At 56.2% G+C, this 57671-nt stretch carries 59 protein-coding genes and 1 tRNA gene (2 of these 60 cut by a window edge); 33 read left to right on the forward strand and 27 right to left on the reverse strand.

Annotated elements, in window-relative coordinates:
* Positions 1-646 carry the end of an AsmA-like C-terminal region-containing protein gene (locus FCN51_RS15030; RefSeq protein WP_201762614.1) on the forward strand. It extends 2540 nt beyond the left edge of the window, so only the last 646 of its 3186 coding nucleotides appear in the window; its start codon lies off the left edge, out of view; its stop codon occupies positions 644-646.
* A 29-nt stretch (positions 647-675) separates the two neighbouring features.
* Here FCN51_RS15030 and FCN51_RS15035 read toward each other — a convergent pair whose 3' ends face one another.
* The 4 genes from FCN51_RS15035 to aat all read right to left on the reverse strand — a co-directional run bounded on the left by FCN51_RS15035 (position 676) and on the right by aat (position 3447).
* The gene (locus tag FCN51_RS15035; protein ID WP_003622650.1) at positions 676-1227 is read right to left on the reverse strand and encodes a hypothetical protein; all 552 of its coding nucleotides are present in this window, start codon (positions 1225-1227) and stop codon (positions 676-678) included.
* 47 nt (positions 1228-1274) lie between these two features.
* Positions 1275-1898 (reverse strand): hypothetical protein, encoded by a 624-nt coding sequence (locus tag FCN51_RS15040; RefSeq protein ID WP_160256261.1) that lies wholly within the window; start codon positions 1896-1898, stop codon positions 1275-1277.
* Between the two features lies 1 nt (position 1899).
* The gene (locus tag FCN51_RS15045) at positions 1900-2712 is read right to left on the reverse strand and encodes a DUF4412 domain-containing protein (RefSeq protein WP_201762588.1); all 813 of its coding nucleotides are present in this window, start codon (positions 2710-2712) and stop codon (positions 1900-1902) included.
* Between the two features lie 93 nt (positions 2713-2805).
* Positions 2806-3447: a leucyl/phenylalanyl-tRNA--protein transferase gene (aat, locus tag FCN51_RS15050; protein WP_160256262.1), complete on the reverse strand. Its 642-nt coding sequence runs from the start codon at positions 3445-3447 to the stop codon at positions 2806-2808.
* A 177-nt stretch (positions 3448-3624) separates the two neighbouring features.
* Here aat and FCN51_RS15055 point away from each other — a divergent pair, with 177 nt between their 5' ends.
* Both FCN51_RS15055 and FCN51_RS15060 read left to right on the forward strand, forming a co-directional pair.
* A complete protein-coding gene (locus FCN51_RS15055; protein ID WP_160256263.1) occupies positions 3625-4599 on the forward strand; it encodes a 2-hydroxyacid dehydrogenase in 975 nt (324 codons plus the stop codon).
* Positions 4600-4614: 15 nt separating this feature from the next.
* Complete coding sequence (locus FCN51_RS15060) at positions 4615-4791, forward strand: hypothetical protein (protein WP_003622641.1); 177 nt, start codon at positions 4615-4617, stop codon at positions 4789-4791.
* A gap of 69 nt (positions 4792-4860) precedes the next feature.
* On the opposite strand, the gene FCN51_RS15065 is transcribed toward FCN51_RS15060, so the two are convergent.
* Entirely contained in the window at positions 4861-5718 is an 858-nt protein-coding gene (locus tag FCN51_RS15065; protein ID WP_003622639.1) for an EcsC family protein, read from the reverse strand.
* Positions 5719-5944: 226 nt separating this feature from the next.
* On the opposite strand from FCN51_RS15065, the gene FCN51_RS15070 reads away from it, so the two are divergent.
* On the forward strand, positions 5945-6622 hold the full coding sequence (locus tag FCN51_RS15070; protein WP_160256264.1) for a hypothetical protein: 678 nt from the start codon (positions 5945-5947) through the stop codon (positions 6620-6622).
* Between the two features lie 116 nt (positions 6623-6738).
* Entirely contained in the window at positions 6739-7074 is a 336-nt protein-coding gene (locus FCN51_RS15075; protein WP_003622634.1) for a TIGR01244 family sulfur transferase, read from the forward strand.
* Positions 7075-7182: 108 nt separating this feature from the next.
* Here the strand turns inward: FCN51_RS15075 and FCN51_RS15080 are convergent, their stop codons facing one another.
* A complete protein-coding gene (locus FCN51_RS15080) occupies positions 7183-7602 on the reverse strand; it encodes an EVE domain-containing protein (protein WP_160256265.1) in 420 nt (139 codons plus the stop codon).
* A 2-nt stretch (positions 7603-7604) separates the two neighbouring features.
* Positions 7605-7898 (reverse strand): YciI family protein, encoded by a 294-nt coding sequence (locus tag FCN51_RS15085; RefSeq protein WP_003622630.1) that lies wholly within the window; start codon positions 7896-7898, stop codon positions 7605-7607.
* A gap of 170 nt (positions 7899-8068) precedes the next feature.
* On the opposite strand from FCN51_RS15085, the gene FCN51_RS15090 reads away from it, so the two are divergent.
* Genes FCN51_RS15090 through ccmI form a run of 7 tightly spaced genes read left to right on the forward strand, consistent with a single transcriptional unit; the run spans position 8069 to position 13344 of the window.
* On the forward strand, positions 8069-8842 hold the full coding sequence (locus FCN51_RS15090; protein WP_003622628.1) for a heme ABC transporter permease: 774 nt from the start codon (positions 8069-8071) through the stop codon (positions 8840-8842).
* Positions 8839-9000, forward strand: a complete 162-nt coding sequence (locus FCN51_RS15095) for a hypothetical protein (protein ID WP_003622625.1) — start codon at positions 8839-8841, stop codon at positions 8998-9000. The genes FCN51_RS15090 and FCN51_RS15095 overlap by 4 nt, the downstream gene beginning before the upstream one ends.
* A complete protein-coding gene (gene ccmE / locus FCN51_RS15100; protein ID WP_012812758.1) occupies positions 8997-9527 on the forward strand; it encodes a cytochrome c maturation protein CcmE in 531 nt (176 codons plus the stop codon). The genes FCN51_RS15095 and ccmE overlap by 4 nt, the downstream gene beginning before the upstream one ends.
* Positions 9528-9564: 37 nt before the next feature.
* Positions 9565-11550, forward strand: coding sequence for a heme lyase CcmF/NrfE family subunit (locus FCN51_RS15105; RefSeq protein ID WP_124305863.1), 1986 nt, complete (start codon positions 9565-9567; stop codon positions 11548-11550).
* The gene (locus tag FCN51_RS15110) at positions 11547-12128 is read left to right on the forward strand and encodes a DsbE family thiol:disulfide interchange protein (protein WP_003625198.1); all 582 of its coding nucleotides are present in this window, start codon (positions 11547-11549) and stop codon (positions 12126-12128) included. Before FCN51_RS15105 ends, FCN51_RS15110 begins: the two co-directional genes overlap by 4 nt.
* Entirely contained in the window at positions 12125-12616 is a 492-nt protein-coding gene (locus tag FCN51_RS15115) for a cytochrome c-type biogenesis protein (RefSeq protein ID WP_124295251.1), read from the forward strand. The genes FCN51_RS15110 and FCN51_RS15115 overlap by 4 nt, the downstream gene beginning before the upstream one ends.
* Positions 12613-13344 carry a c-type cytochrome biogenesis protein CcmI gene (gene ccmI / locus FCN51_RS15120; RefSeq protein ID WP_003625194.1) on the forward strand — a complete coding sequence of 244 codons (732 nt, stop codon included), beginning with the start codon at positions 12613-12615 and terminating at the stop codon, positions 13342-13344. The genes FCN51_RS15115 and ccmI overlap by 4 nt, the downstream gene beginning before the upstream one ends.
* 27 nt (positions 13345-13371) lie before the next feature.
* Here ccmI and FCN51_RS15125 read toward each other — a convergent pair whose 3' ends face one another.
* On the reverse strand, positions 13372-13899 hold the full coding sequence (locus FCN51_RS15125; RefSeq protein ID WP_003625191.1) for a hypothetical protein: 528 nt from the start codon (positions 13897-13899) through the stop codon (positions 13372-13374).
* Between the two features lie 73 nt (positions 13900-13972).
* Positions 13973-14347 (reverse strand): YidB family protein, encoded by a 375-nt coding sequence (locus FCN51_RS15130; RefSeq protein WP_003625190.1) that lies wholly within the window; start codon positions 14345-14347, stop codon positions 13973-13975.
* Positions 14348-14588: 241 nt separating this feature from the next.
* Here FCN51_RS15130 and FCN51_RS15135 point away from each other — a divergent pair, with 241 nt between their 5' ends.
* Positions 14589-16775, forward strand: a complete 2187-nt coding sequence (locus tag FCN51_RS15135; protein WP_012812755.1) for an FUSC family protein — start codon at positions 14589-14591, stop codon at positions 16773-16775.
* 111 nt (positions 16776-16886) lie between these two features.
* Positions 16887-19091, forward strand: coding sequence for an FUSC family protein (locus FCN51_RS15140; RefSeq protein ID WP_160256266.1), 2205 nt, complete (start codon positions 16887-16889; stop codon positions 19089-19091).
* 3 nt (positions 19092-19094) lie between these two features.
* Here FCN51_RS15140 and FCN51_RS15145 read toward each other — a convergent pair whose 3' ends face one another.
* From FCN51_RS15145 to FCN51_RS15190, 10 genes are all read right to left on the reverse strand, one after another.
* Complete coding sequence (locus FCN51_RS15145) at positions 19095-20129, reverse strand: ion channel (RefSeq protein WP_012812753.1); 1035 nt, start codon at positions 20127-20129, stop codon at positions 19095-19097.
* Between the two features lie 122 nt (positions 20130-20251).
* Complete coding sequence (locus tag FCN51_RS15150) at positions 20252-21628, reverse strand: discoidin domain-containing protein (RefSeq protein ID WP_160256267.1); 1377 nt, start codon at positions 21626-21628, stop codon at positions 20252-20254.
* 27 nt (positions 21629-21655) lie between these two features.
* Positions 21656-22594 carry a hypothetical protein gene (locus FCN51_RS15155; protein WP_124305859.1) on the reverse strand — a complete coding sequence of 313 codons (939 nt, stop codon included), beginning with the start codon at positions 22592-22594 and terminating at the stop codon, positions 21656-21658.
* Positions 22591-23541, reverse strand: coding sequence for an MlaD family protein (locus tag FCN51_RS15160; protein ID WP_012812751.1), 951 nt, complete (start codon positions 23539-23541; stop codon positions 22591-22593). Before FCN51_RS15160 ends, FCN51_RS15155 begins: the two co-directional genes overlap by 4 nt.
* Positions 23541-24242 (reverse strand): hypothetical protein, encoded by a 702-nt coding sequence (locus FCN51_RS15165; RefSeq protein WP_003625177.1) that lies wholly within the window; start codon positions 24240-24242, stop codon positions 23541-23543. The genes FCN51_RS15160 and FCN51_RS15165 overlap by 1 nt, the downstream gene beginning before the upstream one ends.
* Position 24243: 1 nt before the next feature.
* Entirely contained in the window at positions 24244-25143 is a 900-nt protein-coding gene (locus FCN51_RS15170) for an MlaE family ABC transporter permease (protein ID WP_160256268.1), read from the reverse strand.
* Positions 25140-27458, reverse strand: coding sequence for an adenylate/guanylate cyclase domain-containing protein (locus FCN51_RS15175; RefSeq protein ID WP_003625173.1), 2319 nt, complete (start codon positions 27456-27458; stop codon positions 25140-25142). Before FCN51_RS15175 ends, FCN51_RS15170 begins: the two co-directional genes overlap by 4 nt.
* Before the next feature lie 170 nt (positions 27459-27628).
* Complete coding sequence (locus FCN51_RS15180) at positions 27629-29119, reverse strand: Ppx/GppA family phosphatase (RefSeq protein WP_160256269.1); 1491 nt, start codon at positions 29117-29119, stop codon at positions 27629-27631.
* A 97-nt stretch (positions 29120-29216) separates the two neighbouring features.
* Positions 29217-31502 carry an RNA degradosome polyphosphate kinase gene (locus FCN51_RS15185; protein ID WP_003625169.1) on the reverse strand — a complete coding sequence of 762 codons (2286 nt, stop codon included), beginning with the start codon at positions 31500-31502 and terminating at the stop codon, positions 29217-29219.
* 161 nt (positions 31503-31663) lie between these two features.
* Positions 31664-32431, reverse strand: a complete 768-nt coding sequence (locus tag FCN51_RS15190) for a P-loop NTPase family protein (RefSeq protein WP_003625165.1) — start codon at positions 32429-32431, stop codon at positions 31664-31666.
* 111 nt (positions 32432-32542) lie between these two features.
* On the opposite strand from FCN51_RS15190, the gene purM reads away from it, so the two are divergent.
* From purM to FCN51_RS15220, 6 genes are all read left to right on the forward strand, one after another.
* Entirely contained in the window at positions 32543-33625 is a 1083-nt protein-coding gene (gene purM / locus FCN51_RS15195) for a phosphoribosylformylglycinamidine cyclo-ligase (protein WP_003625164.1), read from the forward strand.
* Positions 33622-34224: a phosphoribosylglycinamide formyltransferase gene (gene purN, locus FCN51_RS15200; protein ID WP_160256270.1), complete on the forward strand. Its 603-nt coding sequence runs from the start codon at positions 33622-33624 to the stop codon at positions 34222-34224. Before purM ends, purN begins: the two co-directional genes overlap by 4 nt.
* A gap of 66 nt (positions 34225-34290) precedes the next feature.
* Positions 34291-35613, forward strand: coding sequence for an RsmB/NOP family class I SAM-dependent RNA methyltransferase (locus tag FCN51_RS15205; RefSeq protein WP_160256271.1), 1323 nt, complete (start codon positions 34291-34293; stop codon positions 35611-35613).
* A 73-nt stretch (positions 35614-35686) separates the two neighbouring features.
* Positions 35687-36364: a ribulose-phosphate 3-epimerase gene (gene rpe / locus FCN51_RS15210; RefSeq protein ID WP_124295243.1), complete on the forward strand. Its 678-nt coding sequence runs from the start codon at positions 35687-35689 to the stop codon at positions 36362-36364.
* A gap of 100 nt (positions 36365-36464) precedes the next feature.
* Complete coding sequence (locus FCN51_RS15215) at positions 36465-38252, forward strand: heparinase II/III family protein (RefSeq protein WP_160256272.1); 1788 nt, start codon at positions 36465-36467, stop codon at positions 38250-38252.
* A gap of 9 nt (positions 38253-38261) precedes the next feature.
* Complete coding sequence (locus FCN51_RS15220) at positions 38262-39371, forward strand: glycosyltransferase family 4 protein (RefSeq protein ID WP_160256273.1); 1110 nt, start codon at positions 38262-38264, stop codon at positions 39369-39371.
* A 25-nt stretch (positions 39372-39396) separates the two neighbouring features.
* On the opposite strand, the gene FCN51_RS15225 is transcribed toward FCN51_RS15220, so the two are convergent.
* The 6 genes from FCN51_RS15225 to FCN51_RS15250 all read right to left on the reverse strand — a co-directional run bounded on the left by FCN51_RS15225 (position 39397) and on the right by FCN51_RS15250 (position 43414).
* Positions 39397-39915: a hypothetical protein gene (locus FCN51_RS15225; protein ID WP_012812746.1), complete on the reverse strand. Its 519-nt coding sequence runs from the start codon at positions 39913-39915 to the stop codon at positions 39397-39399.
* Positions 39916-40074: 159 nt separating this feature from the next.
* The gene (gene dnaQ, locus FCN51_RS15230; RefSeq protein WP_003625152.1) at positions 40075-40749 is read right to left on the reverse strand and encodes a DNA polymerase III subunit epsilon; all 675 of its coding nucleotides are present in this window, start codon (positions 40747-40749) and stop codon (positions 40075-40077) included.
* Positions 40746-41333, reverse strand: coding sequence for a dephospho-CoA kinase (coaE, locus tag FCN51_RS15235; RefSeq protein WP_160256274.1), 588 nt, complete (start codon positions 41331-41333; stop codon positions 40746-40748). Before coaE ends, dnaQ begins: the two co-directional genes overlap by 4 nt.
* Positions 41334-41349: 16 nt before the next feature.
* Positions 41350-42216 carry a shikimate dehydrogenase gene (locus FCN51_RS15240; protein ID WP_160256275.1) on the reverse strand — a complete coding sequence of 289 codons (867 nt, stop codon included), beginning with the start codon at positions 42214-42216 and terminating at the stop codon, positions 41350-41352.
* Entirely contained in the window at positions 42213-42992 is a 780-nt protein-coding gene (locus FCN51_RS15245; RefSeq protein WP_124295237.1) for an N-formylglutamate amidohydrolase, read from the reverse strand. Before FCN51_RS15245 ends, FCN51_RS15240 begins: the two co-directional genes overlap by 4 nt.
* Positions 42993-43093: 101 nt before the next feature.
* The gene (locus tag FCN51_RS15250) at positions 43094-43414 is read right to left on the reverse strand and encodes a hypothetical protein (RefSeq protein ID WP_160256276.1); all 321 of its coding nucleotides are present in this window, start codon (positions 43412-43414) and stop codon (positions 43094-43096) included.
* A gap of 239 nt (positions 43415-43653) precedes the next feature.
* On the opposite strand from FCN51_RS15250, the gene argH reads away from it, so the two are divergent.
* From argH to FCN51_RS15285, 7 genes are all read left to right on the forward strand, one after another.
* A complete protein-coding gene (gene argH / locus FCN51_RS15255) occupies positions 43654-45102 on the forward strand; it encodes an argininosuccinate lyase (protein WP_160256277.1) in 1449 nt (482 codons plus the stop codon).
* 4 nt (positions 45103-45106) lie between these two features.
* On the forward strand, positions 45107-45250 hold the full coding sequence (locus FCN51_RS15260; RefSeq protein WP_003625141.1) for a hypothetical protein: 144 nt from the start codon (positions 45107-45109) through the stop codon (positions 45248-45250).
* A 111-nt stretch (positions 45251-45361) separates the two neighbouring features.
* Complete coding sequence (lysA, locus tag FCN51_RS15265) at positions 45362-46705, forward strand: diaminopimelate decarboxylase (RefSeq protein WP_160256278.1); 1344 nt, start codon at positions 45362-45364, stop codon at positions 46703-46705.
* A complete protein-coding gene (locus FCN51_RS15270) occupies positions 46702-49503 on the forward strand; it encodes a DUF4175 domain-containing protein (protein WP_160256279.1) in 2802 nt (933 codons plus the stop codon). Before lysA ends, FCN51_RS15270 begins: the two co-directional genes overlap by 4 nt.
* A gap of 91 nt (positions 49504-49594) precedes the next feature.
* Positions 49595-50581, forward strand: coding sequence for a UDP-glucose 4-epimerase GalE (gene galE, locus FCN51_RS15275; RefSeq protein ID WP_160256280.1), 987 nt, complete (start codon positions 49595-49597; stop codon positions 50579-50581).
* Between the two features lie 16 nt (positions 50582-50597).
* Positions 50598-51332, forward strand: a complete 735-nt coding sequence (locus FCN51_RS15280; protein ID WP_003627278.1) for a trypsin-like serine peptidase — start codon at positions 50598-50600, stop codon at positions 51330-51332.
* A gap of 112 nt (positions 51333-51444) precedes the next feature.
* Positions 51445-52428, forward strand: a complete 984-nt coding sequence (locus tag FCN51_RS15285) for a zinc-dependent alcohol dehydrogenase family protein (RefSeq protein WP_160256281.1) — start codon at positions 51445-51447, stop codon at positions 52426-52428.
* A gap of 15 nt (positions 52429-52443) precedes the next feature.
* Here the strand turns inward: FCN51_RS15285 and FCN51_RS15290 are convergent, their stop codons facing one another.
* Entirely contained in the window at positions 52444-52776 is a 333-nt protein-coding gene (locus FCN51_RS15290; protein ID WP_124305844.1) for an ArsR/SmtB family transcription factor, read from the reverse strand.
* A 96-nt stretch (positions 52777-52872) separates the two neighbouring features.
* Between FCN51_RS15290 and FCN51_RS15295 the strand changes: the two genes are divergently transcribed.
* Entirely contained in the window at positions 52873-53964 is a 1092-nt protein-coding gene (locus FCN51_RS15295; protein WP_160256282.1) for an NADH:flavin oxidoreductase/NADH oxidase, read from the forward strand.
* Positions 53965-54023: 59 nt separating this feature from the next.
* Here the strand turns inward: FCN51_RS15295 and panB are convergent, their stop codons facing one another.
* Entirely contained in the window at positions 54024-54842 is an 819-nt protein-coding gene (gene panB, locus FCN51_RS15300) for a 3-methyl-2-oxobutanoate hydroxymethyltransferase (protein WP_012812736.1), read from the reverse strand.
* 185 nt (positions 54843-55027) lie between these two features.
* On the opposite strand from panB, the gene FCN51_RS15305 reads away from it, so the two are divergent.
* The 5 genes from FCN51_RS15305 to FCN51_RS15320 form a co-directional block, all read left to right on the forward strand.
* Positions 55028-55113 (forward strand) — tRNA-Tyr (locus FCN51_RS15305).
* A 607-nt stretch (positions 55114-55720) separates the two neighbouring features.
* Complete coding sequence (locus FCN51_RS15310) at positions 55721-56452, forward strand: RNase A-like domain-containing protein (protein WP_236661312.1); 732 nt, start codon at positions 55721-55723, stop codon at positions 56450-56452.
* Between the two features lie 13 nt (positions 56453-56465).
* Entirely contained in the window at positions 56466-56807 is a 342-nt protein-coding gene (locus tag FCN51_RS15315; protein ID WP_160257138.1) for a contact-dependent growth inhibition system immunity protein, read from the forward strand.
* Positions 56808-56989: 182 nt separating this feature from the next.
* Positions 56990-57283, forward strand: a complete 294-nt coding sequence (locus tag FCN51_RS27125; RefSeq protein WP_374727189.1) for a lysozyme — start codon at positions 56990-56992, stop codon at positions 57281-57283.
* A protein-coding gene (locus FCN51_RS15320) for a hypothetical protein (RefSeq protein ID WP_160256283.1) crosses the window boundary here: on the forward strand, positions 57283-57671 show its 5' portion. It continues 46 nt past the right edge of the window; only the first 389 of its 435 coding nucleotides appear in the window; it begins with the start codon at positions 57283-57285; its stop codon lies beyond the right edge, outside the window. Before FCN51_RS27125 ends, FCN51_RS15320 begins: the two co-directional genes overlap by 1 nt.

Below are 57671 nucleotides of genomic sequence, written 5' to 3' on the forward strand. Positions count from 1 at the left end.
GGAAAAAATGTACTTTGCCATGCACGGACCAACCCCCGTCAGCATGACACTTACGCCCAAAGGTGCGGGGCGAGACCTGCGCGTTTCCATTCCAGACATGGGCGCATTTTTGTCTGACTTCAACATTCTGCCAGATATTGAAGGTGGCCATGCCGTTCTCAGCGGATCTTTTGATGATACGGAGGCCTCCGCCCCGTTTAATGGCCGCATAACCGTTACGCCATTTGTGCTCAAAAAAGCCCCAACGGCCTTGCGTATGGCGCGAAATATCTCGTTTTACGGTTGGCTGGCTGCACACAAGACATCAGAATTTATGGTGACACACCTTGTGCTACCCGTAACATTCAAAGATGGCGTGCTGAATATTCATGATGGCAGAACCGGCAACAATGCGCTGGGCGCAACGCTTGAAGGCGATGTAAATCTGGATAAAAACAGCATAGATTTACACGGCACTGTGGTGCCTATTTTTGCCATTAACAAACTGCCCGGAAAGCTGCCGGGTATTGGCTGGATGTTCAGCCCGGAAAAAGATGGCGGGCTTGTTGCCGTAACGTTTGGCGTGGCTGGTCAGATGAACAACCCTTCCCTGCACGTGAACCCCTATTCCATCTTCCTGCCCGGGGCGCTGCGCCGGATTTTTTAACCCGGTGGCAGCCCCTTTAGAAGGCTGCGTTATTTATCATCAATAGCAGGGTCTTCTCCATCCGCATTGGGGGGAAGATCCGCCGCCCCTTCCATCAAGGATACGGCATCTGTTAGCGGGTTGTGCACTGTGGCGGTAATGCCCCCTGCCCGCACGATATCGCGAAAAGATGTGCCTTCATCATCAAACGCGGTGTCCAGACCATTGCCGCTAACTTCTCCCACAGCATGAAACACCACGCCAGACTGCGGCTGCACGGGGGAAACCAGCCAGTGCCGCGTGTGTGAGATAACGGAGGAGGCATCTGCATCCATACACGGTTGCATATGGGTGAGGGTTACGGTTTCGGTGGTAACCAGCGCCTCATTTTCTTCCCCGCCCTTGCGGCCACCGGCTTTGGTTTGTGCTGTAAACACAGTGCCAGATGCCACCACCTGCATGGCTTGTGGGGGTTGCGCAATATCTGCGCGCAAACATACGGAAACTGTGCCGGAACTTCCATCATCCGCCTGCGCAAACACAGGCAGGCTCACCCCAGCTAAAAACAGATAAAAAAGTGCAATGCTGGGGCGGATTTTCATGGCGACGTTCTCTTTTTTCCGTTTTCTGCCGCCCGAAACATCAAACCTTATGGGTGCGCAGGGGCTTCCCGCTTCAGCCCGGACGGAATGGCAAACACGCTATCTGGCTGGGTGGCTCGGCTTACACTCAGCGCGCGCACCGTTACCTGCCCCTGCTGTGCAACCTGCAAAAGCAGGCCGTCTGGCGTATAGCATGCATCTGTTGGGTGCCCATCGGCATCCGTTGTGCGCCATAATGTGCACTGTTCACCCGCCACAACGGAATTCCCCAATCGTGCATAGGTGCCAGCCGCTGCGGGCTGCCCTGGGGGGGTAATCTGCTGTGGGCCGGGTACGGGCATTACACTGGCGCGCTTGCGTGCGGTATCCACCACCGTAAGAGTGTGATCTGTCCATGATGTAATCATGAACACATCAGAATTCTGCGGGTCCAGCCGCTGGCGCAGGGAGCTGACCTGCCAGCGCATACGCTGCTGGGTATGCGCATCGCCTTGGGCTGAGTTCAATTCATACAACACATCTGCATCAACCGATGGCGTCACTACTGGTGCATCGGCTGGGCTTATCTGTGTTGGTTCTGGTGTTTGGGGCTGTATCTGGGCGTGGGCCACAGTGCCGGAAGCCGCCATCAGCACAAACCCCACACCTGCAAGCAAGCGTTTTGTAACCATCTTACGGGGTTCCTTCCGTGCCATTAGTGGGGGTAGATATCATCGGCCCTACGCCAGAAGGCGCCGCAGGCTGTGCTGGTGCGGCACCTGCCGAACCTCCGCTATTCTTGTTCCCACTATGCGGGTTAACTTCCTGAAAACCTGCAGGTGGCTGAAACACACTATCTGGCACAGGCTCGTAAGATACCTTCATGGCGCGGATACGGCCGTTCAGCCCATCCACATCAATACCGGTTTGGGAAAGAATAAAGCCATCATCTGTTACGCAGGCCGTGGCCTGCCCTTGGGCAGATTGCGCAGCCCAAACGGTGCATGGCTGCCCGGCCACAACATCGCTGCCTTTGCGCGTAAACTGCATGGACAGATCAAGCAGAAACGGGTTGCGAATACCTTCCTGCTGCACAAGGCGGGTGTATATGTGCCGATCATTCAAAAGCACCAGCACTTCCTGCGAGGCACGATTGATAATCACGGCCCCGCGGCTTTCATCACCTTCCATGCTGGTCATGTAGTTGATGCGCATAAGCCCGCCATCGCCAGAGAACATCACCTGCACATGGCGCGTTGGCACGGGGGTGTCCGGCTTGGCGCCGTTTTGCAAATCCTGCGCTGTGGGCTGGGGCTGAAAGCTGTAATCAATAATGGCATCACGCGCTGGCGTTAAACGCGGATGGTCCAGCGCAACCTGTGCCTGTGCCTGCCCGGAAAACACCGTGCCCACAACAGGCACAGCCGCCCCCAGAACACCCATAAGGCAAAAAAAACGCATACGACCATACAGGCGTGTGCTCATGATATCATCCATTCCAGTCATTCAAATTACAGGCCCACGCTTGGCTATTTACCTTGGGCGCAACCAACATGCTGCAACCCTAGGGCATGCCACGGGCCGGAATATGGCAGTTACTTACATGTTTCGGATTTCTGCTTCCAGCACGTCAGCCGGAATATTCTGCTGCCAGCGCGGCTGCATGCTTACGGCCTTTTCCAGCATGGCTTTATATTCGGCTGCCGGTATTTCCTCACCTCCAAAGCGGGCAAGGTGTTCGGTGCCAAATTGTGTGTCCAGCACAATAAACCCGCACAAGCGCAAGCGTGCCACCAAATGCACCAAAGCCACCTTGGAGGCATCTGTTGTGCGGCTGAACATGCTTTCTCCAAAAAACGCGCCGCCAAGGGCTACGCCGTACAGGCCCCCCACAAGTTCACCGTTCTGCCAACATTCCACACTGTGGCTGAAGCCCATGTCATGCAGGGCGCAGAACAGACGGTAGATCTCGCTATTTATCCAAGTGGTTTCTCGCCCCGGTGCGGGGGCGGCGCAAGCGCGCATAACGGCAGGAAAATCCCGATCCACACACACCTCAAACTGGCCGGACAGCACGGTACGGCGCAAGCGGCGCGGGAGATGAAAACCATCCAGCGGCAGAATGCCGCGCGGGTCCGGGTCATACCATCGTAGGGTGGTATCTGTTGCATCAGATGCCATAGGGAACAGCCCCGCCGCGTATGCACCCAGCATGATCTGGGGGGTAAGTTCCTGTGTCATCTGCTGCGTGTTCCCTTCCTGCAACCCATCATCCTGCACACCAAGGCAACCTCTGGCTTTGCATGCCGTTATGGAGTGTCATAGCCCATATGTTGTCTGCCCCCGCTTGATGCCACCCCGCATTGGGCACAAACTTGCGCCAGACAACCACCGACTCACCAGCCTACGGAGTTGCCTGTGAGCACAGACGCACCTCGCCTTATCCGCTCCATCCGCCTGTTAGATGCTGCGGAAGATCGTATTAAAGCAGAATTTACAGCCCCGCCCCCGCCAGAAAGAAGCCTGAAAACACCGGCACTTCTGGAACTTGCCAAGGAATTTCAGCCTTTTGCTGTTGTGCTTACCAACAACGCCCCCCTTAAAGGCAAGGATGTGGAAGCGCTGCCAGACTGCGTAAAACTGGTATCTACCGTAAGCGTTGGGCTGGACCATCTGGATCTTCCCGCCCTGCATGAACGCGGCATTGCAGTTTCCAACACCCCAAATGTGCTGACAGACTGTAATGCCGATTTAAGCATGATGCTGATTCTGGCCGCCTGCCGTAGGGCTGCCGAATATTATACGCTCATGAAAAACGGCTGGCATCATGGCCTTGGTATGGGCGGCATGTTGGGCCACCGTGTTACCGGCAAGCGTCTGGGCATTGTAGGCATGGGCCGCATTGGGCAGGCTGTGGCAAAGCGCGCACGCGGCTTTGACATGACCATTCTCTACCACAACCGCAGCCGCCTTTCTGCAGCAGAAGAAGCTGGCGCCACCTATTTTGAAAAGCTGGAAGACATGCTGCCCCATTGCGATGTGCTCACCCTGCACATGCCGGGCTCACCTTCCGCGCCGCCTCTCATGAACAGCCAGACATTCTCCCTGCTGCCCAAGGGCAGTGTGTTTGTAAATGCGGCGCGCGGCTCCTTGGTGGATGAAGATGCGCTGATAGAGGCCTTGGAATCTGGCCATCTGTTTGGGGCCGGGCTTGATGTTTACCGGCAGGAACCAAACCCCAACCCACGGCTGACAGCCCTGCCCAATATCTTCATGACACCGCACGCAGGCAGCGCCACCATAGAAACGCGCACCGCTATGTGCATGCTGGCGCTAGACAATGTAGAGGCTTTGGCAAAAGGCTTGCCCATGCCTTCTCCCGTTACGCCGTAAGGAGCCGCTTTTGCCATGAACATGCGCCTGTCTTGCCTGATTGGTATTGCGGTGTGCTTTGCCGTAACCTTTTGGGCACCGCATTACCATCTGGCGGCCAAGGTTATTGGCATCACCCTGCTTGGGTTTGCCATTCTCACCACGTTTTTAGAGGGCGAACCGCCCCGCAAGGTGCAGAAAAAACCTGCCTGACCAGCAAAAAAGCCAGCCCGTAAAGGTGCTGGCCTTTTTGCAATCTTTCTAGCCTGAGCTGAAAATGGCTTAGGCTTCTGCTCCACGTTCGGCCAGATCTTCACGCATGGACATGGCAGTATCACGCACAACCGGCCCATGTTCCCGCTCCAGCCGGCGAATGGTGAAATGCGCACGGGCAAGTGCACGGTAATGGTTGAAGAACGCCGTGTTCAAAGAGGCCCCACACAGTGCACCTGCCACAGGCATAAGCTGAAGGGAAATTTTCTGCCCCAGCGCCAACCCGTAATGAGAGGCTACTTCAGCAATCAGCATCACAACCGGGCGGCCACGCAGCACAGCGCGGGCCGAGAAATAACCCAACTCGCTTTCTTCCCCGCTTCTGTTGTTGGGGAAGGCTTTAAGCGCAAACACTTCCAGACAGGCACGGCGGGCATCCGGGTCTGACAAATCTTCCCCTTCCTCCCGCGCAACGCGTGCAATTTCACGCATGATTGTCAGCGTTGTAAAACCAATATCCGGGGCTAAACCAGCCAAACCACTAAAACCACCCACTGCGCCAGAAACAGCCACCGCAGCCTGCAAGGCTGGGCCACGCCAACGGGCTTCTGCCATCTGGCTATCGGCAGGGCCTTTCATACCCACAATGGCCACATCAAACGCGCGCGCAATGGCGGTTTCTGCCAGCCCGCGCATTTTTTCTTCCATATTGGGGGCCATGCCCAAACCGCGCAGGCCCAAACGGGCGGCATGCCCAACGGCACCGCCCATAAGGTCTGCCAGACGCACCAGAACGCCCCGGCCAGATTCCACATCGGCCAGCGCCTGTTCCAGTTCTGCCAGTTCGTGCCCATCCAAAAGCATGGGGGCCAGGGCATTCCCTGCTGTTTTTTGTGTGCTCATCCGTGCCTCTCCTGCCTGCTGCATGCCACGCCCGTTTGCGAACGAAGCAGCGACGCACTCTGGCGCCTTATTTTTCTCTATTCCGTTGTAATCATAACAGGCACAGGGCACGAAAAACAGCACCCAGCACCTTATCCGCCCTGCATACGCGGCCCGCGCCGTTGTAAGGCTTGCATAAAGCCCTTAGACACTCCAAAGCAGAAATACCGTTCTCCACCCAGGCGCACACCTTATTGCGGAGTATCCTGATATGACCGATCCTTCACCCATCCAGCGTTCTGTACGGCGCTTTCTGCGGCTGGCACCGCTGGCGGCTGTTGTGGCAACTGCAGCCTGCGCCACCCCGCAGGAACAGACATATGAAACCCGGCTGGCTGAAGCACGCACTGCACCTGATTTGTGCCAGTCTGACCGTTTCCACGTTCTTGTGGCAAAAGCATGGGAAAAGGCACATGAAGTCGGTGGGGCAGATGTTGAAGATGCCTCTCCCAACCCTAACACGCCTGCGCCAGCCATACAGGTGCAAGCTTCTTCCGCCATGCCGGATGTAAGCTTTCCGCCATATTCACAACGCGCTTGCCGCATGACAGTTCAATCCGGCACGGCTGCGCCTGAAACAGGCTTTTTCACGGTGGCTTACTTCATGCACAACGGTAAGGTGGATACCTCCGTGCCGCTGTGGGATTCTGATAAAGAAGTTTCCGATTACTATAACGAGCTGAAAGAAAAGATCCGCTCTGGCGTGGATATGAACAACCCCACGCTTAAATCCTGCATGCAGCATTACCCAGCCCTGCACCCAGATAGCACAGACCCAGCCGTGCAGCAGGCCGCTATCAGCCTGCGCGCCGTGCTGGTGCGCCACTGCCTGGCAGACCATGCTGCGCTGAAAAACCTGTATTCCGATATGTACTTCATTCACCGCTAAAACAGATACCCCGGTGCCTATGCTTTTGGGTCTGGCTGCTTTGATCTTGCATTCAGGCCCAAAAGCCGCATTCTGCGGCAGTTCTTTTTAGCTTAGCTTTCAGGATATATAGTCCCATGCAGTATCATTCTGTTTCTCCCGATTTTGCAGTTTCCCCCCAGATTACGGTGGAAGATATTCCGCTCATTCGGGATGCAGGGTTCAAAACCATTATCTGCAACCGCCCGGATGGCGAAGAAGCTGGTCAACCTTCTGCTGAAACCATTGGTGAAGCCGCACGCAAGGCTGGCCTTTCCTTTATTGCCATTCCGGTTTCTGCACCGCTCACGCCTTCTTCCGATGCCGTGATTGAAACGCAGGAAGCCATCAACACCCTGCCGGGGCCGATTTTTGCTTATTGCCGTTCTGGCAACCGCTCTGCTCAGGCATGGACACTGGCAACACAGAGCTAATTCCTGCTCTGCACTGCTTGCAAAAAAGGCCGCCCTTTATGGAGCGGCCTTTTTTGTTTAGGTGCGTTATGCCCATTACTACAAAATATCGTGAACATGGGCTACGTTTCAGGCTGGTTCCTGCCATCCGCCCATGTCACACAAAATCTGCCAGTGCTCTGCCGATACGGGGCAGACAGACAAGCGGGACTGCCGCACCAAAGCCAGATCTTCCAGCGTAGGTTCCGCCTTAATCTGCGCCAGTGTTACCGGTATGGGCATAGGGGCTATGGCTTTTACATCCACACATACCCATTTATCGGTTTCTGCCGTTGGGTCCGGGTAGCCTTCACGCACCACTTCCACCACGCCAACAATGGCGCGCTGCACGTTGGAATGGTAGAAAAAAGCGCGATCTCCCGCCTTCATGGCCGCCAGATTCTTTTTAGCCTGATGGTTGCGCACGCCTGTCCATGGCTCCACGCCATTGGCCACCTGCTCATCCCAGCTAAAGGCATCAGGCTCACTTTTCACCAGCCAGTAGGCCATGATTATTCAGCCATCTGGCCATCACGGAACACGGTCCGCAACGGGCGAATAATCACGCTTTCAAACAGGTTTACCTTTGCATACGGGTCTGCCGCCGCAAAACCTTCTGCCGTAGCGCGGTCTGGTGCTTCCAGCAGAACAAGGCTGCCACAGGGGTTGCCGTTGGCATCCAACTGCGGGCCTGCAAACAGGATACCGTCTTTATGGGCTTCCAAAAATGCCAGATGCTGCGCACGTGTGGCCTTGCGCAGTTCCAGCGCGCCGGGGCGATCCGTACAGGTAATGGCAAACAGCATAATTTCCTCCGTTGTGTTGTGTGGGCAAGACGCCCATGAACAACTGCATCGTGTCAAGAGGCACGGAATGTTGTAAAAGGGGACACAGGTAGTCCTTTTCCCACTTCCGCATGGCAGTGAAAGAGGAAGACCACAGGATTGAACCAGATACAGATGGAACGGACTGACTTTTGAGCGCCTCTCCGACCTTTGTCGCGCGTACCGGCAATTTTTTCCATCGGTATGCCAATCCCGGCCAGTTTCTTAAGCTGGGGGCACGCCTTCAGCCGTGGCTTACATGGCCTGCCATACTCCTTACCCTTACGGGGCTGGGCTGGGGGCTGTTTTTCTCCCCCGCAGACTGGCAGCAGGGCGATTCCGTGCGCATTATGTATGTGCATGTGCCTGCGGCCATGCTGGCTTCTGCCGGATATGCTGGTTTGGCCATATGTGGCCTGCTCTCACTTGTATGGCGGCACCCCTTGGCTGACTTGGCAGCGGTGGAAATTGGCCCTGTGGGCGCTTCCATCACCGCACTTTGCCTTGCTACGGGGTCCCTTTGGGGCAAACCCATGTGGGGCACATGGTGGGTGTGGGATGCACGGCTGACCTCCGTTCTGGTGCTGTTTTTCCTGTATCTGGGGCATATTGCGCTTATTCGCGCATTTGATGATCCGCAGCGTGGCTATAAAGCCGCCGCCATTCTGGCCCTTGCAGGTGCGGTAGATCTGCCCATTATCAAGTTTAGTGTGCAATGGTGGAACACTCTGCACCAGCCAGACAGCATTACCCTTACGGGTGCGCCCACCATGTCTTCTTCCATGCTGTGGCCTCTGGCCTTGTCTGCCTTGGGCATGGGGCTTGGCTTTGCTGCCATTGTTGTGGCCCGCACCCGCGCCGCCGTAATGGAAAGCCGTATTCGCGCCCTGCTGTCCTCCCCCCGCCGCAGAGGCAACGCTGCATGACCCATCTGCCTTATATTGCCGCCAGCTACGGCCTGTTTGCCATTATGGCGCTTGTGTTTTCCGTTGGCGCTGCCCTGCGCCTGAAGCGCGACCGCATCCGGCTGGCCACCCTTGAACAAAAAGCCCCCCGCAAGGCAGGAGCCGCTCCACAATCATGACCCGCAAAACCCGTCGCCTCTGGCTTGTCATTGCCTGCGTGGCGTGCCTTGGCACCGCCGCAGCTTTGATCCTGCGGGCTTTTTCTTCCGATATCGTGTTTTTTGTCACGCCTTCGCAGGTTATGGCCTCCCCTCCGCCCAAGGATAGAACCGTCAAGCTGGGCGGCATGGTGGTGGCCGGTTCTGTCCACCGTGAACGCAGGGGTGAAACACCTGTTGCCACGTTTAACGTCACCGATGGCCAAGCCGCAGTAACCGTGCATTACGAAGGCATTTTGCCAGACCTGTTCCGTGAAGGCCAAAGCGTTGTGGCCATTGGCACGGTTCAACCCTCGCATGATTTTGCCGCCACCGAAGTGCTGGCCAAGCATGATGAAACCTACATGCCCAAGGAAGTGGCCGAGGCCCTGAAAAAGGCCGGGAAGTGGGACCCACGATTTGGCCCGCCCCCCAGTGCGGATAGCTGGAACAAAATGACGGTGCAGGATGCCCGCAAAAACACCGCCACCCAGCCTGCCACCAACTAATATACAGACCTGAAAAAGCGGGAGCCTACCCCCTGACATGCTGAGCCCCGAACTCGGACACTACGCCCTTGCGCTGGCCTGCGTGCTTGCTGCCATACAAGGTATTCTCCCCCTTATGGGTGCACGCCGCCGCGATGTGCGGCTGATGGCACTGGCCCCCGGCCTTGCCATTGGTCAGCTTATTGCGCTGCTAACCTCTTTCCTTTGCCTGGTTTACGCTGCCGTTACAGATGATTTTTCTGTCCAGAACATTGCGGCCAACAGCGCGGTTTCCAAACCGCTGCTGTATAAGATTACCGGCGTATGGGGAAACCACGAAGGCTCCATTCTTTTATGGGCGCTTATTCTGGGCCTGTGCGGCGCGGCTGTTGCGGCTTTTGGGCGTAACCTGCCTTCCGCTTTGCGCGCCCGCGTTATTGGCGTGCTGGGGCTGGTGGCTACCGGGTTTGAGCTGTTCTGCCTGACCACGTCTGACCCATTCGCCCGCATCTGGCCTGCCCCCATGGACGGGCAGGGCATGAACCCCCTGCTGCAAGACCCCGGCTTGGCTTTTCATCCGCCTATTCTCTACACAGGTTATGTGGGCTTTGCCGTGCCGTTTGCGTTTGCCATTGCCGCCCTGCTGGAAGGCCGGGTAGATGCCGCATGGGGCCGCTGGGTGCGCCCTTGGGCCGTGGCCGCCTGGTGCTTCCTTACCTGCGGGATCGCCATGGGGTCCTGGTGGTCTTATTACGTGCTGGGCTGGGGCGGTTACTGGTTTTGGGACCCGGTGGAAAATGCCTCGCTCATTCCGTGGCTGACAGGCACCGCCCTTATTCACTCCGCCATTGTGGTGGAAAAGCGTGAAGCCCTTAAAATCTGGACCGTGCTGCTGGCTATTGGCACGTTTTCATTCTCGCTTTCCGGCACCTTCCTTGTGCGTTCAGGCATCCTGAATTCCGTGCATGCCTTTGCGAATGACCCCGCACGTGGCGTGTTTATTCTGGGCCTGCTGGCTGTGGTGATTGGCGGTTCTTTGGCGCTATTTGCCTATCGTGCCCCATCCCTCACTTCCGGCGGACTGTTTGCCCCGGTCTCGCGCGAGGGGGCATTGGTGCTGAACAATATCCTGCTGTGTTCGCTCTGCGCCGTGGTGCTCACGGGCACAATGTATCCGCCGTTTATGTCCCTGCTGTTTGACCGCACCATTTCTGTGGGCAAACCGTTTTTTGATGCCACCACCATTCCGCTGGCGCTGCCGCTGTTCATCTTCATGGGCTTTGGCCCCATGCTGCCATGGAAGCGCGCGCAGCTTTGGCCCATTTTGCAAAAGCTGTGGGTAGCGGCTGTTATCACCGCCATTGCCTGCGCCATTGCGGCCTTCCGCCTTTCTGGCGTTCTGCCCATTCTGTGCGCAGCAGCGGCTATCTGGATTATTGCATCCACCATTACGGATGTTGTGGAACGTGTGCGCCTGTTCCGTGCGCCATTTGCCACAAGTGTGCAGCGTGCGCGCATGTTGCCACGCGCCATTATTGGCACGGCCATTGCGCATATTGGCGTGGGCATTACGGTGCTTGGGCTTTCCGCTATGTCTCAGGCCCAGCATAAAATTGTGGAAGTGCCTATTGGCACCACAGAACATCTGGCTGGCTATGACTGGACGCTGACAAACGTAAAGCAGGAACCGGGGCCAAACTACACCGCCATGATGGGCACGTTGGAAGTGCGGCGTAACGGGCACCTTGTAACGGTTATGCACCCTTCCAAACGCAGCTTTAATACGCAAAACCAGACCACAACGGATGTTGCCATCCATACCAACCTGCTGGCAGATCTATACGGTGTTCTGGGTGACAAACACGGGCCGGATAATAACCCCACCTACGTGCTGCGCCTGCATTACAACCCGCTGGCCCCGTGGATGTGGCTGGGGGCGCTGGTTATGGCGTTTGGTGGCGCGCTTTCGCTATCTGACCGTCGTGTGCGTGTGGGTGCGCCGCAGCGTGCCAAATCTTCTGCCGAAATGAGTGCAGCATCATGAGCAATTCAGAAACACCCCCCAATGCATCCCGCCGTCGCCTGCTTATGGCTTTGCCATTGGCGGGAGCTGGCGTTGTTGGCGTTGCGTTTTGGAAAATGCTTTCCGGCATGGAGCATGGCTCCTTCAACCCGCATGATATCAACGCACCAGTGCTGAACCGCCCGGTGCCGGATTTCACGCTGCCAGATCAGCCCCCCATGCAGGGTTTTAACACGCAGGATTTACGCAACCTGACGCAGCCTGTGCTGGTGAACTTTTTTGCATCATGGTGCATTCCCTGCCTTGCGGAAATGCCAACCCTGATGACGCTGAAAGACAAACTGACCATGTGGGGCATTGCCTACAAGGACAGGCCAGAAAACGCGGAAAACTTTCTCAAGCATTCCGGCAACCCGTTCTCCCGCCTTGGGAGCGACCATGAAGGCCGCGTGGGGATTGAATGGGGGATTTCTGGCGTGCCGGAAACCTTCCTGATCGGCCCCGGTGGCGTTATCCGCTGGCACACCGCGGCCCCGCTTACGGACGATATTCTGAACCAGACACTCCTGCCTTTGGTTGAAAAGTTGAAAACGCCATGAACATGCGCCGTTTTCTGGCAGCCTCCTGCGTTGGGTTCTCCCTCATTGCCGCACCTGCGCTGGTGCTGGCGGTGGATGACCCCATGGAAATGCTGCCCAACCCCAAGGATGAAGCACGGGCCGAGGCCATTGGCTCACAACTGCGCTGCCTTGTCTGCCAAAATGAATCTATTGAGGACAGCAGTGCTGGCTTGGCGCGAGACCTGCGCCGCGTGGTGCGTGAACACGTTGCCAAGGGTGAAAACAACCAGCAGATCATGGACTGGATGGTAAACCGCTATGGCAACTTCATCCGCCTGAAACCAGCATTCTCATTCAGCACCTTGTTGTTGTGGTGTATGCCCGTTCTGGCGCTGCTGCTGGGGCTTGCTTCGGCCTTTATCTTTTACCGCCGTCGCGCGGCTGCCCCGCCCTCTCCGCCTCCGCTGACAGAAGAAGAAAAAACCCGGCTGGCCCAGCTGACAAAGGATAAGGATAACGCCCCATGATCTGGCTTTCCATTGCCCTGCTCAGCCTGCTGGCTCTGGCCCCTGCCTGCGCCACTTTATGGAAACGCACGCGCACCGTGCGGGATGAACGCAGCGCCGCTCTTGCCCTGCACGAAGCCCAGTTGGCTGAGGTGGATCGTGACCTCACAATCGGGCTGATAGCCCCGGCCGAACATGAAATTGCGCGGTTGGAAATTCAGCGCCGTATTCTGGCAGCTGATAAGGCACCATCCTCCGCCGATAATTCCCGCGCTGCTACGGTGGGCTGGATTGGCCTTGGGCTTGCCCCCGTGCTGGCAGTAGGGCTGTATCTGACAAACGGCGTGCCTTCCCTACCTGCGCAGCCGCTTGGCCCACGCCTTGCCGCTGAGCATATGCAGGACACAAAAAATGATATGCTAGTGGCACGGCTAAAGCAGACATTGGCCACACTGCCGCCGGGTGATCCTGCTTTACGCCAAGGGTATCTGCTACTTGGGCAGGTTGAGGCCTCCCGCGAGCATTACGCTGAAGCTGCAGATGCGTGGAACCACGCTTTAGATATGGGTTTTGATGCCGAACTGGCTGCCCGCACAGCAGAAGCCATTACGCGCACCAATCATCAGGTTACGCCGCAAGCGCTAGCACTTTTCCGCAAGGCGCTAGATGCCGCCCCGCAGGATGCAACATGGCGCAGTGCCGTGCAGGCGCGCATTGCACAGGGAGAGCACGATCAGGATAACCCCTGATCGCTGTTTCCCATTACATTTTAAGCGTTAAAGACCGCTGCCTTCTGGGGCCATAACACGGCCCCAGATTTCTTCCTTCGCCCGGCGCTGGGGCGGACGGGGCTGGCAGGAAATAAAATACAGCCCCACTACAAAAACAATATTGGAAAACGCGTTAAACCACATTGCCGAACTAAACGTGACCGGCGATGTAATGGCCTGGTAAATAACATAAAATGTAAACGGAATAGAGATAATGCGCACGCTAATCAGCATGTAGCGCAAGGGGTTGGCTTTGCCCGGCTGCACCAGCACGCGCAAGCGACCCAACCCAATAAAAAACGTAACGCACAACGCCCAGACCAGCACATTGAAGATCATGTTTCCAAAATCGTTCATGCCAGTCACAACAAACACGGCAATGATGGAAACGGCAGATAATAGCAAAGAGCCGAGCTGGCAGCTCATGCCCACTTCAAAAGCAGTCAGACGTTCTGGCAGCTTATCTGCCAAAGGCTGGCAGACTTCATCCAGCAGCCAGCTATCCATGCGTTTAATGCGTTCGCCCAAATCCATGGCGTAATTCTACCGGATTCATACGCAGGATGCACGCCTTCAACACATGCGCATTGCAGGCGTGCAGGAAATGTTACGCCTGTTTGGTTTCTGCACCAGTTTCTGGCAGCACGCCCTGTGGGGTCTGCTTATCTACAGCGGCTGGCAGAAAATGTGCCAGAGCTGTCAGCACGGTATCTGCTGGCAGGCCGGTTTTTTCAATCAGATTATGCACCATATCGCTGCCCAGAATGGTGCGAATTTCATCTGGAGTGGCGGGCACGTTGCCGCCCTGGCTTACCCATGAACGCACTTTATCACCCAGCCCGGCCTGATCTGCCCGCGTAAGCAGTGCTTCCAGATTCTGCGGCTGTAGCAAAGACTGCAACTGTTGCTGCAATGCCCCCTGCACATCCACGCCCAGAGCACTTTCTACTTTACCAAGAATGTTTTGAAGGAAATCAGACATCGCGCCTACTTTCGTTTATCTTACCTCAACTGTGAACATAGTATATTCACAGTATTTTTCTATCTGGGAACATGATAGCTTATATGCGCAAGATTTATAAATAATTTCTGATCCCACGCGCGTTCATCGCCGGAAGACTGATAGCTGATATGCGTCTGAACCCACAAGGAAAAAGCAGGGAATCAGGCTACCCTGTGCGGCGTTCCTCCCTGTTTTTCGTTGTCAGGATAAAATAGTCGCCGTGCCCAGTCTCCCTATGTTTATCCTTGACCGGATCGGCCCCCTGCGCAATTTCCGCCCCCTGCACCGGCCGGGTGAACGCGGGAAGTTGCCTTTTGCTTGGCTGATCTCTCCCACACCTGCTGCCATCGGCTTTGCTGTGCGCACCACTGCCGCTGCCCTGCTGGCATTGGTGATTGCCCTATGGATGGAACTGGATGACCCACAATGGGCCGCCATGACCGTATGGATTGTGGCCCAGGGCTCCCGCGGGGAAAGTCTTTCCAAAGCCCGATGGCGTCTGGTGGGCACCGCCATAGGGGTGGTGATGTCCATCACCCTGATTTCGGCCTTTAACCAGAATGCGTGGCTGTTCTTCCCCATTCTGTCCATTTGGGTGGGCACATGCTGCACCATGGCCACATTGGTGCGCAACTTCCGTTCCTATGCGCTTGTGCTGGCCGGTTATACCACGGCCATTATTGCCATTGGCGCCATTCCGCACCCAGAAAACGTGTTTATGACGGCTATGTCCCGTGCATCTTACATTGTGCTGGGCATTGTGTGCGAGGGCACACTGGCAGGCCTATTTGCCCATAATCTGGCCGAAACAGCCCGCCGCAACATGCGTGATAAACTGCGCACGGCACTTTCCAACGTGTCTACCTCTGTTTCCAGCCTGCTAGCGGGAGATGAGGAAGCGCTGGTGCGTTCCCGCGCCATGTTTGGCCCGCTGATTTCGATTAACGATCAGATCGAATTTTCCGAAGTGGAAATGGGCCCCCACGGGCATGAAGGGGACCACGCACGCGCTGCACTGGCAGCCGTTTCCGTGCTGCTTTCACGCGGTTTGGGTATGGCGGTGCGCCTGCAATATGTGCAGACAGACCAGCCCGCTTTCCGTGAAACGGCAGCCCATGTGAGCGAGTTTCTGACAACCGTTCCCAACCGGCTGGATTCCGATGAAAGCGTGCAGGAACTGCTGCACGATCTGCAATTACTGCGGGCTGAATGCCACCAACGGGTGGTGGATGCGCTTTCGCAGGAAATTGACACGGCGTTTGATGATAACCCCGCAAACGATACAGATATTCCCGCCCTGCTGGATGGGCGCATTCTGCACAACGCGCTGGATGAACTGCTAGGTGAGCTGGAACAGGCTATCCGGGAATATGATGCCAGCCAGCACTTTATCCGTGGGGATCACTTCCACTTCCGCCTGCAAGCCCACGTAGATAAGCGCGAAGCCGTTTATAACGGCGTGCGTGCCATGGTGGCCATTACGGCTGCCGGGCTGGTGTGGGAATGTACGGCGTGGCCCGCAGGTTTGGGCTTTATTACCTTTGTGGCCATTGTTTGCGGGCTGTTTGCAACCCGAGAAAACCCCGTTGTTGCCTCATCACAGTTCATGGTGGGGGGCATATGGGCGGCTGTTGTTTCGTTCTTTCTGGTGTTTCTTGTACTGCCCACGCAGGCAGATTACGAAATGCTGGTGGGCTCACTCGCCATACCCATGATTGCTGGTGGCCTTGCTGCCCGTAATGCTGGCACAGCCCTGCATTCTGCGGCCTATACGCTGCTGCTGCCCAACTTTGTGCATCCCCTTAACCAAGGGCGTCAGAACGAAATCGGATGGTTCAATTCCACCGCAGCCGTACTGCTGGGCGTGTTTTTTGCCGTGCTGATTTTCCGGGCCGTGCTCCCCTTCAACAATAATGCAGAACGCTGGCGCATGCGCCGCACCATGCTGCATGACCTACGCACACTGGCATCTGCCGAGCCTATGCCCGAAACGCGAGACTGGATTGGCCGCAATATTGATAGGTTTGCCCGCCTGATCCGCCACGCTGGCCCCACGCCTTCCCCCACTATTGAAGGGTGTTTGCAGGGCACGCTGGCAGCCATGACCATCGGGCTAAACATTATCCGTTTGCGCACCCTGCTAAAACGCAACCAGATTCCACCGCCAGCCAAACGCGCCATTGAAATTGTTATGAAGCGTATGAGCCGCTTTACCGGCAAATACGGCCATACGGCACATGCTGCGCGGGTTGCAACATCTGCCCTCCGCCGTATGGAAGCCATGGAGCCCAATATTTCCACCCGTATTGAGCTGACACGCGCCATTGCCTACCTGATTGTGGTTTCGCACGAATTGGACGCCAACGCTGTGTTTTTGGATGCCTCCAAGCCCTATCGGGCCGTGTAAATACCCTTTAAATCAAGCTATTAAAGAGCCGGGCTTTTGTTCCGGCTCTTTTTTTGTCAGATGCTCAAGAAATTGTTATAACAACCCCTTCAATCTGGGGCATCTGGCTGCGTGGTTTCATTTTCATTTCCATTACAATGGTATCGCGGCCTGCATGCCAAAATACACAGCGGGTCTTCCTTTCCGCTGGCGTGGCTGATTGCGCCCGCCCCGGCTGATCTGGGTTTTGCACTGCGCACCACCGTAGCGGCCTTTATTGCTTTAAGCCTGGCCCTGTGGATGGAAATGGACAGCCCCCAATGGGCCGCCATGACCACATGGATTGTGGCACAGAACTCTCGTGGGCAAAGCCTCTCCAAAGCCAAATGGCGGTTGATTGGCACCTGTATTGGTGCGGTGGCAGGGGTGGCGTTTCTGGCGGCGTTCCCGCAAGAGCCGGGGCTTGTTTTTCCCTTTCTGGCCATATGGGCAGGTGGTTGCTGTGCCATTGCAACCTTTCTGCGCAATTTTCGGTCTTACGCGCTGGTGCTGGTCTCCTTCACCACCACCATTATTGTGCTGAGTGCTGCCAACCAGCCCGACAACGTGTTTATGATTGCGCTTTCCCGCACCACTTACATTACGCTTGGTATTGTGTGTGAAAGCCTATTGGCCGCCCTGTTTGCCCCACGCCTTGAACACGTGGCCCAACAGGAAATGCGAGAGCGCCTACTGGGCGCGCTACAAGGGGCATGTGCAGGTGTGCAGGGGTTGTTACGCAACCAGCCCGATGGACTGCTACGCTCCCGCGCCTTGCTAGGGAGCATTCCCTCTTTGGCAGATCAAACCGAGTTTAGTGAAATTGAAATGGGGCCCCACAACCATGCGGGAGACCACGCACGCGCCAGCCTGAACGCTGTTTCCGCCTTTTTGGCGCGCGGCATCACACTCAACATTCATATGCAGGCCGCAGCCCCTGTTCCCGCAGATTTCCAGCAGGCTATTGATGATATCTGCGCGCTTCTTACCTCATTGCCAACAGAGCTGGAACAAGATGCCACCCTTATTGCGGCAGCACGGGCGCGCGCTCAAATTCGGCTTTACCGCACCCGCAGCCAACAACGTGGCATAGAGCGGCTTGTACGGTTCCAGATTCTGCAACAGCAAGATGCCCCTTCCACCCAACAGCAGCGGCGTGATCTGCTTGAAGGGCGTATTCTGGAATCTGCTTTGGCCAAGCTCCTGATGGAACTGGACCTTGTTCTGGAGCACTTTATTGCCACCCAGATGCCCAAGAGGGCGGACCACTTCCGGTTTGACCGCTCACCTGAAAAAGATGTTCTGCTGGCCACCAATAACGGTATCCGCTCTGCAGCCGCCATTTGCGCAGGTGGTTTGTTATGGGAAGTAACGGCATGGCCCGATGGCTCTACACTTGCCATGTTTGTGGCTGTAACCACCACGCGCTTTTCTTCATTTGAAGACCCTGTGCATGCAGCCAGCGGCTTTTTTCGCGGTGCGGTATGGGCGGCTGTTATTTCGTTCATTCTCAGCTTTGTGGTGCTGCCTCAGCAATCTGGAGTGGAAACATTGCTGGCATCACTCTTTTTTCCCATGCTGGTAGGTGGGCTGGCTTTGCGTGCGCCCGGCAGTATTGCGGGCACAGCGGCAGCCTATAACAACTTCCTGCCCTTTATGGTGGGGCCAGCCAACCACACCCGCATGGATGAAATAACGTGGTTTAACACCACCCCCGCGGTTGTTTTGGGTATTGGGCTGGGGATATGGGCGTTCCGCCTTGTGTTGCCGTTTGATCCTGCCGGAGAACGGTGGAGGCTCCGCCGCAGAATGGTGCGTGATCTGCGCCTGATGGCCAAAGGCCACCTAACATTTACATCTGCCCAGTGGATTGCCCGTTCGGGCGATAGACTTGCGCAGATTATTCGCCATGCTGGCACGCACCCAAACGCTTTGGTGGAAGCCTATCTGACAGGCGCCATGAGCGCGATGACAACCGGCTTGCTGATTTTGCGCCTGCACAATGTGCTGTCTCACAAGCTTTTATCTGCCAATCAACACCAGCAGATTACACATGTATTGGAAACAATCAGCCACATAAAAGGCTACACACAGGCCCCTGCCCTTGCTTCTGCCCAAGCCATGCAAGCCCTTTTACCGGCTGCCATGGCAGAACGAAATCTCTCTCAGCAAATAGACCTTGTGCGGGCTATTGGGGCGCTGGAAGTATTGCGGCATGAGTTTACAGCCCATGCCACATTTATGGATGTGACCCGACGCTTTCATCTTACCAACGCTCCAGATCAGTTAGCGGCCTAACCCCTAGTGCTGCTCCACATCATGGAAGCGCGTATAATCCACTGCAATACGGCCATCTGGGCGGGAAACCACAATATCTACAAACCGATGGTTATTGCGCACGCGGTCAAACCTGTAAGCCGTTCTGGCAAATACGGTTTGGCCCAAGGCTTCATCCGTGCCGGTAACTGTTACAATAATTTCAGCTTCTTCGGCTTCCAGTTCCGCCATTGTCTTGCCGTGTAAGGGGCTATCTGGGCCAATCACATGCGCCATCACAAAAGCAAACCGCAGCACTGGCACATGAGACTGCACAAGCAGGAGCTGGTCAAACTTGCGCACCAGATGCCCATTTTCCCCCATAACCAAGCGGGAAAGTGCTACTTCCACATCCACTGAAAGAATGACGCTGACACGCAAGTTGGCAATGCGAATACACAGTGCGGGAATACCACTTTCACTGCTGACAACAGCGGTATTACTGAACATGATACGCGCACGTGGGCGTGCAAAACGGGCAAAAAGTAGCCCCGTTGCCACGGCTGTCAGCATCATGCCGATAAACACTTCCAACGAGACAATGGCATTGGCGTAAATGCCAACGGGTGTCATGCCCCCGTAACCCACGGTGGAAAGCGTTTGCACACTAAAAAAGAACAGTGAAAGCAGAGTATGCTGACCATCACTCGTAATCTGGTCAGGTGCCACCATATACAGCAGCGCAAATATAAAATTGATAAGCAGGTAAGAAAACACAGCCACAGCCGTAAATGCGGGCCAGCTTGCTGTAAGGGCGTGATGGTACAGATCTGTCCATACGCTGTCCTTCAGCCCCACACGCACAACATCGTGGTGGCCTTTTTCTTCCACCAGCGCGTGGGCTCTAAAACGCTTGGCAGCTTCACGCGTGCTTAAAGAAAAACGTCCGCCTTCCTTCTTCTTCTGCGCCGTGGAAGATCCGCCCACATCCTCCAGCGGCGTGTGACGAATTTCCTTATCTAGCTGGCTTTTCTTTCTGTACCTTCGCAATAGTCTTTTCATAATCACCGCTCCACGCACCGGCCCGGTATGGGGATGCGCCCTATAGTGCGGTGATACACGGCACAGCGTGCGTGTGCCTCAACATTTCTGCATGGAACCCCTGCAAGTTCCCATAAAAAACATAATAAAACACTCAGTTTTTATTCAGAACGCCCTGCGTTTAGAAAACGTGCGGTTTTGTAGATAAGTTTTTCAAAAAAGCCGTTTTGCGCCCTCATGCTGCCGGGCGTGCCTATCACTTCTACCTGATCCAGATGCAGCACCGTGTGCCCAAGCGCCTGCACACGCACAAAACGCGCCATAACAGGTTTGGGCAAAACCACATGCAAAGGCTGGGAATCCGCTCCGCCAAAATGCGTATCATCCCGTTTGGTAAAAACCGTGTGCCAATCCGTGCCGTTATGCGAAACAAGAATATCAAGCTGCACACAGCATTCTTTTTGATCCAGCCGATTGTGCAGCACTACTTCCTGCACTTTGCACATCTGCTCCAGATCAACTTGCCACCACGGATCATCTTCAAAATCTGTATGAAAACCGTAGCCGCCGTTTATCAGCCCATCATTGCCGCCAGAGGCTTCACGCGCCGCATCATGAGACCATGACCATTGAGAGACGGTAGACAACATAGCTGGCCGGTGGCGAGAAAGAATGTTCCCGGCATCCTTGTTTAAATGAAATAGAGCTTGTTCCAGCTTATCAAGCGCCTGCGTACTCAACTGCGGAGGTGCACTTGGCTGAAACGCACAAACCTCCGCCCAATATTGCGGATAGTGCTGCTGCACATAGGCATAGCCTTTCCGATAAAGTTCAGCAAAACGACTATCATGATAATCCAGATACGTGCCTTGCTGGGTATATCCACCGTAAGACCACGTAGCCCCAACCACGCCCAAACCCGCAATGAAACGAAAATCATACTGGCTGATTTCCCCCAATGCGGAAGACCTCTGCTGCCCTACCGGGCGGGTATGCTCTACCGGGGTGGCATCCATTATCCATATATCGCGCCAACCCAGCATCATGGGCCACAGCAGATCCAGCCCGAACCCTGTGCCTGCGCGTGAAAAGCGGAAGGTTGGCAGTGCCTGATGCAAAAAATCCCGCTGCATGCAGGGGGCCATGATTTCTGCAAATGTAGAGGCCCGCGCCACAAAGTTTTTATTCTGCAATGTGGAAAGATGGCTACAGAAAGAACCCGGGGTAAGCGCCGGCGCTGCCAGTTTGGCGTTATACTGCCTGCACGCTGCAAAAAAGCGGTTCCACGTTTCTGCCGTAGCGCGCAAATCATCATCCGGAAAGCAGATATAGTCGTACTGCTTCCAGCCATCCCATTCTGTTAGAAAACGATACAGGCCATCCCATTTATGGCCCGGCACCATCTGGCCGGGTAGGCCCTGCATATCTACAGGTTGAAATGGGCATAACACCAGATCCCATTCTGGCACGCCCCCTTTCAGCCATTCCGGGTGCAAGGAGTGGGCACCACAGCGCGCAATAATCAGGTTCCGCTGCATTGCCCAGCCACTTACACCTTACTCGTTTTACTGTGCGTCTTTATCTTCAAACGGACGGAGGGAAACACCCCCGGCATCCCGCGCCCAGGCTGCGGCATCATCTTCGGGCGGCACGTAGTTGCCTTTGTTGATGGAACCATGCGCCAGTGTTTGCGCATCCATCCGGTTCAAGCCGCTAGACTGCGCCGCTGCACTTTGTGCTGCACGCTCCCACAGCGCACGGGCCTTTTGCTGGTCACCCTGAGCAGAAGCAATGCGCGCGGCCAGTGCCAGTGCACGCGCCATATCACGGTAGGAGCCATCGTTACGCCGCAGGTCAGCCGCCTGCACGGCCAAAGCTTCCGCCTGCTGTGGTGCGGATTGGCGCAGCACACGGGCCTGAATTTCTGCCTGATCTGCCTGCTGCGTGGTCGAAAGCGGCTTTTTAAGGCTACTAAGATAGGCCGCAGCTTTTTGCAGATTTGCGCTATCAGATTGCGCATCGGCCGCAAGCCCCAGCACCAAAGCCGCCCTGCCTGCCAATGCACTATCGGATGACTGCATGGCCTGCGTGGCAGATGATATGGCCGAACTGTAATGGCCCAGCCTGTAATGTGCAGCGGCCTCTACCAGATCAAGCGAATAAAGCTGCGTTTGCCCACGCACACCAGCGGCCTGCCGTGTAGCTTGCGCTGTTTGCAACGCTTTATCCGGCGTATTTGCGGCTAATTGGGCAACTGCCAGATCATACCCGGCTTCGGTTATCGCGCTTGCATCATCCCGCAGCAAAGCCAGATCTGCTGCTTTGCGATACTGCGTAACGGCTACGGTATAACGCCCGAGTTCAAAGGAATCTCGCCCGGCTGTCATGGCCTGATCCCACGCGGCATCATCCTGCGCAGTGGGTTTATCTTGTGCCGCACCACCGCACCCAGCCAGCAACAAAGGCAGGCACAAAACAGCCGCAGCGGGAGAAAAATACCTCATGGCCGCACCTGCTTTGGTGACAGACGGTTATGCCGTACCACTTTTTGTCCCCCCAGCAGCCACATGCCGCGTAGTTGGTCTGTTAGTTTTTCCAGCCCGTAAAGTGTGGTTTGCGCCTGCGCCAGCAATGCTGGCAGATCTGCGGTGCTGGCATCCAGATTAGCCGCAATACCTGGCAGATGCGGTGTGGCGCCCTTCAGATCGCGCGAGGCCCCTTTCAGGTTGGCCACCGTGGCATCGGTTTTGTTCATGATGCCGGAAATCTGGTTTTCAATCGGTTTCAGGCGGTCAATCACCCCATTAAGCGAAACAATGGTGGCTTCGGCCTGCTTGATCAGCTGATCATTCGTCATCAACTGGCCAACGGTGCCTTTGCCTGCGTGCATATCGCTAATGGTGCCATCAAGCTGCGCCATCATGTGCCGGGCACTTGCCAGTGCGGGCATGATTTCTGCCTGAATACTGTTAAGCGTGGCAGTAATCTGGTCTGCCGGGTTGGGGGCTGGCGTTGCGCTTACAACGGCGTAGCTCCAATCCATAGGCTCCCCATGCCCACGGCTGAGGTCCAGATAAGCAGCACCGGTTACAATAAGCTGTTTGCGGATAATAGCTGAACTATCGCGCCGGATGAACGGCTTGGCCTGCGGGTCCAGATCCACCAGCGCATACATACTGCCTGACGGATTGAGCTTGATGGAACGGATGGTACCTGCATGGGCACCCATAAGCTGCACATCCCCCCCAACCGTAAGGCCACCCACGCCAGAAGCAGGCAGCACCACGCGCAAGCGCGCAGGCGGAGTAAGCCAGTCTCGCAGCACGCCGGCTTCAATCACCGCGCCTGCAAAAATAACAAGGCTGAGAAGAACAAGAAATCCAACCCATTCATCTGCATAACGCAGAGAAATAAGAGGTTTCACTTTCTGTCTTAAGCGGAGCTGGAACATTATGCCATCCGTACTGCTACTAGGCCATCATCAGCAAGACGCCATGTGGAGGTAATACCCTGCCGGTAACTTTGCCAAACGGCATTGCTGCGCACCAGCCAGATTACGCCTGCCCCTCTATCCCGCGCTTCTGTAATTGAAGACAGGAAAGAGGTGTACAGTTCGGGCGGGCCACCCTCCAGCGGGTCTTCCAAAAGCAGCAAATGCGGCTGCCCCATAAAAGCCCGCACGCATGAAACACGCGTAAGATCCGTATCTGAAAGCAGGGATGGGCTCACGGTCGGCACACCCGGCAGACCAAAACTTTCTGAACGCCTTACAGCCTCTGCCACCAGATCATCCAAACTGCGGGTGGTGTGGTGCAACTGCTGCAAAATAATACCCAGATGCGTGGGCATAAACTCCGCCCAACTGGCGCGGCGGGTAATACGCCCGATACGCCCGCGCAGAGCATTAAGCTCCCGATCCTGCAGGTTTGCCCAATCCAGCCCCATAAAGCTGACCTGCCCGCTTTCCAGCTCCACCATACCGCTGCACAAATCTGCAAACATGGTGGCGCGGCTTGGGTCTCGCGCTTCCACAATCATACATTCGCCGGGCATCAGCTTCATGTTGAAGGGCACCGGCGGCAGGCCGCTATCCTCAAATGAGGGCACTGCCTTGTTCAGTTCCAGAAGTGGGCCTGCTGAATATGTCTCCATCTTACAGATCCAGACTGAACAGAACGCTCACCATCATCACAATCAGCATCCCGCGGGAAAAGCCGCGTGGCAGCAAGGTGCGCAGTGAATCTTCATTGGTGGCGGTCAGGCCCGTCAGGCAGCCGCCAAGCCCCACCACAAAACCAACCATGATGAATTTAAGCGGAATAACGGCATAATCAGTCACAGACATGGCCGCGGCCACATCATCCAGAAATGTCCAGATCGGGTTGGTGATCACGCCGGAAATACGGCTCATCACATACCCGGTTATCAGCGATGACATGGAGAACAGAATACCCAGCGTAAACCCGGCCACGGTAAACGCCAGCGTGCGTGGCAGCACCAGCATCAGGAACGGGTCCATCCCCACAGACTGCATGGAGCGCACCTGCCCACCAATAGTCAGCAGCCCCAGCTCTGTGGCGGACAGCATGCCATTACGCCCCAGCAGCAGAATGCCAACCAGAATGGGCGCAATTTCACGGATAACCACATTTACCAGAATGGAGCCTGTCATTTTGGCAAGGCCGGTAAGACCCAACCAGTAAATAACCTGAGAAACAGCCGCCACACCTGTAAGCATACCGGCAAACAGTGAGGCACTGACACCACCGCCGATAATGTTGTTCATGGTGGTTATAAATTCGTACCGCACGGTACGGCGCCATGCGTGAGAGCGGAAGCTCTCAAAAATAACGCCCCAGCCTGCCCCCAAAACAACCAGGAAAAACCGGGCCTGCCTGCGCACAAGTCGGCCGATCCATGCCAGCTTCCTGCGTATCCATTCATGCACCGGAATACGCTTGGCAGGCTTATGCGCATCTGTTTGCAGAATCAGATCTGGTTCATCATCCGACGGCGTGGTGTTGGGGCCGCCTGTCTGCTGGCTCCCACTCATCGCCTTGCCGCCAATGTATAGGCACGCCCCAGCCCCAGATGCGGCGCAAAGAAGGACCCACGGCTGCGGAACAGATATCTGTCACGCAACACGCCATAAACACGCTCTGTTACCTGAATGGTGCCGGGGTCTGCCGCGCCCTGTGCCATCAGCTCGGCCAGAGAGACCGTTTGCCCCCACAGGTTGAACACCTTGGGTTCGTTTCCTACCGCGCCACCAAATGCCGGGCCGTAATCAATACCCATGGTAAACACCGGTTCCAGATCTGCTGCAGCCAGTGATGCCATAAAGATTTCACGCATTTTAAGCGCGGCATCTGCAACGCGCACAATGGCTGTAACATCTGGCGTGGGCAGGCAACCTGCCATGCAAATCATACGGTGACCGGCCACTTCCACGGCAAACAGTTTTTCTTCCTGCGCGACGGACTGCACATCTGCCGCCAGCTGATTGATGAGTTCAATCAGGGCCTCAGTTTCTTTTTCCCCTTCCACCACGGGGTCAGAGAATGTGATGACCAACACAGCAACAGACGGATAAATGCTGGCAGAATTAACGGCGGCGGCTTCTGGCGCCTTCATCAGCATATTATCAGATTTGGGCGCGGGCACATCCAGCGTGGCAACCTGCTGCCCGGCATCTACAATCTTGCCGGTTTGCGTATTCAGCAGTTGCGCCTGTGCGGCAAAGCGCAGGGCAGCCACCCCGGCCATAAGATCAAGGAAATACAGCAGGTGCGGCTGAAGATGCGGATCTTCCAGCATAATCGCACCTTCCACCCCATGCGGGCCATGCACGGGGCAAATGGCCAATGCCTTTGTGCCCAGTTCACGCATGGTCAAACGCTCAAACCGCGTGGTACGCGGGTCTACGGCTGCATTTTCAACCGAAAACGCATTGCCTTCTTCAATGGCAGAAAAGAATGGCCCCAATTCTGTACGAGCCATTTCAAACCCGCCGGAATGTGTGTTTTGCGTTTGATCATACGCATCTTCACACACCATGGCAGCGCCATCGTGCAAGAAGCGCCAAAGCGTGGCGCGCCGGGCACCCGTTACAAGCGTTAGCTGCTCTGTCAGACTCAGGGGTTCTACGGTGGGGTCAAACAGGCGCGGCGCAACGGCCACCTGCTGCACCGCAGAACTTTCGCGCTGAATCTGCTCTTTCTGCTTCACCAACAGGCGCGTGCTGGACTCTGTGCGCCGCACCTGCCGCACAAGCAGGCCTGCAAGCACAAGCGAGAAAACCGTGATAATGGCCAAAAACTGCAAGCTCTGGTGGCTGCTTTGGCGTGCGAAGGACCCGAAATCACTTTCGGGCGCGGCCATCAGCAAAATCCAGCTATCGGAATAGTGCGGCAGAGCTGCAGCAATGGTGATGTAATCCGTGCCATCCCACGTAACATGCCGCGGGCCAACACCACGCACACGATAGTGGTCATACCCCAATGCAAAAACCGGATAGGCATTGCGGTCCAGCACCATTTTATCCGGGTCCCACCCAGCGGCCTTGGCCTGCTGCGTAAGGTTTTTGCCGGCAATAAACAGGCCGCGGCTATCCACAATCATGGCGGAGCCGGTTTTGCCAACCTTGATCTGATCCAGATACGAGCTGAGTTCGTTGAGCGAAATATTGGTGGCAAACACCATTGTATGGCCAGCATCTGTCTTGAACCGCAGAGAACTGGTCATGACAAACTGGCTGGTGGTGGGGAACAGGTGCGGTTTGGTCCAGGTTACCTTATCTGTTCCGGCCGTATTCTTATACCAATCACGCGTGCGTGGGTCATACCCCTTGGCATCTTCTTCCGTTTCGGAAATTTTCTGCCCGTTATCATCCCAGAACGCGTGGTGGAAATAGGTGTGGCCGTCTTTTTCAATCAGACGCACATGTTCCTGCACGCCCTTTTGCGCTGCACGGGCGATGAGCATGAAATGCCCTTCATCATCCGCCAGATAAAAGGACTGAAGCTGCGGAATCTTGCGCAGCATGGTGCTACCGTAGGAATAGAAAACCTTGTCTTCCACCTGCGCGGGGGCATGTTCGATCATGCCAGAGGCAATCAGGTTACCCGTCGCAGCCGGTAGAATATAATCTGTAACCTGCTGCACAATATATTGCTGCACAGCACCCATAAGCTGGTGCGTAAGGGTGGAAACACCCTCCTTGGTAGTACGGTATGAATTGATACCTACCAGCGCAATGGCCAGCACGGCCATAACCGTAACAACAAATGGCAGAACAAGATGCAGCAGAACCCTTCGAACAGAAGCATCGTGCTGGACTGTGGGATCTATGATCTCTTCAGAAGCCACGAGATAAGGTTCCGCTGCTTTACCGGTTATTCAAAACCTGATTCTGGCAGACAGTTACAGCAAACCGGCCAAGCAACCGCGCCACCGCACCATATCAGGATGTATAAACCGTAATGTGCCCCGATAGATGGGGGTTGTCCACCCCGCACCTGTATCCTGTCTAGGGCATATCAGCCGACCAGTTCAATCTCGAAACGTGTTGCAACACCCAAGGCCTGGCCCAGACGTTCCAGCCCACGGCGCACGCTTTCTCCTTTTACAGCCACGCGGGCGGATGTCAGGATAAGCACCAGCGCATCTTCCTCCCATTCAAGGGATGTGCCTTCCAGCAACCGCCCTGCACCACCCGAGAGAGAATACGCCAGACGCAGGGCCAGCCCCAGCACTACAGCACTTTTCCAGTCCTGTTCACTCAACAGTGCACGAGATGTTGCCAGAAAAGGTGCCTGCTGATCTGCAGCGTAGCGGATAGCCAACGCCAACGCCAACCATGCGCGGGAAGGATGATCAAACCCGCCGCTCTGCACGCGCAGGATACGCCAGTACGTTTGCTCGGCCCGATATTCCGGGTGATCGTGGCTACCGATATCAGACAGATAACACGCCAGATGACGCAGATATTTTTCTTCTGCCGTTTCCTCCGGCCGCAAAAAATCTGTCCACTGCATCAAGGCATAGGGAAGTGAATTGCTGCGCCCAAACCGGGCACACATTTCACGCGCCACTACATCCATCGGGTTTTGGGTCAGAATATCCGGCGCAACCTTAAGCATGTACCAGCCCTCGCGCAGGCCATCCACGCAAAAGACAATTTTATCCGGCTGCACCTTTTTCATCAGCCGCCGCAACACCATGGCGGCAAAAGGTGTATCATCCAACCGCTTGCGGGGGGCACCGGGCAGACGCTCCAGACTGCGGCGTGAGCTGTTTTGCAGCCAGCCCGTCATCTCCCGCGCTTCCTGCACATCCATTGTATAATAGTGTACGATGTTAAGCGGATATTGCGTGCGCGCAATCTGGAGCCGTGCCAGCGCACGAAAAGCCCCGCCTACCAGATAAAGCGTGCTGCCTTTTACTTTTGGCAGCCATTCTACGCCGCCAATATCCTTATCCGCCAGGTTTTTGGCTTTATCCAAATCCCGGCCAGAACGGTCAGCCAGCCGGATCATGCCTAATGGCAGAGTTGTGGCATCATGCCGCCCCTGCGGCGTAAGGTGGATAAGCTCCAGAGAGCCTCCGCCCACATCGGCCACCAACCCGGATGCACCGGGAATACCACACATTACGCCAATAGCGGAATGATCGGCTTCTTCCTTGCCGGAAAGAATGCGAATGGGCACACCGGGCATGCTTTCACGCAGGGTTTGCACAAAAGCAGGCCCATTGCTGGCATCCCGCACGGCGGCGGTTGCCAGAATTTCAAACGGATCGGCCTTCATGGCGCGGGCAATGGCGTGGAAGCGGCTGAGCACTTCCTTTGCCATCTCCACACCTTCTTCATTCAGCTTCCCGGTTTCTGTCAGCCCGCGCCCCAAACGCAGCACGGCTTTTTCATTGAAAATGGGAAGCGGGTTGCGCGAACGCCCTTCAAAAACCACAAGCCTGACGGAATTGGAGCCAAGATCCACCACTGCGGAACGGCACGGTTGATCAGCCTCCATCAGAAGCCCCTCCCCGTTTGCAAAAACTGGCTGTGCAGCTTGGAACAACGGGGATGAGATAATCCCGACGCAAGAAAAAAGCTCATGATTTCAGACATCAATCTATCAGCAAGTCCTGTGAAGAAGTCAAAGACGCCGGGGCCCGGATGGGTGTGTCATGCGCGGCGGAGCCGCGTCCGGAAAGTGAAGGATGTGTCATAAACCACTCATGCGCGGAAAAAGGCCGGTTTCCAGGGTTTACGCGCCGCCATTCTCCGTTCTGTTCCAGCATCCAAGATTGTAGGGTATCGCGAATGTTGGACACCATGATCTGGCCCAAAACCTGCGCGTGCACGGTGGGGTTAGTAATGGGCACCATGCTTTCCACACGCCAATCCATGTTGCGCGTCATCCAGTCTGCCGAGGAAATAAAGACCTTGGCATAGCGCGATGGCAGGCGATGTTCATTACCAAACACAAAAATGCGCGAATGTTCCAGAAAGCGCCCGACAATGGATTTAATGCGGATATTTTCTGAAAGCCCCGGCACACCGGGCCGCAGGCAGCAGATGCCGCGGATAACGCCAACAATCTTCACCCCTGCGCAGGAAGCTTTATACAGGCAATCAATCAGTTCCGGGTCCACCAGCGCATTCATCTTCAACCAGATGCTGCCCGGCTTGCCTGCCTTAACGTGATCAATTTCTTCCTGAATCAGTTCCTTCAACGTGCTGCGAATGGTGATGGGGGAGAAAGCAATTTTCTCCATCTGCGCAGGCATGGCGTAGCCTGTTACGTAATTGAACAGGCGTGCGGAATCCCGCGCCAATGCCGGATCACACGTAAAGAAGGAAAGATCTGTATAAATACGGGCGGTAATGGGGTGATAATTGCCCGTGCCAAAATGTGCGTAAGAGCGCACAAGCCCGCCTTCACGCCGCACCACAAGGCTGAGCTTGGCGTGGGTTTTTAAATCCGCAAAACCAAACACCACCTGCACACCCGCAGCTTCCAGCGCGCGGGAAAGGCGGATATTGGCTTCCTCATCAAACCGGGCGCGCAATTCCACCATGGCGGTAACAGACTTGCCAGCCTCTGCCGCCTCAATCAGCGCTTTTACAATGGGTGAATCGCGCGATGTGCGATACAGCGTCTGCTTAATGGCAATTACGTTGGGGTCCAGCGCGGCCTGCCGCAGGAACTGCACCACCACATCAAAGCTTTCAAACGGATGATGCACCAGCAGATCTTTGGCGCGAATGGCCGCAAAACAATCGCCGTTAAAATCCCGGATACGTTCAGGAAAGCGCGGGGTGTAGGGCGGAAACAGCAGATCTGGCCGATCATCCACAATCATCTGCTTCAGATCCACCACGCCGATCATGCCGGAATGCACGGCAATTTCATCAGGCGGCAAATCAAGGTCCGAGGCAATGGCTTCTGCCAGTTCCGTCGGCACCCGCTTTTCCATATCCAGATGGATCACCACCCCACGGCGGCGGCGTTTCAATGCTGTTTCGTAGGAGCGGACAAGATCTTCCGCCTCGTCCTCAAATTCCACGTCGGTGTCACGCACCACGCGCAGCACGCCGCTTTCACCTACCTCCAGACCATCAAACAGACGGTCAATAAACAGGGTAATCAAGTCTTCCAGACGGAAGAAGCGCACCTTTGGCGGGGTTGCGGCATCCGTTGCCGGGGTGGGAGATGGCAGGCGAATAAAACGCTCTATCTGCGCGGGCAGCAGAATAAGGGCGTTCATGGCGAACAGCCCCGTATCTGCATAAAGCAGGCGCAAACCCAGTGCCAAACCCATATTGGGGATAAACGGCAGAGGATGTGCCGGGTCCACCGCCAGAGGTGTGAGAACCGGGAACACCCTGTCCATAAATATCTTGGCCAGATGCTCCTTATCAGCATCCGTCAGCGCATCTGGCTCACACAGTTCTACGCCAGCTTCTGCCAGAAGGCCGCGCAGTTCTGTCCAAATTCGCTGCTGTTCACGCAGTAGGCGGGCGCAGCGTTCACGCACGGCCTCAAGCTGCTGGGCAGGGGTGCGGCCATCGGGGGAAAGTTTGGTCAGCCCTTCCCGCACCTGCCCGACAAGCCCGGCCACACGGACGGAATAGAACTCATCCAGATTACTGGCGCTGATAGATAAAAAGCGCAGGCGTTCCAGCAGAGGGTTGCGGGCGTTATCGGCCTCTTCCACCACACGTTGGTTGAAATCCAGCCAAGATAGCTCGCGGTTGATAAACCGTTCTGGCATTTCCAGAGTAATCTTCCGCTCTGCCGTTTTTCTGCTCTGCCGAGGTTGGCGGGTAGAAGGTTTTCTGGGCGCTGCTTTTCGGGCTGGTGAACGAGCTTTTACAGGGGCCTGCTCTTTTTTATCCTGCGCCGTCACGTTTCTTCCTTTCCTTGTGCTGCATCATGCGCCCCGTTTCCCGCCTTGGGGCAAGCAAAGCTTTACGCAAACACGGCTGGCGCGAAAAGTTCAGCTCATCGTTCTGATGAATGATGTCATAAAACTGAAACATCACAACACGTTTGAAGCGAATATATTCATTATTCTTCCCGCGCCAGCAGGCTTTCCAGCACATTGGCCGCCAAGGCGCGTGTAATGCGCCCGCCCGATTCTAATGCGGCCTGGTCCAGCATGGCCACACAATCACGCACAGCACTTGCCCTGCGCGGCAGGCGACGCAGCAGCCATTCCGTAACCTGTGCGCCCACCACAATCTGGCGTTCAGCCAGCAGCCGCAGCAAAAGACGGTGCAACAGCCCCTCTTCCGCCGGGCCTAACGGTACGGAAGCCGTGGCCCGCAGGCGGCTTGCCAGATCTGGCAGTACTACCGGCCAACGTGCGGGGGGCCTGCGCGCGGCCATTAATAAAGCCACACGCCTTTCCCGCGCTAAATTGATAAGGTGCAGCAGATCACGCTCATTGGGTACTTTATCGGCATTATCCAAGGCAGCGGCGCGGAACCCGCCATCCTCAAACAGCATTGCGGCTTCATGCGTGTTCAGGCGGCTGCCTTCCATAATGGGAGCGCCATAACGGCCCGCCCAAATGGAAAGAAGATGCGTTTTGCCCGTGCCACTTTCCCCCCATAGGGCCATGCGGCCTTCTGGCCAACGCGCAGCAGCTTCTGCATCCAACACCCATGCCCGTGCCGCCGCATTGGAGGGTGCTGCCACAAAGTCCGACCTTCCGAATCGGGGGCGATGCGCAAATGGCAAGGCAATCTGTTCTGCCTCGTTGGCCTCATTTTGGCGCTTTTGCCCACCCGAAGGCGCGTTTAAGGGGCTTTTTGTTTCATCAATCCGTGTCATGCCGCTTTGCGCGCCGCTTCTCCTGCCGTAAAGACTGTCCTCGAGCGGGAATCCTAACCCACCCTGCCTCGCACATCGACCCTTATTCTCATTCGGACCAAGAGCACGCGCATGACGTCTTCACCTAGCACCCCTTCCTCCGGCCTCACTTACCGTGATTCCGGCGTGGACATTGAAGCAGGCGAAGCCCTTGTTGATGCCATTCGCCCAGCGGCCAAAGCCACAGACCGCCCCGGCACAATGGGGGGCCTTGGCGGATTTGGCGCACTGTTTGATCTGAAGGCCGCCGGCTTTAAAGACCCCGTGCTTGTTTCCTGCACAGATGGCGTAGGCACCAAGCTGACACTGGCCATTGATAATGACCTGCACGAAACCGTGGGCATTGATCTGGTAGCCATGTGTGTGAACGATCTGATCGTACAGGGGGCTGAACCCCTGTTCTTTCTGGATTACTTCGCCACGGGCCGCCTGTCTGTAAACAGCGCCGCCAAGGTTGTGCGCGGCATTGCCACCGGGTGCGAACAGTCTGGCTGCGCCCTTGTAGGCGGTGAAACAGCAGAAATGCCCGGCATGTATGCCGATGGACACTATGATCTGGCTGGTTTTTCCGTTGGTGCGGCAGAACGCGGCGCGCTCCTGCCCTCCGGCATTGCAGAAGGTGATGCTCTTATTGCGCTGCCATCCTCTGGCGTGCATTCCAACGGCTTCTCTCTGGTGCGGCGCATTGTTGCAGACGCCCATCTGGCATGGACAGACCCCGCAGCCTTTGCGCCGGGCAAAACCCTTGGTGAAGCATTTTTAGAACCCACACGCCTGTATGTGCGCCCGGTTCTGGCGCTGCATAAAGCGGGCCTGCTGCATGGTGCGGCCCACATTACCGGCGGTGGCCTGCCCGGCAACCTGCCCCGCGTGCTGCCTGATGGCCTGGATGCGGTAATTGATCAGGAATGGCCTGTGGCACCTGTGTTCAAATGGCTGGCCCGCACCGGCAATGTGGATACAGAAGAAATGCTGCGTGTGTTCAACTGCGGTATCGGCATGATCCTGATTACTCCAGAACCCGATGCCGTTCTGGCCCGCCTGCATGATATGGGTGAACAGGCCGTGCGCATTGGCCACATTGCCAAAGCAGCCTCCCCCACAGCCAAGCCTGACCTAAAAATGCAGGCCACTCCGGATTTTCGCGCAGCATGAGCGTTAAAAAAACACCCATTGCCATTTTGATCAGTGGCCGGGGCAGCAATGCCACGGCCTTGATCCGCGCGTGTGAAGATCCTTCCTTTCCTGCCCGTATCTGCCTTGTTTTAAGCAACAACCCGGATGCACCGGGGCTGGAAATGGCTAAAAAAGCAGGCCTGCACACGCTGGCAATCAACCATCGTGATTTTGGCAAAGACCGTGAGGCGCATGAACGCGCCGTGCACGCAGCCCTAACGGAAGCTGGCGCTCAGGCTATCTGCCTTGCGGGTTATATGCGCCTGCTTACGCCATTTTTAACCGGCGCATGGGCTGGCCGGATGTTGAACATCCACCCCAGCCTGCTGCCTGTGTTCCCCGGCCTGCATACGCATGAACGTGCGCTGCAAGCTGGCGTGCGCGTGCATGGATGCACCGTGCATCTGGTAACAGAAGGCATGGATGAAGGGCCTATTCTGGGGCAAGCCGCTGTGCCTGTTCTGCCGGGTGATACCGCAGATACACTTGGAGCACGCGTTTTGCGGCAGGAACACCAGCTTTACCCACAGGTGCTCCGCCACTTTCTGCTTCAACGCCCTGTTTCTGCTCCGGCATAGTGCGCCCTGCTTGTTGGGTAAGGCGTTTTTCCCCTTTCTGTTTTCCTGAACGGTTCTGACAGTCTTATGAACACACCAGCACGCGCCCCCCGTTCCCCAAAACGTGGAAAAGGTCGCCCTGCCCCCCCGCAGCCTGATCCTACGCGCGATATCGCCTTTGATATTCTGTGCGGCGTGGTGGAACACCGGCGCATGCTGGAAAACAGCCTTTCCCGCTCTGCCGAGGTGCATAAGGCCGAACCGCGAGACAGAGCCGCAGCGCACCGTTTGGCCGCGGCCACGTTGCGCCACATGGGCACGCTGCGCACTGTGCTGGAACCGTTTTTGCGCAAGGAACCACCTGAACCCGTACGTGTGGCGCTGATGATTGGCTGCGCGCAGCTTCTGTTTTTAGAAACACCTCCGCATGCGGCTGTTGGCACCACTGTTTCCCTCCTGCGTCGACGCAAGCTGGCCCCATTTGCCGGGCTGGCCAATGCCGTGCTGCGCAAGGTAGCGGCAGAAGGGCAAAATGTGCTGGAAGGGCTGGATCAGGCACGGCTGAACATTCCCGCATGGCTATGGAGCTCATGGAGCGTGCTAGGCCGTGGTGTGCCCCGCGCTATAGCTGAAGGTATCAGCCATGAAGCCCCGCTGGATATTACCCTACGCCCCGGCGCCACGGCCCCAGAGGGAGGCATTGTGTTGCCCAACGGGTCTGTGCGTTATCCGGCAGGTACGCGCGTTGCTGATCTGGCTGGGTATGAAGAAGGCGCTTTTTGGGTGCAGGATGCAGCAGCCACTCTCCCTGCACGCCTCCTGAATGTAAAGGAAGGTGAAAAGGTCGCAGATTTATGCGCAGCACCGGGCGGCAAAACCGCACAGCTTGCTGTCACCGGTGCGCAAGTGGCCGCTATTGAGAACAACCCCAACCGCATGGCGCGGCTTAAGGAAAATTTGGCGCGTCTGGGCCTTGGCAATGTGATCACCTTGCAAGCTGATGCTGGCACATGGCAACCCGATGCTCCGCTTGATGCCATTTTGCTGGATGCCCCTTGCTCCGCCACAGGCACAGCACGCCGCCACCCGGATGTTTTGTGGGTAAAACGCCCGCGTGATTTAACAACACTCACCGCCGGGCAAGACCGTTTGCTGGAGGCCGCCAAAAACATGCTGCGCCCCGGTGGCCGGCTGATTTACGCCGTGTGCTCCTTGCAGCAGGAAGAAGGGCCAGACCGCGCACGTGCAGCAGAAGCCATGGGGCTGGTGCCAGACCCATTTACGCCAGAAGAACTGGCCTTTCTACCAGAAGCCAGAACCCCCGAAGGCTGGCTGCGCACCCACCCAGGAATGTGGGCAGACAAAGGCAGCATGGATGGATTTTTTGCCGCACGCTTTATTCGCCCATAACATTTGCAAAACTGTTTGAAAAAAGACCAAACATACTGTTGCGCACAGGCGTAGGATTGCCGATAAACAGGGTATGCGCCCTGTATCTTATCCCCTTATCGCCCCAAGTGTTCTCGCTGCCGATTTTACACGGTTGGGAGAAGAAGTTTCAGCACTCAAACAGGCTGGGGCAGACTGGGTGCATCTGGATGTGATGGATGGGCATTTTGTGCCCAACATTTCGTTCGGCCCTGCGGTGGTTAAGGCGCTGCGCCCCTGCTCTGATCTGCCATTTGATGTGCACCTGATGATTGCACCGGTGGACCCGTATCTGGAAGCTTTTGCACAAGCCGGGGCAGATCAGATTTTAATCCACATTGAAGCCGGGCCGCATACCCACCGTTCCTTACAGCGCATTCGAGATTTAGGGGCCAAGCCGGGCATTGTGCTATGCCCCGCCACACCGCCAGAAGCCATTAGTGAAGTGTTGGACTTGGTGGACATTATTCTGGTGATGACTGTTAACCCCGGATTTGGCGGGCAGAAGTTCCTGTCCAGCCAGCTTCCCAAAATCCGGCGCATTCGGGATATGATTACCCAAAGCGGGCGCGATATCCGGCTGGCTGTGGATGGCGGTATAGACGCCTCAACCGCCCCACTGGCCATAGAAGCCGGCGCCGATGTGCTGATTGCCGGAAGCGCCGTATATGGCAAAAAGGACTATGCAGCCGCCATTGCTGCCTTGCGCCCACATGTTGCCAAGCCAAAATAAAGCCACATCCGGCAAATAAGTCATTCCTTGCATGAATATTCTGCCATAAACCGATCTTAACTTTTTTCTGCACCTGCCTTGATGGAGTTCTGAACTTCCAATGCCCCTGCGTCGCTGGACCCGCGGAGCCCGCCTTGCCTATGCCATGCGCAACCCTTTGGGAGGGTTTGCCCGCGTGCCGGCAGCCCCTGCCGTTGCTTTGCGGGATCTGTGGTCCGGAAACGCTGCTGGGGGTGAACAGCTTGTTCGCAACCAGACACTTTTTGAAGGCACCCAACGCCCTCTGATTGAAGGGGAATGGGATAACCCACAATGGCCAGGGGCCTATCGCCGTTGGTTGCAGGGTTTTACGTGGCTGCAGGATCTGCGGGAGCTAGGCGCTGAATCTGCCCGCATTAAGGCCCGTACACTGGTGGCGCAGTGGATGGAGCAAACCCCGGCAGAACGGCCTATTTCAGACCCATCCATAACTGGCGCCCGCTTGGCGGCTTGGCTGGGCTGTTACGAGTTTTTTGCTGCATCGGCAGATGATTCTTTCCGCCAGCAGCTTATGGCATCGCTGATTATGGAAGCCCGCTCCATCATGGCGCTCATGCCAGAGGAAGCCAAAGGCTGGCGTGCCCTTACGGCCCTTAAGGGGTTGCTGGCTGTTGCGGTTTCCCTGCCCGATTATCCAGAATTTCTAACCCGTTATCTGCGCCTGATTGATACCGCCATTAGCCAACAGATTTTGCCCGATGGCGGCCACATTACCCGCTGCCCGGAAGACCTGTTGCAGTGCGTGCGCGAACTGGCGGAAATGCTGTATATTCTGCAGGTTGCCCGCGTGCCATTGCCCACCAGTGTGCTGGATGCCGCCAACCGCAGCGCCCCGGCCCTGCGCGCCATGCGGCATGGAGATGGCGGGCTGGCCCTGTTTAATGGCAGTTGTGAACAAAACCCCCAGTTTATCGAACACGTGCTGAGCCGTGCATCCCGCACCCGCGTTGTGGCGGCTGGCCTGCCTGAATCTGGCTTTGCACGCCTGAACAACGGGCGCGCCCTGCTGATTGCCGATGCTGCCTCTGCCGCCCCTGCGGGGTATGATGGCAGCGCACATGCGGGCATGTTGTCCTTTGAGTTTTCATCCGGCAGGCAACGGCTGATTGTAAATTGCGGCAGCAGCATCCAGCGCGGTTGGGCAGAAGCCTTGCGTTACCCGGCTGCACATTCTGTTCTGGAACTGGCAGACCTTACCCCCATGCGCTTTGATGCCGATGGCGGTATTTCTCAAAAACCACAGGTCACACGCCAGACATCCGTGCAGGATGGCATGCATTGCCTGAGCATGACGCATGATGGCTACAAGCCCCAAGGTGGGGGCCTGTATTCTCGCAAGATTTATCTGGATAAAGACGGCACGCTTTTGCAGGGCATTGAGAAGCTGGAAGATGTGAGTATTCCGGTGCCGCTTTGCATCCGCTTCCACCTGCACCCTGATGTGAGCATTGAGCAGGAAGAAGATGGCTACCTGCTGCACACGCCGGAAGAAACATGGTTTTTCTGGTCTGACGCGCACATTGAAATAGAAGAAAGCGTTTATCTGGGGCAGGGAAAATGTGAGCCCACGCGGCAATTCGTGCTTACCCCAGCGCAGCCTGATCAGAGCGATGAAGATGTACACTCTTCTCCCGAAATTGCGCCGGAAGAAGAAGCCGAATTAGCCCCCGCCCCCGATATGCCGGAAGAGCAGATGCCCGCGGTGCCAGAAGTTGGTTCTGGCCTATTGGCTGATCCTTCCACCCCTGAGGCGCACGGTTTGGAAAACACCTTGCTGCCACCACCACCTGTGCCGCAGGCCCCAAGCAAACCACCTATTCGCTGGTCGCTCTCCCTCAAGAACGCGTAATGGGCTGACGTGAAAATTCTGGAAATTACAAACGTCGATTTTTCACTTACCCATTTTTTACTGCCTCTTATGCAGGAGCTACGGGCAGAAGGACACGAAGTCATAGGCGTTTGTGCAGATGGTCCTTTGCTTCAACAGCCCAGAAGCGAAGGGTTTCGAGTTGAAACACTGCCCTTTGCGCGTTCATTTTCCATACCCGCGCAGCTACGGGCCTTTTGGGCGCTTGTTCGGCTTATAAAAAAAGAAAAGCCGGATCTTGTGCACGCACATATGCCAATTAGCGGCATTCTGGCGCGTGTGGCAGCCAAGTTGTGCGGTGTGCCGCGCATTGCCTATACGTGCCACGGCTTTTTGTTCAATCAGCCCGGCTCCCGCCTTCGGCGCGGGTTGGCATTGGTGCTGGAAGTTCTGTGCGGACGCATAACTGATGTGTACCTAACTGTCAGCCGTGAAGAAGCGCAGGATGCAAAACGCCTGCATATTCACTCCCACCCGGTTGCCATCGGCAATGGGCGAGACCCGGCTCGCTTTCACCCAGATGCGCAAGCCAGAACCCGTATCCGCACAGAACTAGGCACACCAGCGCCAACACCGGTCATTATTGTGGTCTCTCGCCTTGTCCGCCACAAAGGGTATCCAGAACTTCTGGCCGCTATGGAACAGGTGCCAGATGCAGAATTATGGATTGTGGGGGAAAGACTGGCATCGGACCATGGTGCCAATATGGATGAATACCTTACCAAAGCACGTGCTGTACTTGGCCCACGGCTAAAATGCCTTGGTTATCGGGCAAATATTCCGGCCTTACTGGCGGCAGCGGACATTTTTGTGCTGCCCAGCCATTTTGAAGGCCTGCCCATGTCTATTATTGAGGCCATGCTGTGCGGCCTGCCGGTTGTGGCCACCAATATTCGGGGCTCGCGCGAGCAGGTTGTGCCGCATGAAACAGGGCTGCTTGTGCCGCCCGGCACCACGGCAGAACTGGCAAAAGCCCTTACAACGCTGGTGCAAAACCCGGCCTTACGCCAGCGTATGGGCGATGCCGGGCTTAAACGCGCCTTGCGCCTGTTTGATGAAAAAACAATTCTACAAACCACCACGCGCCTGCTGACACATTAAGCCATCAGGCGCGAGGGGCGTGTATTTAGTGGGCGGATTTCTGATCAACCGGTGCGGTTGCAACAGGGGTGCCGACCTTATTCAGCAAATGAATTGTCAGGCGGGAAGGCGATGCCGCAATACGCCCACCTGAACGACATTCATCCAGCCGGATGCGCACGCCATCATTATTTTCCATCAGCAGGCCACCAACGCCTCGGCCAACTGTAGCCTCACCCGAAAGTGCCCAGAACGTACCTTCAAAATCTTCGATACGCTGGAGGTTGTATACCTTGCCCACACTGTGGCCAGAGGAATACCCAACAGCAATGGCGGAAGCCCCCTTGATTTCGAACGGATACTGGCGGCCGCCATATGTCAGCACACCCCGGCCCCATGTATATCCTACGCCCAGATCCGCCGAACGCGTATTAAATGTAACTGTTGCCGTAACCGGGCCGAGCATGGTTTCTGCGCCCGCAGGCATGAACCATGCTCCGCACAGCGCCAAGGCAGCAGCAAAATGGCGGGATGCAGAACGCATCAAAGGGCTCCCCGAATTCATTGAAACAACTTACCTTTTCCGTTGCGTGAAAAGCGGTGGAAACGGCTGACAAAACATTTTTGTACATTTCGTCACGTTTTGTAGAATCAAGGATGGCATACCCACCCGCCCCTGCAAAGCCCTTTTCGCAAGAATTGACGACACGGTTTGAATGTGCGGTCAGAGCTCCCAGATAGGCTCTTTCAAACCCGCAACAAATGCCGCATGCGCTGCCAGTTCTTCTGCCGTTGGCTGCACACGCACAGCCTTGCGGTTCACGGGGCCTTCATACATGACAGAAGGCAGTTGCCCATCTTCCGCCATCAGCCCCAGCCCATGCTGGCGGCCGCCCATAAGTTCCACATACACATCGGCCAGCAGTTTGCAGTCCAGCAGCGCGTTATGGGTGGTTCGGGCAGAAAGATCTACGCCAAAGCGGCGGCACAGGGCATCCAAACTGTTGGGCATGCCGGGAAAGCGCTCGCGCGCCATATCCAGCGTATCCACCATACGGTCCAGCCCCAGCGTTTTCTTGCCAGCGCGTTTCAGCTCTGCATTCATAAAGCCAAAGTCAAACCGGGCATTGTGCGCAATAAGGGGGTCATCCCCCACAAAGGCCAGAAAATCATCCGCAATTTCGGCAAATTTGGGTTTGCCTTCCAGATCCGCCCGCGTGAAGCCATGCACGCGGGAAGCCTCCTCCGGCACATCGCGCTCAGGGTCTATCAGCGTGTGAAAGTTCCGCCCGGTTGGCAGGTCACCCACCAGTTCAAGGGCTGCAATTTCAATCACCCTATCACCCGTGGCCGGATCCAGCCCTGTGGTTTCCGTATCAAACAGAATGGATCTTTTCATACCCTCAGGCTCCTGATGAACTGGCGTACCTGCCGTTCTGTTTCTCGCATACTGCCGCCAGTGCGGATAACCTTGCCTGCCTGGCGCACACGTTGGGCATCTGGCATTTGCCGGGCTATCAGCTTGCACGCCTCAGCCGGTGGCATGCCCCGCCTTTTGGCCACGCGCCGCGCCTGTACCCAATGTGGGGCAGATACCACCAGCACATCATCACACTCACGCTGAGCGCCTGTTTCATATAGCAGCGGAATATCCAGCACCACGCAGCGCGCGCCCTGCAAGCGTTGCGTGCGTAAAAACTGCGCACGCGCAGCCCGCACCATGGGGTGGATGATGTGTTCCAGTTTTTTCAGCAACGTCGGTTGTTTTATCACAGCTTGCCGCAATACGGCTCTATCCAAGTGCCCGTTTTGCACAGCATGCGGCACTAGTTGCGCTATGGCAGGCAAAGCGGCCCCATGATCTGACTGCAGTCGGCGCACTTCGGCATCGGCATCAAACACCGGCAAGCCCGCACGCTGCAACAATGTGGCCACGGTGCTTTTGCCCATGCCCATACCGCCGGTAAGGCCCAGAATTTTCATGCCCTTGCTGTAACCCTTAGAAACTTTCCTGCACAAAAGCTTCCGTTGCGGCATCCACTTCCGGGTTCACGCCATACCATTTTTCAAAACCCAGCCGTGCCTGATGCAGCAGCATGCCAAGCCCACCCAAAGTGCGCAGACCAGCAGACTGAGCTTCTGCCAACAAAGGTGTTACGCGGGGCACATACACAATATCTGCCACCACCAGTTCCTTGGCCGCATGCGCCAAGGAAGGCCGGAACCCAGCATCCGGGCCACCTTCCATACCCAAAGACGTGGTGTTGACCAGCAGGCTAAACGCGCCAAGGCGTTCTTCCCACACATTCCACGGCACCACATCCAGCCCCGGCAGGGCTTTTGCCAGTTCTTCCGCCCGCCCTTGGGTGCGATTGGTCACGGCAACACGCAGGCCACAATCCTGCAACGCAGCAGCCACGGATCGCGCAGCGCCGCCAGCACCCAGCAGCAGAGCCTGCGCCTGTTTGGGCGGGTTAAAGCCTGCGGCTTCCATGCTGGCTACAAACCCTGCGCCATCGGTTGAGTAACCGTGAATTTTGCCGTCATCTTCAAACACAAGTGTGTTCACGGCACCTGCACGCTGGGCGGAATGGTCCAGCACATCGGCAATTTTAAAGGCGGCTTCCTTGTGCGGAATGGTCACATTCGCGCCCCGAAAACCCGCAGCCTGTAGGCCCAGAACGGCTGCTACAAACGCATCTGGCTCAACCGGCAGTGGCACATAAGCGCCATCCACACCATGCCGCCGTAACCAGTAATTGTGCAGCACGGGAGAGCGCGAATGTGCAACGGGCCAGCCCAGAACACCCGCCAGCTTGGCCTTGCCCGTAATAATCTGCGGCTTGGCTGTATCTGTGGCGGTCATGCGTTTTCTCCATACTGTTCACAAAACTGCTGCCATGCCTGTGGCAGCAAGCGGGCCAGACGGTTTGCCCATTCGGTCTGCCCAGCATCATCGGCTATCAGATCCTGCCGAATTTCAATTTCAATATGCGGCAGTTCACGCTGCTCACCATGCTGAGGGATGGTGTAATCTGATGTATCTGTAAGGGCATAGGGTTCGTTATCCCCCACCACCAAGCCATCCTTTTGCAAAAGAGCAATCATGATACGGGCCAGCCGGGAATCATGATTATGCAAAAGTCCTGCATGCCACGGGCGCTGTTTACCGTGCATGGATGGCGTAAAACTGTGTAGCGCCACAACCACCGTCTGGCGGCCAGCGGCCACATGGGCATCCAGTTCCTGCCGGATACGGGCGTGATAAGGGTGCAGAATTGTCTGCTCCCGCCATGCCCGATCCTGCGCCGAGATATTCTGGTTGCGCGGCACTGTTGTGCCATCACTTACCTGCACAATGGAGGTTGGGTGGCCGGGGGCGCGGTTACAATCTATCACCAAGCGGGAATAAACCTGCTCAATCAACACAGCAGGCAGCAGGTCAGCCAGTTTGCGGCCTACGCCATCTATGCCGATATCCCAGCCGATATGGCGCGCACGTTCCTGCGCACTTAGCCCCAGATCACCCAGTTCAGGCGGAATGGCACGGCCTGCATGGTCACTTACCAACACAAAGGGGCCACCTTCATCCCGGCCATGCACCACAAAACTTTCTGCCATCAGCACCTGATCAACAGACATGCCTTTCCACCTCCTGCATTGCGCGGCATGGTGCCAAAAAAGCAGGACAACACCCTACCTTTCCGCCATGCCGCAGAACACTTTTGTTCGGGTTTGAAAACTTATTTGGCGGAAGATACCACAACAGCAGCCAGATCGGCCTGTGCACGTACCTGCCCTGCATCTTCCCCTGTCAGGCCTTCTGCATCCAGCCCGCTATCATCCAGTTCGTACACCAGATAGACCGGATCTGCGCCATCCAGCGATTCTTCGCCGCCAACATCGTAGCTGCGGGCTGCCACGTATTCTGGCCCACGCATTTTGCCTTCCAGGCGCTCAACAGCCACAACCGGGCTTTCTGCGCGAATAACTTCCAAAAGCACATTCGGGCCGGGATCAATCACGGCAAAGGTTGTAAGCTTGTGTGGTGTTGTCATGTTCATGAACTCCCTGAATTTCACTTGCTTTTAAGCAGAGAAATGCCGCCGGGCACAGCCCTTTCCCGCACCGCAGCGCACAGAACAGCCCCGCCGCAGGATCGGCCCTGCCACGCCCTTTGCCAAAACCGGCATTTGCGCCCTAGGGCGTGCAACATTACTGTGGCATCTTTGCATCCGCGCCGCGGCAGTATAAGCCAACGCCTGAGCACATCTTACGCAGCAGGACGGAATTAGGGCCTAAAATGTCTCTGAACAGCCAGAACAGCACGGAAACGGAAAACCAGAAAAACGCCAATGTCCAGTGGGGCGGGCGGTTTGCCGGTGGCCCTTCTGAGATCATGCAGGCCATCAATGCCTCCATCGGCTTTGATAAGGTGATGTGGAAGCAGGATATTGCTGGCTCCCTCGCCCATGCCGCCATGCTGGCGCATGTGGGCATTATCTCCAAGGATGATGAAGCCACCATCCGCAAGGGGCTAACAGAAATCGGGCAGGAAATTGCGGCTGGCAACTTCCCCTTTTCCGAAGCGCTGGAAGATATTCACATGAATATCGAAGCCCGCCTGTCTGACCGGATTGGTGAGGCCGGAAAGCGCCTGCACACCGCCCGCTCCCGCAATGATCAGGTTGCAACAGATTTCCGCCTGTGGGTGCGTGATGCCATTGATGGGCTGGACCAGCAGGTTGCCGCCCTTATGCGCTCCCTCGCCCGCCGGGCAGAGGAACACGCCGCCACCCCCATGCCGGGCTTTACCCACCTGCAAACCGCACAGCCCGTAACATTCGGCCACCACCTGATGGCGTATGTGGAAATGCTGGCGCGTGACCGGGGCCGTCTGGCAGACACACGCAAGCGCCTGAACGAATGCCCGCTGGGTTCTGCCGCGCTGGCTGGCACATCCTTCCCCATTGACCGGAAGATGACCGCCGAACTGCTGCATTTTGACCGCCCCACAGCCAACTCTCTGGATTCCGTATCCGACCGTGATTTTGCGCTGGAATATCTTTCTGCGCTGTCCATCATGGCCATGCACCTTTCCCGCATGGCGGAAGAAATAGTCATCTGGTGCTCCTCACCTTTCTCCTTCATCCGCCTTTCAGATGCGTTCACCACCGGCTCTTCCATCATGCCGCAAAAGCGCAACCCGGATGCGGCAGAACTGGTACGCGCCAAAACCGGCCGCATTACCGGCAGCCTTGTTAGCCTGCTAACGGTGATGAAAGGCCTGCCGTTGGCCTACGCCAAGGATATGCAGGAAGATAAAGAACCCGTATTTGAAGCCACGGATGCTGCTGCTCTCTCCCTTGCTGCGTGTGATGGCATGGTGCGGGATATGACAGCCAACACCACCCAGATGCGTGCGCTGGCAGGTTCTGGCTACTCCACCGCTACCGATATTGCGGACTGGCTGGTGCGGGTGCTGAAAGTGCCCTTCCGCACCGCGCACCACGTCACTGGTCGTCTGGTTGCTAAAGCCGAGGAAAAAGGCGTGGGTCTGGCAGATCTGACATTGCAGGAAATGCAGGCAGAAGAACCCGGCATTACGGATGATATCTATTCGGTTCTCAGCGTAGATGCCTCTATTGCCTCACGCACCAGCGAAGGCGGCACCGCACCGGGCAATGTCAGTGCGCAGGCCCAGCGCTGGCTGAAAGCTCTGGGTGCAGAACCCACCGCAGCGGGGCAGTAAAACCATGAATTACCGCCTGATTTTTGGCCTTGCGCTGGCTACCATCCTGTTTCTGCCGCTGGCAGCCTGCGGCAAAAAGGGCACGCCGCACCAGCCCGGCCCGCAAAATCAAATCACCTATCCGCGCATGTATCCGCCGAATGAATAAGGCCAAGATGCGCACCATATTGGTTTAAGACCGCACTCCGTAACCAGCCATGCCGAGTTTTTCTTGGCGTGGTCTCCTGCTCCTTTTTTGCAATCAGGGCCTTTACGCCTCATGGCCGAAACACCTGCTTATACCGATGCCGACCCAACACTGGCAGAACTGTTACAAACGCACCCACAGCTTACGGTTGACCCCACCTGTGGGCTGATGCTGGAAGGCGTGGCCCTGAACGCCATAGCTGATTCTGTTGGCACGCCTTGCTGGGTATTGGGGGCTGGCACGCTGCGCGCACGTATGCGGCGCATGCACACAGCCATGAGAAATGCCGGGCTGGATGTTTCCATCCACTATGCCGTGAAAGCCAACGACCATCTGGCCATTCTTACCCTGATCGGTCAGGAAGGGTTTGGGGCGGATATTGTTAGCGGTGGTGAACTGGCGCGCGCCTTAAAGGCGGGCATTCCGGCAGACCGCATTGTGTTTTCTGGCGTTGGCAAAACAGATGCCGAACTGGAGCAGGCTATCAGCCACGGCATTGGCCAGATTAACGTGGAAAGTGCTGAAGAGCTGGAAGCTATTTCAGCTATTGCCACCAAGCTGGGCAAGCAGGCCACCATTACACTGCGCGTAAACCCGGATGTGGATGCCAAAACCCACGCCAAAATTACAACCGGGTTGGCCGCCAACAAATTTGGTATTCCGTTTCAGGATGCTGCAGCACTGTATGCCCATGCGTTCACCCTCCCCGGTGTGCGCCCTGTTGGGTTTGCCACGCATATTGGCAGCCAGATTTTAACCACAACCCCTTATCGTGCGGCCTATGCCCGCGTGGCGGAACTGGTGCGTACCGTGCGCGCCGCAGGCAATGCCGTAAGCGTTGTGGATTGTGGCGGCGGACTTGGCATTTGCTACCGCAATGAAACTGAAGGTCAGCCCGAAGCCCTTGCGGGCGCCATTAAGGCAGAACTGGGTGATCTGGGCGTAAAGCTGGCAATTGAGCCAGGCCGCTGGCCCATTGGCCCGGCTGGTGTGTTGTTGAGCAGCGTGATCCTGCGTAAGGAACAGGGCATGGATGTGCCCTTCCTTGTGCTGGATGCCGCCATGAACGAGCTGCTGCGCCCCAGCATGTATGATGCGTGGCATGGCATTCTGCCGCTGGCACCGCAGGCATTTAGCCAGCCTGTTTCTCTGGCCCATGTGGTTGGCCCTGTGTGCGAAAGTGGAGATACCTTTGCGCGGGACAGGCTTTTGCCTCCACTGGCACGCAATGCACGTATAGCCCTGCTGGATACAGGCGCGTATGGTGCGGTTATGAGCTCCACTTACAACAGCCGCCCGCTTGCCGCAGAAGTTCTGGTTGAAGATGGCCAGTGGCAGGTGATACGCCAAAGGCAGAGTGTTGAAGAACTGTGGCAGGATGAAACTGTGCCCTCCCACCTTGCCAAAGCCACATGAACCAAGGCGGTCTGCACCAATCCCTGACCGCCTCCACCGCTGAGGATGGAGCGCTGGCGGAGCGCCTTGCCACCGCACGCCGCCACGCCGCCATTGTTTTGCGGATAGAAAGGCTGTGGCCTGCGCTACAGCCTGCTCTTGCCCTGCTGGGCATTTACTGCGTGGCATCTTTGCTGCGCATTCCTCAGCACCTACCAGATGGTGTACGGCTGCTGCTGGTGGCAAGCTGGCTGAGCTTATGTGGCTGGCGGCTGCACAAGGATATTGAAAACCTTACGCCCCCTACCTCCAGCGAGGTTGACCGGCGGATTGAACAGGCATCGGGCCTTCACAATCGCCCCCTTGCTACGCTAACGGACCACCCTGCAGGCACAGCCTCGCAAAGTTCCAGCACCTTATGGCAAGCGCATCAACAGCGCATTCTGGCATCACTCGGCGCGTTGCGGGCAGGTTGGCCACGCCTTTGGCCACAAGGCCGCGTGCGGCAGATAAGCGCTTGGATATTGGTTGCAGCCCTTGCTGGCACAGCCGGGCTTGCGGGCTCCTCCGCGCCGGGGCGTATTCTTGCCGGATTTATTCCGGGGCGGGATGATCCTGATGTGCCCTTCCCACGTGTAGAGGCATGGATAACCCCACCAGCTTATGCGCCGGATGCTCCGATTTTTCTGGGTAATCTCAAAACACCGCCCCAAACACCGCAAGGGGCGCACCTTACCGCTATTGTTACAGGCATGGCCTCCCACCCCACCTTGCGGGAACAGGGTGACATGGTGCTGCATGATGCCACACGCCATAAGCTGGATACCCATAGTTGGAAGCTGGATGTGGTGTTGGAACATTCTGGCACCGTACGCCTTACAGGCCGTGGCCGCACATTGGCGCAATGGCCTATCACCGTTCTGCCGGATGCAGACCCTAACGTGAAATGGGGTCCTAACCCCGGCTCTCCCCGTAAGGAAAAATGGCGCACACTTCTGCCGTATGAGGCCAGCCATGCCTATGGTTTGGCGTCCCTTAAAGTGGAATTGCATCTGGCACATGCCAAACATGGGCCGGAACGCGTGCTTACCATTCCCCTGCCACTTGTTGGGCACCCCAAATCTGTAAAAGGCGCTATCAGCCCTGATCTGTCGGAAGATCCGTGGGCGGGTGAAGCCGTAATCGGCCGCGTGGTTGCAACCTCTGTCAGTGGGCATGAAGGCAAAAGCGCTTCTGCCACATTCCGCATGGGCGCACGCACCTTTCATTCCCCTATTGCCCGTGCTTTGCTGGATGTACGCAAACGCTTCGCTCTGGGGCAGGAAAGCCGGCAGGATGCGGCATCGGATCTGGAAGCACTGGCCGATGCCCCCGGCCCTGTGCGTGAACATACCGGCATGTTGCTCGCACTCAGCAGCGTGGTGGCGATGCTGGATGACAGTCTGACAGACACCGCCACAGCCCGCACGGGCGCCACAAACCTGCTGTGGGATCTGGCGCTGGATATAGAAGACCGCCGCAACGGAGATGATGCCAGTGCTCAGGCATCTATCGATGTGCGTGCGGCCCAAGCCGCCGTGGCACAGCAGCTCCAGCACATGCATCAGGATGGACAGCAAGGGCAACAGGCCCAGCAGGAACTGGAAGACAGGCTAAAAACCCTGCAAAGTGCCATCAGCCGTAAAATGCAGGCACTGGCCAATCAGGCCATGAAAGATCATACGGTTATTCCCGATCTTCCGGGCTTTACCAGCACGGGTAATCAGGCTTTTTCCCGCCTGATGCGCCAGTTGCAATCCGATGCCTCCAATGGCCATGCGGATGAAGCGCTCAAGCGTTTGCAGGATATGGAAAACGCTACCGAGCGCATGCGCAACGCAACGCCGCAGGATATGGCAAACCTTGCCCAGCAGATGATGGCGCAACAGAAAATGCGTGAACAGGCAGCCGCCCTGCATGATCTGGCCAGCAAACAAACCGCCCTGTTGGATCATGCGCAATCTCGCCTTGATGAAAACCTGAAAGCGCAGGCCCAAAAGCAGAGTGATCTGGCAGACGATGGTGATGGTGAGGCCGATTACGCCAACATGCCAACATCCGAACTGTTGCGCCGTTTAGGCCTGCCCATGCCACCGGGTTCGGAAAACGCACCGGCTGCGCCCCCCCCTCCGCCCACGCAGCCCGAAACACCACCAGCCATGCCCGACCCTGCCAAAGCAGAGGCTCAGGCAGCGGCGCGCCGCAATGAACGCGCCATGCAGCATGCGCTGGAACATGCGCTGGATGAGCTGAAAGACGAATTCAAGGATCTTACAGGCAAAATCCCCAGCGCTTTTGATGAAGCCCGCAAAAGCATGCAGGATGCCCGCAAGGCACTGGCCGATGGGGATGATGCCGCTGCCGCCAATGCGGAAGAAAAAGCATTGGAAGCCCTGCGCAAAACCCGCCAGCAAATGCAGGATGCGGTTAAGGGCAATGGCAAAAACAGCATTCCCAGCTTTTTGCCTGCTCTTGGCAGCCCGTCTGATGGATCTTCTGGTTCTGGCAATGCATCCGATGGACAGAATGGTTCTGGCACACCGTCTGATTCCTCAGAAAATCAGGAGGAAGAAGACCAACAGGGCGGCAAGCGCGATCCGCTGGGCCGCAAGCTGGGTGAAGGCAAGGATCAGACCGAAGATGATTCCACCCACATTCCAGATAACGTGGCCCGCCAGCGCGCCAGAGAAATTGAGCAGGAACTGAGGCGGCGAGATTCAGACCGTACTCGCCCGCAGCAGGAACTGGATTACCTTGACCGTTTGCTCAAACCATTCTGAAACATAAATCAGGCACACTCATTCTACCCAACTTATCTGCAAGAGTGCCGGGTAAGACTTTGAATTACATTGCACGGAGCAAAAAGAGAGTATGGCACGTTTTCTGGTAACCGGTGGCGCTGGGTATGTTGGCAGCCACGTTGTTCTTGCCCTGCTGGATGATGGGCATGACGTTGTTGTGCTGGACAACCTGCGCACTGGCCACCGCGCTGCCGTGCCGGATCAGGCCACTTTTGTGCAAGGTGATATTTCAGACATTGCCTGTCTGGATAAAGTTCTTTCCTCCGGCCTGTGGGATGGTATTTTGCATTTTGCAGCGCTCTCCTTGGTGGGGGAAAGCATGCAGAACCCCATGATGTACATGACAGCCAATGCAGGTTACGGTTTTGGTCTGATTGATGCCTGTGTGCGCCATGGTGTAAAACGCTTTGTCTTTTCCTCCACCGCCAATCTGTTTGGTTCCGCCGGAGAAGGCCCGATTAACGAGGACGCCCCCATCAACCCCGGCTCCCCTTACGGTGAGAGCAAATATATGGTGGAACGCGCCCTGTACTGGGCCGACAAAATTCATGGTCTAAAAAGTGCGTGCCTGCGCTACTTCAACGCTGCCGGGGCTGATCCTGCTGGCCGTGCGGGGGAAGATCACCGCCCCGAAACGCATCTGATCCCGCTGGTCATTGATGCCGCCCTAAAACGCCGCCCTGCCCTTACCCTGTTTGGTGAAGATTACCCCACGCCAGATGGCACCTGCATACGTGACTATGTGCATGTTACAGATCTGGCACGTGCACATTTGGCCGTACTGCCATTGCTGAATAATAAAAGCGTGGTGTTTAACGTTGGCACAGGGCGCGGCAATTCCAACCGTGAAATTATTGATGCCGTTGGCCGCGTAAGCAATCTGGAAGTGCCTTGGCAGGCAGGCCCACGCCGTGCGGGTGATCCGGCCAGTCTGGTTGCCAGCCCTGCCCGCCTGATGGAAGCAACCGGTTGGGCACCAGAGTTTACGGATATTGATCGGATTGTGGAAACAGCCTTCAACTGGCGCAAAAACCACCCACAGGGCTATGGCGCGTAACCTTCTTTTTTCCTGCATGGTGGCATTTGCCGCTGCCATGCAGGCCACCTTTACAGGCCATGCAGCCTTGGCTGAAGGCCCAGCTTATCGCACGCATCTGGCTGGTGTGGGGCTACATGACCCACGCCAAAGAGTGGATGCCACGCAGCCGCCTTGGTCTGCCGTAGGCCGCGTGCAAACAGAACTTGGTAGCCGGTGCACCGGTTTTCTGATTGCGCCCAACGTGGTGGAAACGGCCGGGCACTGCCTGTGGCTGAGCCATGTGCGCGGGTTTGTGCAGCCTGAAAGCGTGCATTTTTTACGCGCCTATACGGGGGACCATTACATGGCCCATGCCCGTGCCGTGCAAATTATTATTCCCCCCGGTTACAGAACGGATCAGGAAAGCAATAGCGGCGGGTTAGACCATGCCACGCTTATTCTGGACCATGCCATCGCCAAACCGGATGAGGTTTTTCATATTAATACGCCCCAACAGGCCCTTACACCCGGAATGCCTGTTGTATTGGGCGGGTATGAGCAAAATCAGCCAGATATCATCACGGCTGATCAGAACTGCCATTTTTTAAGCATTACTCAAGATGGTGGCGGAAACCCCATGCTCGTGCATAATTGCGCTGGCACACATGGCAGCAGCGGCGCACCTTTACTGTTTCATGATCAGATTGGATGGCATGTTATTGGTGTGCAGGTTCAGGCATTCACCAATGGTGCTGGAGGCCGCGCCGTGCCCCTTTTAAGCCAGAACTAAAAAACACGCCCTTAAACTGCGACAGATCAAAGACAGCCCATATTCCCCTGCGCAGGGTAGGCTTCGTTCTGGTAGAAATACCAAGGTTTGATACCGCAGAAAGGAAACCTCCATGTTTGCCATGCGTCTGCACCAGCCCAAAACACCCCTGCAATGGGAGGAAGTGCCAGACCCGGTGCCCGGCCCCGGTGAAATTCGGGTAAAAGTGCTGGCCTGCGGTGTATGCCGCACAGATTTGCACGTGGTGGATGGAGACCTTACACACCCCAAGCTGCCCATTATTCCCGGCCACGAAATTGTCGGGCGGATTGACCAAATTGGCTCTGGCGTTACCTCCTTGTCTGTTGGGCAGCGCGTAGGTATTCCGTGGCTTGGGCACACATGCGGGCACTGCTTTTATTGCAGCGATCATCATGAAAACCTGTGTGACCATCCTGTATTTACCGGTTACACGCGAGATGGCGGCTACGCCACAATGGCCGTAGCCGATGCCCGTTTTGCCTTCCCACTAGGGGAAGAAGGATCGGACGTAGAAGTAGCGCCGCTCTTGTGTGCCGGGCTTATTGGCTGGCGTTCCTTGGTAAAAACTGGAAACGCGCAAAAAGTGGGGCTATATGGCTTTGGTGCTGCGGCCCATATTATTGCGCAGGTTCTGGTCTGGCAGAAAAAGCAGGTTTACGCTTTTACTCGCCCCGGTGATGCAAAAACCCAAGCTTTTGCGCGTGAGTTAGGGGCAACATGGGCCGGAGGTTCTGACGAACTGCCGCCAGAACAACTGGATGCCACCATTATTTTTGCACCTGTAGGCGCCTTGGTGCCGGCAGCCTTACAAACCCTGCGTAAAGGCGGGCGCGTGGTGTGCGCAGGTATCCATATGAGCGAAATACCTGCTTTTTCTTACGATATCTTGTGGGAAGAACGTGAAATTGTTTCCGTTGCCAATCTCACCCGTCAGGATGGATTGGATTTTCTGTCCATCGCGCCCAAAATTGGCATCCACACCACCACAACCACATATGCCCTAAAGGACGCTAACAAGGCGCTGGATGATTTACGGCATGGGCGGTTTGATGGTGCTGCCGTGCTGGTGCCCTAAGCCAAGATCAATATATCAGGCTGGCTGCGGAGCAGACTTTTCCTCTTGCTCCGCAGCGGCCAGAATAGCTGCCAGCAGGCCAGGAAAGCGCGCTTCCATATCCTGCAAACGCAGGCTGTTCATATGTGTCACACCCACAACTTCCGTGCGCAACACACCAGATTTACGCAGCACTGCAAAATGGTGCGAGATGGAAGATTTGGGCCGCCCATCTTGCAATGGCGCACAGGCCTGAGGCTGCTTCTGCATCAGCTTTTGCACAACAGAAAGCCGAAAAGGGTCTGCCAGCGCGTGCAGAATGCCGGCTAGTTGAAACTCCTCGGGGGCAGGATGATCATACTGCTTCATGGGTTGCGCTTGAGCCCTTAACTCTTGCCTACATGATTAGTTCGATTATAGTCGAACTAATGGTCGTGCAGACCTGATCCGTAACGGAGACTACGCATGCCGACACTGTTTGATACTTATACCCTTAAAGATATTACCTTACGCAACCGTATTGTGGTTGGCCCCATGTGCCAATACACAGCGCAAGAAGGCGTGCCGAATGATTGGCACAGCGTGCATTACCCCACACTGGCCCGTGGCGGTGCTTCGCTTGTTGTGGTGGAAGCCACAGCCGTTTCCCCCGAAGGGCGCATTACCCCTGGCTGCCTTGGTTTATGGAATGATGAGCAGGCTGCTGCCTTTGCCCCCATTACAGCGGCTATAAGCAAAGCAGGCGCAGTGCCCGGCATCCAGCTTGCCCATGCAGGCCGCAAAGCCAGCGCACACGTGCCGTGGGAAGGTGATGACCATATTCCGGAATCAGACCCGGCAGGATGGCAACCCATTGCACCCTCTCCCGTAGCATTTGGGGCTAACCTGCCCCGCGTGCCCACGGAAATGACATTGGATGACATTGCCCGTGTAAAAGCCGATTTTGTGCGTGCCGCAGAACGTGCGCGAGATGCTGGTTTTAAATGGCTGATGCTGCATTTTGCCCACGGTTATCTGGCACAAAGTTTCTGGTCCACCCATTCCAACAAACGCACGGATCAGTATGGTGGATCTGCTGAAAACCGTGGTCGCTTTTTGCTGGAAACGCTGGAAGCCGTGCGTGCCGTATGGCCTGAAAACCTGCCTCTTTCTGCCCGCTTTGGCGTGATTGAATTTGACGGGCAGGATGAACAGACACTGGCGGAATCCATTGCCCTTGTTCAGAAAATGAAAGATGTGGGGCTGGATTTTCTGGATGTCAGCATCGGGTTTTCCACCCCCACCGCCAATATTCCATGGGGTGCCGGGTTTATGGCCCCGTATGCCCAGCGCGTAAAACAGGAAGCTGCGCTGCCTGTTACAACCTCATGGTACATTAGCGAAGGTCGACAGGCTGATGCGCTGATCCGCACAGGTGCGCTGGATCTGGCAACGCTTGGCCGCCCCTTACTTGCCAACCCGCACTGGCCGTATGAAGCCGCACGCACTTTGCACGTGAAAGATGCTGGAAAAGTTCTGCCACCTTCTTACGGGTGGTGGCTGGCGCGTTATCAGTAACGCGAGATTACTCACGTGTTCCGGGCTCTCCCTCAGATGCCCGGAGCACGGTGAGAAACTTATTTTTTCTCTGGCATTCCTACACATTCAGCCGGTCCGGGAAAGCTGCGGTTGCGCACGGCTTGCGCATATGCAGCGGCTGCCTGCTCAACTTCCTTGCCCAGATCAGCAAATTTTCTCACAAACCTGGGTGTGAAGTCCGGGAACAACCCCAGCATATCTTCGGTTACCAAAACCTGCCCGCCACATGCGGGAGAAGCCCCAATGCCAATGGTGGGGATATGCAATATCTCGCTAATCTTGCGGGAAAGTGGCTCCATTGTGCTTTCAATCACCACCGCCCACGCGCCAGCGTTTTGCACAGCTCGTGCATCCGCCAAAATCTGTTCGGCTTCATCCCCACGGCCAACGGTGCGGAAGCCACCATGCGCATGCACGGCCTGCGGTTTCAGCCCGATATGCCCCACAACCGGAATACCGCGCTGCACCAAAAACTGAATGGTCTCGGCCATTTCCTGCCCGCCTTCCAGCTTTACGCATCCGGCGCCAGTTTGCGCCATAATCTGCGCCGCCACCCGGAACGCCTGCTGTGGGCTTTCCTGATAACTGCCAAAAGGCATATCCACCGCCACACAAGCCCGCTGGCTGCCACGCACAACGGCCTGACCATGCGCTATCATCATTTCCGGCGTAACGGCCAAGGTAGACTCCATGCCGTACACCACCATACCCACAGAATCCCCCACCAGCAGCAGATCACAGTGTGCATCCAGCAAGCGGGCCATGGGGGCCGTATAAGCGGTAAGAGACACGATGGGAGCATCCAGCGCCGCCAAAGATCGCGGTGTGTGCCGCTTGACTGTTTGATGTCTGCTCACGCGTATTCTCTCCTTGTTTCAGTTCAGGATCGTGGATCAAAAAGTGAGGGCAGCTTTCCTCTATCCCCTTCGGCTGTCCAGCCCTGCCACGGCCTGAAACAGAGCAAAACCATAAAAAGGAAAAGAATGTCCTTCAAAGCATTGACAACACTTCTCCAACCCTTTAGATCACGGCTCAACAAATCGGAGGGATGCCCGAGTGGCTAAAGGGGGCGGACTGTAAATCCGCTGGCGTATGCCTACGTTGGTTCGAATCCAACTCCCTCCACCATTTTCTTTGAAAATATTCAATAAAAACAAAAAGATAGCGGTCACTTATTGAGCGTTCCCCTTCTTAAAACAATCACCATAGACACTTACAAAATCAGCACCCTCCTGCTGGTAAGTAACGGTGATTTCCTTGATAGCCATTACAGCGCAGTCGGGATAACCCGCTCCCATAGCAGTTCAAATGTCTGCGTAAGAGCCTGAATAATACCGTGATTCATTCCCATAAATCCTGCCCTCCAAAGGCTTAATGGTGCTGGAAAAGTGATAGTACGGAGAGCTGCGAGGTAGAAGGAAAAGCACAGTCTTTTTATAGCTTACTCTTGCTTGGATTATTACATTCTCGCTGCGGCAGTGATCGAACGAAACAACAACAAACAGTTTGCTGGTAGTGTCTGCTTTCGCCTCATTTCGGACATCTGTGTGTGGTTAACAATTTTGCAAAACCGGACATTGCTGGAATCCAGTCGACCTGTTTTCCATTTGGTATCCGCGCGCAGTTTTTGCTACATACAAGCTACAGTTCAGATAGTGATGTTCACTGATCCGGGCTTTCCCACAAAATCATGATCCTCCCAAAAAGCGCCATAGCATTAGGCCACGGCGTTGACATGATGACCGCCGGACAGCGTGCATGGAACACCGCCACGCCACCGCAAACCCGGACCGAACGTGCGGTCCGCGCCGCGGCCCTGAAGGCGCATGCGCCCCCCGCTGTTGCCAATCTGGCAGGTGCGGCTGCGGACGCCCTGATCCCGGGCGGCCTACTGCATGCAGCAGAGTCTTTCGCAGCCACTCGGGCCATTCGCGTGGCTTCAGCGGACGTAAGCCGACTAACCTTCCGGCATGCCGATATCGCCCCGGAGCACTTCCACCGGCCTTCGCCGTCTCCTCAACCGCCAAGACTACCCACCAACCAGAACCTTCTCTCACCCCATCGACAGAAGCGGCTCAATCTCAACCGCCATGAGGCACCCCCACATAATCGCAAGGCAGAAGGGCATGTCTTGCTGAAGCACGTCGATCCAACCGAAGAATATATCGAAGGCCGGTTTACGAAGGAAAAACGCCCTGTCGTTTCATTCTTCACTTCGAAGGAGGAAGGTGAACGTGCAATTCATAAAGTGCTCAGAGATAACGCCTCTAAAATTTATACCTGGCTCAAGAACACCGCAAATGGAAGCTCAGTCTATGTCGAAGGGTATTCCTCGGGAAAGGGAGCTGTCGTAATCGAGAATGCCAATCGGCAACGTAAGGCTGCGCGACGCATTCAAGTTACAATTGTCAAAAAAGAATACAATGGGATGATATATTATGTCCAAACTGTTAAACTGTACCAATAATGATATTCTTGACATGTTCCCGCGTATAAAAAATCTTGGTGGCGGCCCATTCGGTGAAGACGCCGATATCTTCGGTGATACGTTACGTGAAGTTGTTCAGAATGCACCACAAACTCATGATCTGCCGTTCAAACAGCAGACAGTCAACGAATTAAGGAATTTCCTGACCTATAGTGACGAGGATATTGAGCTCGTCAGTTGGGTTGTGCTCGGCATAGACCCAACGGTGGATATTGAAGAACCACCCAACTGGGGCAGCTTTTCCACCCTACGGGCATTCTGGTCAGCCGTTCTGCATGCCTTTGAAAACGATCCTGAGGTGCAGATGGGAAGAGAGATTGACCCGAGTATGTAGGGGCGGGTCGTTCGCCACCATAGTGGACGTTTGAATTCTTGAAGTTCAAGACACAGTTCCATTGAGTCTTAATATAAGAGAGTATACCGCTTATCTCTTACTTTTTTCTTGGATTATTACGTGCTCGCTGCAGCAGTGAAGCGGCTGGGAAGTTCGTCCAGGATAACAGAAATCTCGTCACTCTGACGGATGATCAGCAAAGTCGTCTTCTACAGGTCAATCTCCCGAGCTATAAGGCGATCGTTCGTCGGGGCATCCATGTCTACCTGACACAAAACGAGTTCAACGCCCTCGTCTCGTTCGTCTATAATCCGGGAAGATGTTGGCGGGGTGTCCGTGCTGCTACCAACAGCGGCGACAAACGCAAGGCCGCCAGAATAATCGAGGAGCAGGTGCGCTCAAAAGGCAAGGTCTTGCGTGGCCTGGTCCGGAGACGGTACGACGAGGCCATGCTTCTGCTGGAAGGACAATATTGATGATCCGTGCTCTCCTGAGCCTGATTTGTGTCATCTGTATCGGCGGCACCGCACACGCGGGTGCCAAGCCGGAATCTTTGGAGGAGCAGTCTTACAACGGCAATACGATGTTCAACGAGGAGCTTGATGGAAAAGCGTTTCTCAATGGGCGGCTGATCGTGCGCGTCGAGCGTGTTGCGACCTGCGTGTCGGCGGTCTGGACCCGCAGTGGCGGCATCGGGTCGCCGCTGCGGCGCGACCTGCTGGAATGGGACAAGATGTTTAATGGCGACCCCTGGACCAAGGCTCAGTCTTACTATTTGACGTTCGTCTATGCCGACCATCGGAGCGATGATGTCGTGTCCATGCCTCTCACGGCGCATCCGGACGATTTTGAAGCCACAGCAGG

The organism is Acetobacter pasteurianus (assembly GCF_009914215.2).
GTDB lineage: Bacteria > Pseudomonadota > Alphaproteobacteria > Acetobacterales > Acetobacteraceae > Acetobacter > Acetobacter pasteurianus.

Coding starts and splice junctions, on each gene's coding strand:
- FCN51_RS15310 (WP_236661312.1), top strand. CDS start 55,721: ATGATGACCGCCGGACAGCGTGCATGGAACACCGCCACGCCACCGCAA.
- FCN51_RS15295 (WP_160256282.1), top strand. CDS start 52,873: ATGCCGACACTGTTTGATACTTATACCCTTAAAGATATTACCTTACGC.
- FCN51_RS15205 (WP_160256271.1), top strand. CDS start 34,291: ATGAACACACCAGCACGCGCCCCCCGTTCCCCAAAACGTGGAAAAGGT.
- purM (WP_003625164.1), top strand. CDS start 32,543: ATGACGTCTTCACCTAGCACCCCTTCCTCCGGCCTCACTTACCGTGAT.
- lysA (WP_160256278.1), top strand. CDS start 45,362: ATGGCCGAAACACCTGCTTATACCGATGCCGACCCAACACTGGCAGAA.
- rpe (WP_124295243.1), top strand. CDS start 35,687: ATGCGCCCTGTATCTTATCCCCTTATCGCCCCAAGTGTTCTCGCTGCC.
- FCN51_RS15075 (WP_003622634.1), top strand. CDS start 6,739: ATGCAGTATCATTCTGTTTCTCCCGATTTTGCAGTTTCCCCCCAGATT.
- FCN51_RS15115 (WP_124295251.1), top strand. CDS start 12,125: ATGAACATGCGCCGTTTTCTGGCAGCCTCCTGCGTTGGGTTCTCCCTC.
- FCN51_RS15125 (WP_003625191.1), bottom strand. CDS start 13,899: ATGGATTTGGGCGAACGCATTAAACGCATGGATAGCTGGCTGCTGGAT.
- FCN51_RS15285 (WP_160256281.1), top strand. CDS start 51,445: ATGTTTGCCATGCGTCTGCACCAGCCCAAAACACCCCTGCAATGGGAG.
- FCN51_RS15180 (WP_160256269.1), bottom strand. CDS start 29,119: ATGGAGGCTGATCAACCGTGCCGTTCCGCAGTGGTGGATCTTGGCTCC.
- FCN51_RS15060 (WP_003622641.1), top strand. CDS start 4,615: ATGAACATGCGCCTGTCTTGCCTGATTGGTATTGCGGTGTGCTTTGCC.
- FCN51_RS15215 (WP_160256272.1), top strand. CDS start 36,465: ATGCCCCTGCGTCGCTGGACCCGCGGAGCCCGCCTTGCCTATGCCATG.
- FCN51_RS15225 (WP_012812746.1), bottom strand. CDS start 39,915: ATGAATTCGGGGAGCCCTTTGATGCGTTCTGCATCCCGCCATTTTGCT.
- FCN51_RS15080 (WP_160256265.1), bottom strand. CDS start 7,602: ATGGCCTACTGGCTGGTGAAAAGTGAGCCTGATGCCTTTAGCTGGGAT.
- FCN51_RS15105 (WP_124305863.1), top strand. CDS start 9,565: ATGCTGAGCCCCGAACTCGGACACTACGCCCTTGCGCTGGCCTGCGTG.
- dnaQ (WP_003625152.1), bottom strand. CDS start 40,749: ATGAAAAGATCCATTCTGTTTGATACGGAAACCACAGGGCTGGATCCG.
- FCN51_RS15270 (WP_160256279.1), top strand. CDS start 46,702: ATGAACCAAGGCGGTCTGCACCAATCCCTGACCGCCTCCACCGCTGAG.
- FCN51_RS15095 (WP_003622625.1), top strand. CDS start 8,839: ATGACCCATCTGCCTTATATTGCCGCCAGCTACGGCCTGTTTGCCATT.
- FCN51_RS15065 (WP_003622639.1), bottom strand. CDS start 5,718: ATGCAGCAGGCAGGAGAGGCACGGATGAGCACACAAAAAACAGCAGGG.
- FCN51_RS15260 (WP_003625141.1), top strand. CDS start 45,107: ATGAATTACCGCCTGATTTTTGGCCTTGCGCTGGCTACCATCCTGTTT.
- ccmE (WP_012812758.1), top strand. CDS start 8,997: ATGACCCGCAAAACCCGTCGCCTCTGGCTTGTCATTGCCTGCGTGGCG.
- FCN51_RS15150 (WP_160256267.1), bottom strand. CDS start 21,628: ATGCAGCGGAACCTGATTATTGCGCGCTGTGGTGCCCACTCCTTGCAC.
- FCN51_RS15240 (WP_160256275.1), bottom strand. CDS start 42,216: ATGACCGCCACAGATACAGCCAAGCCGCAGATTATTACGGGCAAGGCC.
- galE (WP_160256280.1), top strand. CDS start 49,595: ATGGCACGTTTTCTGGTAACCGGTGGCGCTGGGTATGTTGGCAGCCAC.
- FCN51_RS15250 (WP_160256276.1), bottom strand. CDS start 43,414: ATGAACATGACAACACCACACAAGCTTACAACCTTTGCCGTGATTGAT.
- argH (WP_160256277.1), top strand. CDS start 43,654: ATGTCTCTGAACAGCCAGAACAGCACGGAAACGGAAAACCAGAAAAAC.
- coaE (WP_160256274.1), bottom strand. CDS start 41,333: ATGAAAATTCTGGGCCTTACCGGCGGTATGGGCATGGGCAAAAGCACC.
- FCN51_RS15160 (WP_012812751.1), bottom strand. CDS start 23,541: ATGTTCCAGCTCCGCTTAAGACAGAAAGTGAAACCTCTTATTTCTCTG.
- FCN51_RS15290 (WP_124305844.1), bottom strand. CDS start 52,776: ATGAAGCAGTATGATCATCCTGCCCCCGAGGAGTTTCAACTAGCCGGC.
- FCN51_RS15130 (WP_003625190.1), bottom strand. CDS start 14,347: ATGTCTGATTTCCTTCAAAACATTCTTGGTAAAGTAGAAAGTGCTCTG.
- FCN51_RS15040 (WP_160256261.1), bottom strand. CDS start 1,898: ATGGTTACAAAACGCTTGCTTGCAGGTGTGGGGTTTGTGCTGATGGCG.
- FCN51_RS15110 (WP_003625198.1), top strand. CDS start 11,547: ATGAGCAATTCAGAAACACCCCCCAATGCATCCCGCCGTCGCCTGCTT.
- FCN51_RS15085 (WP_003622630.1), bottom strand. CDS start 7,898: ATGCTGTTTGCCATTACCTGTACGGATCGCCCCGGCGCGCTGGAACTG.
- FCN51_RS15170 (WP_160256268.1), bottom strand. CDS start 25,143: ATGAGTGGGAGCCAGCAGACAGGCGGCCCCAACACCACGCCGTCGGAT.
- FCN51_RS15315 (WP_160257138.1), top strand. CDS start 56,466: ATGTTCCCGCGTATAAAAAATCTTGGTGGCGGCCCATTCGGTGAAGAC.
- FCN51_RS15155 (WP_124305859.1), bottom strand. CDS start 22,594: ATGAGGTATTTTTCTCCCGCTGCGGCTGTTTTGTGCCTGCCTTTGTTG.
- FCN51_RS15035 (WP_003622650.1), bottom strand. CDS start 1,227: ATGAAAATCCGCCCCAGCATTGCACTTTTTTATCTGTTTTTAGCTGGG.
- ccmI (WP_003625194.1), top strand. CDS start 12,613: ATGATCTGGCTTTCCATTGCCCTGCTCAGCCTGCTGGCTCTGGCCCCT.
- FCN51_RS15045 (WP_201762588.1), bottom strand. CDS start 2,712: ATGACTGGAATGGATGATATCATGAGCACACGCCTGTATGGTCGTATG.
- FCN51_RS15070 (WP_160256264.1), top strand. CDS start 5,945: ATGACCGATCCTTCACCCATCCAGCGTTCTGTACGGCGCTTTCTGCGG.
- FCN51_RS15280 (WP_003627278.1), top strand. CDS start 50,598: ATGGTGGCATTTGCCGCTGCCATGCAGGCCACCTTTACAGGCCATGCA.
- purN (WP_160256270.1), top strand. CDS start 33,622: ATGAGCGTTAAAAAAACACCCATTGCCATTTTGATCAGTGGCCGGGGC.
- aat (WP_160256262.1), bottom strand. CDS start 3,447: ATGACACAGGAACTTACCCCCCAGATCATGCTGGGTGCATACGCGGCG.
- FCN51_RS15165 (WP_003625177.1), bottom strand. CDS start 24,242: ATGGAGACATATTCAGCAGGCCCACTTCTGGAACTGAACAAGGCAGTG.
- FCN51_RS15245 (WP_124295237.1), bottom strand. CDS start 42,992: ATGTCTGTTGATCAGGTGCTGATGGCAGAAAGTTTTGTGGTGCATGGC.
- FCN51_RS15190 (WP_003625165.1), bottom strand. CDS start 32,431: ATGACACGGATTGATGAAACAAAAAGCCCCTTAAACGCGCCTTCGGGT.